Annotated in this window: 54 protein-coding genes and 1 tRNA gene (2 of these 55 only partly in view); 20 read left to right on the plus strand and 35 right to left on the minus strand. The window is 63.0% G+C overall.

Going from position 1 to position 55,981, the window contains the following annotated elements:
• The 3 genes from P0D68_RS28690 to P0D68_RS28700 form a co-directional block, all read left to right on the plus strand.
• Positions 1-196, plus strand: the final stretch of a protein-coding gene (locus P0D68_RS28690) for a ClpXP protease specificity-enhancing factor (protein WP_408301919.1). The gene continues 314 nt to the left of window position 1, outside the view; 196 of the gene's 510 nt are visible here — the last part of the coding sequence; its start codon lies off the left edge, out of view; the stop codon is at positions 194-196.
• 19 nt (positions 197-215) lie between these two features.
• A tRNA-Thr gene (locus P0D68_RS28695) sits at positions 216-291 on the plus strand.
• Between the two features lie 697 nt (positions 292-988).
• On the plus strand, positions 989-2,113 hold the full coding sequence (locus P0D68_RS28700; RefSeq protein ID WP_408301921.1) for a methyltransferase: 1,125 nt from the start codon (positions 989-991) through the stop codon (positions 2,111-2,113).
• 36 nt (positions 2,114-2,149) lie between these two features.
• On the opposite strand, the gene P0D68_RS28705 is transcribed toward P0D68_RS28700, so the two are convergent.
• Positions 2,150-3,433: a TIGR03862 family flavoprotein gene (locus P0D68_RS28705; protein WP_408301923.1), complete on the minus strand. Its 1,284-nt coding sequence runs from the start codon at positions 3,431-3,433 to the stop codon at positions 2,150-2,152.
• A gap of 377 nt (positions 3,434-3,810) precedes the next feature.
• On the opposite strand from P0D68_RS28705, the gene P0D68_RS28710 reads away from it, so the two are divergent.
• A complete protein-coding gene (locus P0D68_RS28710; protein ID WP_091798627.1) occupies positions 3,811-4,020 on the plus strand; it encodes a DUF1059 domain-containing protein in 210 nt (69 codons plus the stop codon).
• A gap of 89 nt (positions 4,021-4,109) precedes the next feature.
• On the opposite strand, the gene P0D68_RS28715 is transcribed toward P0D68_RS28710, so the two are convergent.
• Positions 4,110-4,430 (minus strand): type II toxin-antitoxin system HicA family toxin, encoded by a 321-nt coding sequence (locus tag P0D68_RS28715; RefSeq protein ID WP_091798629.1) that lies wholly within the window; start codon positions 4,428-4,430, stop codon positions 4,110-4,112.
• 384 nt (positions 4,431-4,814) lie between these two features.
• Between P0D68_RS28715 and P0D68_RS28720 the strand changes: the two genes are divergently transcribed.
• Positions 4,815-5,657 (plus strand): class I SAM-dependent methyltransferase, encoded by an 843-nt coding sequence (locus P0D68_RS28720; RefSeq protein WP_408185662.1) that lies wholly within the window; start codon positions 4,815-4,817, stop codon positions 5,655-5,657.
• Positions 5,658-5,694: 37 nt separating this feature from the next.
• Here P0D68_RS28720 and P0D68_RS28725 read toward each other — a convergent pair whose 3' ends face one another.
• A complete protein-coding gene (locus tag P0D68_RS28725; protein WP_408301926.1) occupies positions 5,695-6,249 on the minus strand; it encodes a DUF1415 domain-containing protein in 555 nt (184 codons plus the stop codon).
• Positions 6,250-6,355: 106 nt separating this feature from the next.
• On the minus strand, positions 6,356-7,006 hold the full coding sequence (locus tag P0D68_RS28730) for a TetR/AcrR family transcriptional regulator (RefSeq protein WP_408185664.1): 651 nt from the start codon (positions 7,004-7,006) through the stop codon (positions 6,356-6,358).
• A 155-nt stretch (positions 7,007-7,161) separates the two neighbouring features.
• Between P0D68_RS28730 and P0D68_RS28735 the strand changes: the two genes are divergently transcribed.
• Together P0D68_RS28735 and P0D68_RS28740 are read left to right on the plus strand one after the other, a co-directional pair.
• Positions 7,162-8,445, plus strand: coding sequence for an MFS transporter (locus P0D68_RS28735; RefSeq protein WP_408301928.1), 1,284 nt, complete (start codon positions 7,162-7,164; stop codon positions 8,443-8,445).
• A gap of 188 nt (positions 8,446-8,633) precedes the next feature.
• Positions 8,634-9,227: a nitroreductase family protein gene (locus P0D68_RS28740; RefSeq protein ID WP_408185666.1), complete on the plus strand. Its 594-nt coding sequence runs from the start codon at positions 8,634-8,636 to the stop codon at positions 9,225-9,227.
• Positions 9,228-9,282: 55 nt separating this feature from the next.
• Here the strand turns inward: P0D68_RS28740 and P0D68_RS28745 are convergent, their stop codons facing one another.
• Positions 9,283-10,758 (minus strand): MFS transporter, encoded by a 1,476-nt coding sequence (locus P0D68_RS28745; RefSeq protein ID WP_408301930.1) that lies wholly within the window; start codon positions 10,756-10,758, stop codon positions 9,283-9,285.
• Positions 10,759-10,946: 188 nt separating this feature from the next.
• Here P0D68_RS28745 and P0D68_RS28750 point away from each other — a divergent pair, with 188 nt between their 5' ends.
• Positions 10,947-12,197: an Hsp70 family protein gene (locus tag P0D68_RS28750; protein ID WP_408301932.1), complete on the plus strand. Its 1,251-nt coding sequence runs from the start codon at positions 10,947-10,949 to the stop codon at positions 12,195-12,197.
• A gap of 112 nt (positions 12,198-12,309) precedes the next feature.
• Here the strand turns inward: P0D68_RS28750 and P0D68_RS28755 are convergent, their stop codons facing one another.
• A complete protein-coding gene (locus P0D68_RS28755) occupies positions 12,310-12,513 on the minus strand; it encodes a cold-shock protein (protein WP_007180251.1) in 204 nt (67 codons plus the stop codon).
• 481 nt (positions 12,514-12,994) lie between these two features.
• Here P0D68_RS28755 and P0D68_RS28760 point away from each other — a divergent pair, with 481 nt between their 5' ends.
• Positions 12,995-14,590, plus strand: coding sequence for an APC family permease (locus P0D68_RS28760; RefSeq protein WP_408301934.1), 1,596 nt, complete (start codon positions 12,995-12,997; stop codon positions 14,588-14,590).
• A gap of 129 nt (positions 14,591-14,719) precedes the next feature.
• On the opposite strand, the gene P0D68_RS28765 is transcribed toward P0D68_RS28760, so the two are convergent.
• The 7 genes from P0D68_RS28765 to P0D68_RS28795 all read right to left on the minus strand — a co-directional run bounded on the left by P0D68_RS28765 (position 14,720) and on the right by P0D68_RS28795 (position 20,876).
• The gene (locus P0D68_RS28765; protein ID WP_408185669.1) at positions 14,720-15,505 is read right to left on the minus strand and encodes a DODA-type extradiol aromatic ring-opening family dioxygenase; all 786 of its coding nucleotides are present in this window, start codon (positions 15,503-15,505) and stop codon (positions 14,720-14,722) included.
• Positions 15,506-15,657: 152 nt separating this feature from the next.
• Positions 15,658-16,257, minus strand: coding sequence for a UbiX family flavin prenyltransferase (locus tag P0D68_RS28770; RefSeq protein WP_091798655.1), 600 nt, complete (start codon positions 16,255-16,257; stop codon positions 15,658-15,660).
• 44 nt (positions 16,258-16,301) lie between these two features.
• Positions 16,302-16,613, minus strand: coding sequence for a Grx4 family monothiol glutaredoxin (gene grxD, locus P0D68_RS28775; RefSeq protein ID WP_007180255.1), 312 nt, complete (start codon positions 16,611-16,613; stop codon positions 16,302-16,304).
• Positions 16,614-16,731: 118 nt separating this feature from the next.
• Positions 16,732-17,601, minus strand: coding sequence for a peptide chain release factor N(5)-glutamine methyltransferase (prmC, locus tag P0D68_RS28780; protein ID WP_408301937.1), 870 nt, complete (start codon positions 17,599-17,601; stop codon positions 16,732-16,734).
• Between the two features lie 7 nt (positions 17,602-17,608).
• Positions 17,609-18,691, minus strand: a complete 1,083-nt coding sequence (prfA, locus tag P0D68_RS28785; RefSeq protein WP_091798661.1) for a peptide chain release factor 1 — start codon at positions 18,689-18,691, stop codon at positions 17,609-17,611.
• 124 nt (positions 18,692-18,815) lie between these two features.
• Positions 18,816-20,102, minus strand: coding sequence for a glutamyl-tRNA reductase (gene hemA / locus P0D68_RS28790; protein ID WP_091798664.1), 1,287 nt, complete (start codon positions 20,100-20,102; stop codon positions 18,816-18,818).
• A 63-nt stretch (positions 20,103-20,165) separates the two neighbouring features.
• Positions 20,166-20,876, minus strand: a complete 711-nt coding sequence (locus P0D68_RS28795; protein WP_408301940.1) for a response regulator transcription factor — start codon at positions 20,874-20,876, stop codon at positions 20,166-20,168.
• A 204-nt stretch (positions 20,877-21,080) separates the two neighbouring features.
• Here P0D68_RS28795 and P0D68_RS28800 point away from each other — a divergent pair, with 204 nt between their 5' ends.
• From P0D68_RS28800 to P0D68_RS28810, 3 genes are read left to right on the plus strand one after another with little or no spacing between them, the layout of a single operon-like run.
• The gene (locus tag P0D68_RS28800) at positions 21,081-21,335 is read left to right on the plus strand and encodes a hypothetical protein (protein WP_091798670.1); all 255 of its coding nucleotides are present in this window, start codon (positions 21,081-21,083) and stop codon (positions 21,333-21,335) included.
• A 19-nt stretch (positions 21,336-21,354) separates the two neighbouring features.
• Positions 21,355-23,169, plus strand: coding sequence for an aminopeptidase P family protein (locus tag P0D68_RS28805; RefSeq protein WP_091798674.1), 1,815 nt, complete (start codon positions 21,355-21,357; stop codon positions 23,167-23,169).
• Positions 23,170-23,199: 30 nt separating this feature from the next.
• Complete coding sequence (locus tag P0D68_RS28810) at positions 23,200-23,823, plus strand: HAD family hydrolase (RefSeq protein ID WP_408301942.1); 624 nt, start codon at positions 23,200-23,202, stop codon at positions 23,821-23,823.
• A 97-nt stretch (positions 23,824-23,920) separates the two neighbouring features.
• On the opposite strand, the gene P0D68_RS28815 is transcribed toward P0D68_RS28810, so the two are convergent.
• The 7 genes from P0D68_RS28815 to ugpB all read right to left on the minus strand — a co-directional run bounded on the left by P0D68_RS28815 (position 23,921) and on the right by ugpB (position 31,919).
• The gene (locus P0D68_RS28815; protein ID WP_408301944.1) at positions 23,921-25,042 is read right to left on the minus strand and encodes a DUF748 domain-containing protein; all 1,122 of its coding nucleotides are present in this window, start codon (positions 25,040-25,042) and stop codon (positions 23,921-23,923) included.
• A 317-nt stretch (positions 25,043-25,359) separates the two neighbouring features.
• The gene (gene ettA, locus P0D68_RS28820) at positions 25,360-27,024 is read right to left on the minus strand and encodes an energy-dependent translational throttle protein EttA (protein ID WP_091798685.1); all 1,665 of its coding nucleotides are present in this window, start codon (positions 27,022-27,024) and stop codon (positions 25,360-25,362) included.
• Positions 27,025-27,257: 233 nt separating this feature from the next.
• Positions 27,258-27,554 carry a DUF3761 domain-containing protein gene (locus P0D68_RS28825; protein ID WP_408185676.1) on the minus strand — a complete coding sequence of 99 codons (297 nt, stop codon included), beginning with the start codon at positions 27,552-27,554 and terminating at the stop codon, positions 27,258-27,260.
• A 49-nt stretch (positions 27,555-27,603) separates the two neighbouring features.
• Entirely contained in the window at positions 27,604-28,692 is a 1,089-nt protein-coding gene (locus P0D68_RS28830; RefSeq protein WP_408301946.1) for a sn-glycerol-3-phosphate import ATP-binding protein UgpC, read from the minus strand.
• 85 nt (positions 28,693-28,777) lie between these two features.
• Positions 28,778-29,623 carry a sn-glycerol-3-phosphate ABC transporter permease UgpE gene (gene ugpE, locus P0D68_RS28835; protein WP_091798694.1) on the minus strand — a complete coding sequence of 282 codons (846 nt, stop codon included), beginning with the start codon at positions 29,621-29,623 and terminating at the stop codon, positions 28,778-28,780.
• Positions 29,620-30,504, minus strand: a complete 885-nt coding sequence (ugpA, locus tag P0D68_RS28840; RefSeq protein ID WP_408301948.1) for a sn-glycerol-3-phosphate ABC transporter permease UgpA — start codon at positions 30,502-30,504, stop codon at positions 29,620-29,622. The genes ugpE and ugpA overlap by 4 nt, the downstream gene beginning before the upstream one ends.
• An 89-nt stretch (positions 30,505-30,593) precedes the next feature.
• Positions 30,594-31,919, minus strand: coding sequence for a sn-glycerol-3-phosphate ABC transporter substrate-binding protein UgpB (ugpB, locus tag P0D68_RS28845; protein WP_408301950.1), 1,326 nt, complete (start codon positions 31,917-31,919; stop codon positions 30,594-30,596).
• A 327-nt stretch (positions 31,920-32,246) separates the two neighbouring features.
• Here ugpB and P0D68_RS28850 point away from each other — a divergent pair, with 327 nt between their 5' ends.
• Positions 32,247-33,224, plus strand: coding sequence for a glycerophosphodiester phosphodiesterase family protein (locus P0D68_RS28850; RefSeq protein ID WP_408301952.1), 978 nt, complete (start codon positions 32,247-32,249; stop codon positions 33,222-33,224).
• Between the two features lie 113 nt (positions 33,225-33,337).
• On the opposite strand, the gene ychF is transcribed toward P0D68_RS28850, so the two are convergent.
• Complete coding sequence (gene ychF / locus P0D68_RS28855; protein ID WP_091798706.1) at positions 33,338-34,432, minus strand: redox-regulated ATPase YchF; 1,095 nt, start codon at positions 34,430-34,432, stop codon at positions 33,338-33,340.
• A gap of 394 nt (positions 34,433-34,826) precedes the next feature.
• Between ychF and P0D68_RS28860 the strand changes: the two genes are divergently transcribed.
• From P0D68_RS28860 to P0D68_RS28875, 4 genes are all read left to right on the plus strand, one after another.
• Positions 34,827-35,999 (plus strand): UbiH/UbiF family hydroxylase, encoded by a 1,173-nt coding sequence (locus P0D68_RS28860; protein ID WP_408187524.1) that lies wholly within the window; start codon positions 34,827-34,829, stop codon positions 35,997-35,999.
• Positions 36,000-36,120: 121 nt separating this feature from the next.
• On the plus strand, positions 36,121-36,846 hold the full coding sequence (locus P0D68_RS28865; protein WP_091798709.1) for a DsbC family protein: 726 nt from the start codon (positions 36,121-36,123) through the stop codon (positions 36,844-36,846).
• 94 nt (positions 36,847-36,940) lie between these two features.
• Positions 36,941-38,731 (plus strand): M61 family metallopeptidase, encoded by a 1,791-nt coding sequence (locus tag P0D68_RS28870; protein ID WP_408301955.1) that lies wholly within the window; start codon positions 36,941-36,943, stop codon positions 38,729-38,731.
• Positions 38,732-38,885: 154 nt separating this feature from the next.
• Entirely contained in the window at positions 38,886-39,482 is a 597-nt protein-coding gene (locus P0D68_RS28875) for an FMN-dependent NADH-azoreductase (protein WP_091798715.1), read from the plus strand.
• A gap of 136 nt (positions 39,483-39,618) precedes the next feature.
• Here the strand turns inward: P0D68_RS28875 and P0D68_RS28880 are convergent, their stop codons facing one another.
• From P0D68_RS28880 to rpe, 8 genes are all read right to left on the minus strand, one after another.
• Positions 39,619-40,461, minus strand: coding sequence for a uracil-DNA glycosylase (locus P0D68_RS28880; protein WP_408301957.1), 843 nt, complete (start codon positions 40,459-40,461; stop codon positions 39,619-39,621).
• A 231-nt stretch (positions 40,462-40,692) separates the two neighbouring features.
• On the minus strand, positions 40,693-41,319 hold the full coding sequence (locus P0D68_RS28885; protein ID WP_408301959.1) for a CYTH domain-containing protein: 627 nt from the start codon (positions 41,317-41,319) through the stop codon (positions 40,693-40,695).
• Positions 41,320-41,371: 52 nt separating this feature from the next.
• A complete protein-coding gene (gene trpC / locus P0D68_RS28890; protein WP_408301961.1) occupies positions 41,372-42,157 on the minus strand; it encodes an indole-3-glycerol phosphate synthase TrpC in 786 nt (261 codons plus the stop codon).
• 18 nt (positions 42,158-42,175) lie between these two features.
• Positions 42,176-43,207, minus strand: a complete 1,032-nt coding sequence (gene trpD, locus P0D68_RS28895) for an anthranilate phosphoribosyltransferase (RefSeq protein WP_408301963.1) — start codon at positions 43,205-43,207, stop codon at positions 42,176-42,178.
• Positions 43,208-43,224: 17 nt separating this feature from the next.
• Positions 43,225-43,827, minus strand: a complete 603-nt coding sequence (locus P0D68_RS28900) for an aminodeoxychorismate/anthranilate synthase component II (protein WP_408187528.1) — start codon at positions 43,825-43,827, stop codon at positions 43,225-43,227.
• Between the two features lie 13 nt (positions 43,828-43,840).
• Positions 43,841-45,334, minus strand: coding sequence for an anthranilate synthase component I (trpE, locus tag P0D68_RS28905; RefSeq protein ID WP_091798732.1), 1,494 nt, complete (start codon positions 45,332-45,334; stop codon positions 43,841-43,843).
• Between the two features lie 367 nt (positions 45,335-45,701).
• Positions 45,702-46,418 (minus strand): phosphoglycolate phosphatase, encoded by a 717-nt coding sequence (locus P0D68_RS28910; RefSeq protein WP_408301966.1) that lies wholly within the window; start codon positions 46,416-46,418, stop codon positions 45,702-45,704.
• 25 nt (positions 46,419-46,443) lie between these two features.
• The gene (gene rpe / locus P0D68_RS28915) at positions 46,444-47,127 is read right to left on the minus strand and encodes a ribulose-phosphate 3-epimerase (RefSeq protein ID WP_408301982.1); all 684 of its coding nucleotides are present in this window, start codon (positions 47,125-47,127) and stop codon (positions 46,444-46,446) included.
• A gap of 290 nt (positions 47,128-47,417) precedes the next feature.
• On the opposite strand from rpe, the gene apaG reads away from it, so the two are divergent.
• The gene (apaG, locus tag P0D68_RS28920) at positions 47,418-47,792 is read left to right on the plus strand and encodes a Co2+/Mg2+ efflux facilitator ApaG/CorD (protein ID WP_091798739.1); all 375 of its coding nucleotides are present in this window, start codon (positions 47,418-47,420) and stop codon (positions 47,790-47,792) included.
• 45 nt (positions 47,793-47,837) lie between these two features.
• Here the strand turns inward: apaG and P0D68_RS28925 are convergent, their stop codons facing one another.
• Positions 47,838-48,008: a hypothetical protein gene (locus P0D68_RS28925; protein WP_408187530.1), complete on the minus strand. Its 171-nt coding sequence runs from the start codon at positions 48,006-48,008 to the stop codon at positions 47,838-47,840.
• On the opposite strand from P0D68_RS28925, the gene mltA reads away from it, so the two are divergent.
• Positions 47,929-49,161, plus strand: a complete 1,233-nt coding sequence (mltA, locus tag P0D68_RS28930) for a murein transglycosylase A (RefSeq protein ID WP_408301984.1) — start codon at positions 47,929-47,931, stop codon at positions 49,159-49,161. The two genes, P0D68_RS28925 and mltA, sit on opposite strands and share 80 nt — an antisense overlap.
• 92 nt (positions 49,162-49,253) lie before the next feature.
• Here mltA and paaK read toward each other — a convergent pair whose 3' ends face one another.
• The 5 genes from paaK to paaN form a co-directional block, all read right to left on the minus strand.
• Positions 49,254-50,558, minus strand: coding sequence for a phenylacetate--CoA ligase PaaK (gene paaK / locus P0D68_RS28935; RefSeq protein ID WP_091798744.1), 1,305 nt, complete (start codon positions 50,556-50,558; stop codon positions 49,254-49,256).
• A gap of 235 nt (positions 50,559-50,793) precedes the next feature.
• On the minus strand, positions 50,794-51,255 hold the full coding sequence (paaI, locus tag P0D68_RS28940; protein ID WP_408301969.1) for a hydroxyphenylacetyl-CoA thioesterase PaaI: 462 nt from the start codon (positions 51,253-51,255) through the stop codon (positions 50,794-50,796).
• A gap of 1 nt (position 51,256) precedes the next feature.
• Positions 51,257-52,048, minus strand: coding sequence for a 2-(1,2-epoxy-1,2-dihydrophenyl)acetyl-CoA isomerase PaaG (paaG, locus tag P0D68_RS28945; protein ID WP_408301971.1), 792 nt, complete (start codon positions 52,046-52,048; stop codon positions 51,257-51,259).
• Positions 52,049-52,097: 49 nt separating this feature from the next.
• Positions 52,098-53,300 carry a 3-oxoadipyl-CoA thiolase gene (pcaF, locus tag P0D68_RS28950; protein WP_408187533.1) on the minus strand — a complete coding sequence of 401 codons (1,203 nt, stop codon included), beginning with the start codon at positions 53,298-53,300 and terminating at the stop codon, positions 52,098-52,100.
• Between the two features lie 124 nt (positions 53,301-53,424).
• Positions 53,425-55,125 carry a phenylacetic acid degradation protein PaaN gene (gene paaN, locus P0D68_RS28955; protein WP_408301973.1) on the minus strand — a complete coding sequence of 567 codons (1,701 nt, stop codon included), beginning with the start codon at positions 55,123-55,125 and terminating at the stop codon, positions 53,425-53,427.
• Between the two features lie 137 nt (positions 55,126-55,262).
• Here paaN and P0D68_RS28960 point away from each other — a divergent pair, with 137 nt between their 5' ends.
• Positions 55,263-55,981, plus strand: the 5' portion of a protein-coding gene (locus P0D68_RS28960; RefSeq protein ID WP_408301975.1) for an enoyl-CoA hydratase. It continues 58 nt past the right edge of the window; only the first 719 of its 777 coding nucleotides appear in the window; its start codon is at positions 55,263-55,265; the stop codon falls past the right edge of the window.

Consider the following 55,981-nt stretch of genomic DNA (forward strand, 5'->3'; position numbering starts at 1 on the left):
AGGCGGTGAAGCGCAGGATTCGGGCACCGACGCCGAAGTGGCGGACGAGACCGAGGCGCCCGCGCCGCGTGCGGTCGAAACGGCGCCGGCCGCGGATGCCGCCGACGCCAAAGCGGAAAGCGCGACGGACGCCCCGCAGCCTGACGACGATGGATCGAAAGGTGGCGGAAGGGCTCGCCTCAAGATCGTAAAATGAAGTAGAATCACGGCCTCATGCCGGCTTAGCTCATCAGGTAGAGCGCTTGACTTGTAATCATGAGGTGGCGGGTTCGAGTCCTGCAGCCGGCACCAGTTGTACTAAACGGGGTTTCTGTTCATTCAGAAACCCCGTTTTTCATTTATGCGCGCGCACGCTGCGTGATTAAAAAATCACCGCGCTTAAATGCGTGTTGTCTGGAATAAGCAGATTAATGAGAAACGAGTTGCGGACGCGAATTAGCATCCGCAATCGTAGGTTTATTTTGATGAGCTGGCGACGTGGAGGGTTTTGCCCGGCGCCGCCGTGGGTCTCTCAGGTTCTTCTTGGAATAGTTGCGTTCCACTAATTGGGAAAACTATACCGGTCACATTCCTTTCTGTCCATTAACCGGCTGTAAACCCCTACAAAGAATTGCGTCTCGGGATAGACGAGTTGTCCACTTGTATAAGATTTTGCCTATTCAATTGAATAAATCGCGGAGTCGCACAGGACTGAGCCGCTCCTCGTTGATAAAGTGCGCAGAGAGAGGCGGTTCCGTGAAGCAACGGTGAGGCTCGATATCGGTCCAAAAATGCCATATCTCTTTCACCTTGTCGATGGTGGACTTTTTAGTCCATGTCGGCGCGTTTCTCCGAGGGTTTGCCGGCGAATACCGCACCGCGAACCCGAACCACCGGGGTACTATTCGGGCGTCAGTCGGCCACGCTATCAAGTTACTCCGGCGGGCAACGCCCCCGATGACGTGGTTTCTCAGCGCGTCGCTCCCGCAACACCGATCCCACCTTCACCATGACCAGCCCAGCAACCATCACCTGGCCCGAAGCCGACGGCCCCCGCGCCGCGCGTTGGCGCTCCGAAGCGGCCGTGCCGCCGCCCAAGCGCGTCATTGTCGCGGACGACCGCACCACCGCCGATTCCGCTTACCGTCTCGCTTGCGAAGGAACGGCGCTGCTGTGGAACGGCGACTTCCAGAACGCTCGCCAACTGCTCCAAGCGGTCACGCGCCGGCTCGAGCGCAAGCCTCGCAAGCAGGGCGAAACGCCGCTCGACGCGTTCAACCTGCATCGACAGGCGCAGTCGCAACGCGCGCGCACGCTCGGCATGATCCTGATCCCGCTCGACGCCGCATACGGCATTCCGCTGCGTCGCGCGCCCGATGTCCAGCAGGCCTGCATCGAAACGTATGGACCGGCCACCGGCGAGGCGTCCGTCGTATCGCTGCGCGAGTTGCTCGGCATGATCGGTGCGCACGAATGGCGCAAGAAGGGCGTCGAGATTGCCGCACTGGGCGAGCGGATCCATCCGCACTACGGGGTGTTTTCACCGGTGCGCGGCGAGTATGTGGATCTCGTCGCGCGCACGCCGCTGCCTTCGCTGAACAAGGCGTTCGATATAGGCACGGGTACGGGCGTATTGTCCGCGCTGCTCGCCAAACGCGGCGTGAAGAAAATCATCGCCACCGATCAGGATCCCCGCGCGCTCGCTTGCGCGAATGAGAACCTGACGCGTCTCGGCTACGACCAGCAGGTCGAGGTCGTGCGAGCGGATCTGTTTCCGGAAGGCCGTGCTCCGCTCGTGGTGTGCAACCCGCCGTGGCTGCCGGCAAGGCCCGCTTCTCCGATCGAATATGCGATCTACGATCCGGAAAGCCGTATGCTGCTCGGTTTCCTGAATGGGCTCGCGGAGCATGTGTCGCCGGGCGGGGAAGGCTGGCTGATCATGTCGGACTTCGCGGAGCATCTCGGCTTGCGCACGCGCGACTGGCTGCTCGCCGCCATCGACAAGGCGGGGTTGACGGTGATCGGGCGCGAGGACATTCGTCCGCGGCACCCCAAGTCGACCGATGAAACCGACGCGCTGCACACCGCGCGCATGGCTGAAGTCACTTCGCTGTGGCGTCTCAAGCCGCGATAAGCGGCGCAATGCGCTGCCACGCAGCAAGGCGGCGCGTCACGTCGATGCGCCGCTCGCCTTGAGTTTGCCGAGGTATGCCGCCGCGCCACGCCCTGCCGCGAGGCCGCTGGCAAAGCAGGCAGTGAGGAGATAGCCGCCCGTGGGCGCTTCCCAGTCGAGCATTTCGCCTGCGCAGAATGCGCCCGGCAGTCGCTCGATCATCAGGTGCTCGTCGAGCGCCTCGAAGGGAATTCCGCCGGCGGTGCTGATTGCCTCCGCGATCGGCCTTGCACGGGTGAGGCGCACCGGCAGCGCCTTGATGGCGTGCGCAAGGCCGTTCGCGTCGGCAAAGGCCTCTTTCGACAAAATCTCATGCAACAGAGCCAGTTTGACTCCGCCGATTCCGATCCGGCCATGCAGATGACTCGACATCGAGCGTGAGCCGCGCGGCCGCGTGACTTCGGCGACGACTCGCTCCAAAGGCAGGCCCGGCGCCAGGTCCAGCGCGATTGTCGCGGAACCGTCGGCGAGAATTCGGTCGCGGATCACCGCCGACAAGGCATAAATCAGACTCCCTTCGAGGCCGGTTTCGGTCAGAAGTATTTCACCTTGTCGATTGTGGACTTTATTGTCTGCGCTCGTCAGTGCGATGGCTACCGGCTTCACCGGTTGGCCTGCAAAACGCTCGCGCAGGTAGGGGCTCCAGTCGGCGTCGAAGCCGCAATTCGCCGGCAGCAAGGGCGTCACCGGTACCTCGCGCGAGGCCATCAACGGCACCCAGGCGGCGTCCGAACCCAGACGCGGCCAGCTTGCGCCGCCAAGCGCGAACACTACGGCGTCGACGGTTACAGTTTGCTCACCGTTGGGCGTGGCAAATCGAAGTGTATGCGTGGCAGCGTCCCCGCCCGCTTCGGTGTCCCAGCCAGTCCACTTGTGGCGCATGTGAAAGCCCACGCCCGCTTCGCGCATTCGATGCAGCCACGCACGCAGCATGGGCGCGGCTTTCATGTCGGTCGGAAAAACGCGGCCCGAACTGCCTACGAAGGTTTCCACGCCCAGCCCGTGCAACCACACACGCAAAGCGTCGGGATCGAAGGCGTTCACGAGCGATGCGAGTTGCTCGCGGCGGGCCCCGTAGCGCCCGAGGAACGGCTCGAGCGGTTCCGAATGGGTGATATTCATGCCGCCTTTGCCCGCCATCAGGAATTTGCGGCCGACTGACGGCATGGCGTCATAGACGTCGACCCGCACGCCTGGCCGGGCGAGCGCCTCGGCGGCCATCAAGCCGGCGGGGCCGCCGCCAATCACGGCGACGCGGGCGGAATCGAATGAGGATGACATGCGGACCTGCGGATGAGCGGAAGAGGCGGCGCGCCGGCCGGACCAGATGAGCGGGCGGTGCGAAGGGCGCTATTTTTACACCGCGGCCAGCGCAGGGCAAACGCGAGGGCGGGCACGTGGGCTGAAAAAGGCTCGGTTCAGGCGGTCCCGCGTTCGGCTGGATTGCGTCTGCGGCTTCGTTGTCGGCTGGCGCGACCTATAATTTTCAGACACCTTCCATCGGACGCCGTGCGCGTCTTTCCCGCGTCAAACCCAGCTCCTGTCTTCTTGCCATTCGACGCGCCTCTGCTGTCTGTGACGCCGCGTCACGGAAGGCTCTGTGCTTCGCGCGTCTGCTGCCTGCGTGGATATCTGAACGTCTGACCAAGGAGACTGCCATGTCCCGCAAATACATTGATTGTCGCGAATTCCCGAGCGAAATGAACTGCACGGTTGCCCTATCTGCCGACACCGAGAGCGAATTGCTCGACGCCGCAGTCCAGCATGCGGTCTCTGTGCACAAACACACGGATTCGCCGGAGTTGCGGTCGCAACTCAAGACCCTCTTTCACGACGGCACGCCACCGGTCGAAGCTCCGCGCGCGTGAGTTGCTGTCTTTCGGGAATGAGATAGGCCGTGCGACCTGCACGAGCGGCGTCTGGCCGCCCGTGCGGGTAGCGACGTATTGGGACTGTCCTAGCCAGGGTAAGCCTCGTCTACCTTCAAGCCCGCAAGCTTGAAGATGACCCGCAGCGTTTGCGGCTTGATATCGCGCCGCGAAGCGAGCGTCGTCATGACAAAGTCGAGGACCTTGGCGTACTTGAGCATGGTCAGGCAGGTTTCCATGTCAACGCTGCCGTCGCGCATGATTTCGGCGAGACGGAGCATTTCCGTGGAGATGTCACGGGCCATTTCCAGCTCGAGTTGCTGCTTCTCCGACCAGGCCGGGGTGGCGATGAGCTTCGCCAGCATTTCCTGAAACTTCTGTTCGACGTTTCCGTTGGGTACCGTATCCATTGCTGCCTCTTCTATTTTCCGAGCGCGCGTCCGGTGGAAGTCTCGGCGCGCTGCTGGTTACGTAACGTTCGGCCCGTGTTCCGGGACCGTCCTCCCCACATGCATTCGGTTCGCGTGATCAAAGTCACGGCCGCAGCCACTTGTTATAGGCGAGACGGCCGACGCCGACGGGCTCAGCCGGTACGCACGCTGCTTTTTGCGCCTATCTGGCCCCCCTGAGTAGAGCTTTTAGAGCAGGAAGTGTTCCAGATTGACACCATTTCTTGCATGATCCGCGCGGCTCTTTCGGTAAGCGGGCCGCACTTTGGGTAAACTGGCAGCAACTTTTCCCTTTTTCCGTCGCCTGTCGCACGTTCGCGCTGCAATTGATGACGGTTTCCCCCGATGTCCAGCAAAACTCACGAAATCCGTCCCAACCAATCCGTCGAATTGCTGAAGGAGCTCCATATCCTCACGCGCGACGGCAAGATGAACCAGGACAGCCGTCGCAAGCTGAAACAGGTCTATCACCTGTTCCAGTTCATCGAGCCGCTGCTCAAGGACCTCAAGGACAAACAGGGCGCCGTGTCCCTCGTCGATCACGGCGCGGGCAAGTCCTACCTAGGTTTTATCCTGTACGACCTTTTCTTCAAGGAGTTTCAGGCTCAGGCTGGTGGGGCGTCGCACATATACGGCATCGAAACGCGCGAGGAGCTGGTCGCGAAGTCGGAGGAACTGGCGAACCGGCTGGGCTTTACGGGCATGTCGTTCCTGAATCTTTCGGTGGCGGAGTCGATCACGTCGGATCGCTTGCCGGCCCAGATCGACATCGTGACGGCGCTGCACGCCTGCAATACGGCGACCGACGACGCGCTGCGCTTCGCTCTGGAGAAGAAAGCCAAATACATCGTGGTCGTGCCGTGCTGTCAGGCCGAGGTGGCGGGTGTGCTGCGGCAGAACAAGGGCAAATCGCTGGGGAACGCCTTGACGGAAATCTGGCGGCATCCATTGCATACGCGGGAGTTTGGAAGCCAGATTACGAATGTGCTGCGGTGTTTGCAGCTCGAAGCGCATGGCTATCAGGTCAGCGTGACCGAGCTGGTGGGATGGGAGCATTCGATGAAAAACGAACTCATCATCGCCCAGTACAAGGACTTGCCGAGGCGGCGGCCGGCCGAGCGCCTCAATGAGGTAATGGCGACGCTCGGAATCGAGGAGCTGAAAGAGCGGTTCTTTGTATCGGCCTGACGAGGCGGCCTTTCCTCGCAGCGAGGCGCTGGGTGAATTACGGCTTCATCAACGCGTTCCAGCCGGCAAGGCCGATTCGCCGAAGCGTTTCCTGATTTCGCTCGTAAATCTCTTCCGCATCGGGAAACGCCTGAACCGCGCGCTCGATGCTGTCCTCGCGCAGCAAGTGCAGAATCGGGTAGGGCGCCCGGTTCGTGTAGTTTTCGATATCGTCAGGCTGGCTGTCTTCGAACTGATATTGAGGATGAAAGCTGGCGATCTGAACGATGCCTTCGAGCCGAAGCTGCTTGAGCATGCGGTCGGCGAAAAACAGGCAGTCGTTGTAGTCGAGAAAGTCGCCGAGTGCGTGGGGCACGATCAACAGTGTCGTATCCACCGCGTCCGCATCGGCCGCCATCAACGTCTGAAGCTCGGTTTCGAGATCGGTCAGCACGCCTTCCATGTCCGCGGCATGGCTGACTACGTAGCGAATCTGGCCCTTCACATGCACGGCCTTGGCAAACGGACACAGGTTGAGGCCGATCACCGCCTCGGTCAGCCAGTGACGAGTGGCGGCAACGACAGCATCATCGGATTCGGCGGACAAAGACATGGCAGGTGGCGGCGGGGGAAATAAACGCCATTCTAACGGCGCGCCTCGAAACCGATTCGAGGCTCACGCAACCCCCTCGCGCAAACAGCACCGCCAAGCAGGAATCTCAAGCGCCCGAGGGCACCGCCGTCGTGCCGCATGCGGCGGCGATCAACTGCGCAGCGACTTTAGGCGCGGCCAGAATGGGCCCGCATCCCGGGCCGTAGGTCTGGCTCGCCGCGTACACGCCTTCGATCATTAAACCGAGCGCATTGGCCAGCGCTTCGGGATCGTCGGCGCCCGCCGCCGTGGTTAGTTCCGTGAGGCGCGCCATCAACCGCGCCTTGTTGCGGAACACGAACTGTCGCGCCGGATGTGCCGCGTCCGGAAACTCGACCGACACGTTCACGAAGGGACAGCCGCGATAGCCGTCGATCGACGCGCGCCCCGCGAGATCGTCGAAATATTGCTGAAGCTGTTTGGCCGGCTCGCCCGGATGCTTCGCGAAGCTCCTCTCCACATAACCGAAGAACTGCTCGTCCTTGCGCTCCAGATAAGCCATGATCAGTTCGTCCTTCGACGAAAACTGGCGGTACAAGCTCATCTTGTTCACGCCGGCGCGTTCGACAACCGCGTCGACGCCGACGGCTCGCACGCCCTCGCGATAGAACAACTCGTCCGCGGCACGAAGCAGATGCTGCTGCGCCTGCGGCCCGGCCGTCTGTGCGCCGCGCGCACGCCGTGCACCGGCAGGCTTGTGAGTTTCGTTGTCGGACATGGATGGCCACCTGAATGAACTTGACGCCTTGACATGTTACCGACCAGTAACTAATATCGCAACACTCATTGTGACTGATCTGTCACAAGTCCTTTACCGAAGTCGTAAGAATATGAGCGGCGTGGCCTGCGAGGTCGGCGTCGATTGGAGAACCGATGAATTGGGCAGCGAAACTGATTGGCGGACGTTTCCACTACGGCTGGTTGACCGTCGCAGTGGTGTTTCTGGTGCTGCTGGCGGCAGCGGGCACGCGTGCCACGCCGAGCGTGATGATGGTGCCGCTCGAGCATCAATTTGGCTGGAGCCGCGCAACGATCTCGTTGGCAATTTCGGTGAATATCGCGCTGTACGGTCTCATGGGGCCATTCGCGGCCGCGGCGATGCAGCGTTTCGGGGTGCGTCCCACGCTGCTGGCCGCGCTCGGCACGATGGCGGCGGGCGTGGCGCTCTCGTCGCTGATGACGCACCCATGGCAAATGGTGCTGATCTGGGGCGTGATGGTCGGCGGCTCGACGGGCGTCGCGGCGCTGTCGTTGTCGGCGACGGTAGTGACGCGCTGGTTCACGACGCGGCGTGGCCTCGTCATGGGCATTCTCACGGCCAGTTCAGCGACCGGACAACTGGTGTTCCTGCCGATGCTCGCGGCCATTGCGGAGCATCAAGGCTGGCGGCAAGTGGTGTGGGTCGTCGCCATCGCTGCCGCGATCGTGATTCCGCTGGTGGCGTTTCTCTTGCCCGAACGTCCGGCCGATATGAAGTTGCGCCCGTACGGCGAGCCGCACGATACGCCGATCAACAGCACCGTCACGAAACAGAATCCGCTGGCGATCGCCTTCGGCACGCTCGCGATGGCGAGCAAAACCCGCGACTTCTGGCTGCTGTTTTTCAGCTTCTTTATCTGCGGCGCAAGCACCAATGGCTACGTCGGCACCCATCTGATCGCGATGTGCGGCGATTACGGCATGACGGAAGTGCAGGGCGCCTCGCTGCTCGCCGCGATGGGCATTTTCGATCTGTTCGGCACGACACTCTCTGGCTGGTTGTCGGACCGCTTCAATAGCCGCGTGCTGCTGTTCTGGTACTACGGTTTGCGGGGTTTGTCGCTGATGTATCTGCCGCACGCGTTCGGCATCGACTTCTTCGGTTTGCCGCTGTTCGCCGTGTTCTACGGCCTCGACTGGATTGCAACCGTGCCGCCGACCGTGCGTCTGGCTACCGACGTCTACGGCAAGGAGTCGGCGCCGGTGGTGTTCGGCTGGGTCGTCGCCGGCCACCAGCTCGGTGCGGCGTTCGCAGCGCTCGGCGCGGGCATGCTGCGCGCGAGCCTCGGCACCTACACGGTGGCGTCGATGATTTCGGGCGGTTTGTGTCTCGTGGCGGCGGTGATCGTGTTGCGAATCAACCGGCCCGCCAAAGTACCGGAGCCGCAGGCGGCGTGAAGCCGATCGCCCCGAACGGAGCACGGCACAGTTGTTGGAACGACGGCCCCGCGCGGGGCCGTTTTGCTAGTGCTTCACTGCGCGTAAACAAACTGCTGGCCTGATGGAGCACGCGCGCCGAAGCCCGGTTATGCTATGTGACCCCGGGCAGTTGCCCGTCGATCATGAATTTCGACCGAGAGAAGCGCATGACCAACAAACCCGCCCCTACCGCAGTTGCCATTCACGAGCTGATTGCAGGCCGCTGGAGCCCGCGCGCCTATTCGAGCGAGCCGGTGAGCCGCGAGCATCTGCAATCCGTGCTCGAAGCGGCACGCTGGGCGCCATCTTCGTACAACGGGCAGCCGTGGCGTTTCCTCGTATTCGACCGCAGCGTCGATGAAGTCTCGTTCAAGCAGGCCTTTGCCACGCTGGTGCCGTTCAACCAGGGCTGGAATGCGCCGGCGCCGGTGCTGATCGCGGTGACTACGCACACGCTCACCAACAAGGGCGAAGTGAATCGCTGCGCGCCGTACGATGCGGGCGCCGCGGCGATGGCGCTGGTCTTGCAGGCCCATGCACTCGGACTCGCCGCGCACCAGATGAGCGGCTTCGACCCGAACGCATTCCGCACGGCATTCAAGTTGCCGACCGACGTCGACGTGATCGCCATCATCTCGCTCGGTCATTACGGCGACGTGGACAAGCTGGATCCGGTGTTGCGCGAGCGCGAGAAGTCAGTGCGTCAGCGTTTGCCGCTGGCGGAAATTGCCTACGGCGGTGGCTGGAAGAAAGCGTTCTAAGCGGTTTGAAGGTTTCGTTCGAAGCAAAAAACGCGCGGCGACGACCGCACGTTTTTTATTCCGCGCCGTCCGCGACGCTGGAGAGCGGCGTGGCCACGCTCTCCAGCGACTTGCGTTCCGCATCCACGCCCCAGATCGCCGCGATCACCGCCGCCGCGAGCATCAGCCCCGAGCCGACCAGATAGCCGGAAAACACCGCGCTGCGCTGATGCGTGTCGATGAGCCGGCCGAAGAACGCAGGCCCGGCGACGCCACCTAGCGCCGTGCCGAACGCATAGAAAACAGCGATGGCCAGCGCGCGAATTTCCAGCGGAAACGATTCGCTGACGGTCAGATATGCCGAACTCGCGGCCGCCGACGCGAAGAAGAAAATCACCATCCACGCGACGGTCTGCGTGACGACGGTGAGCAACTGCTGCTCGAACAGGTAGCCGCTCAGCGTCAGCAGGATCGCGGACATTGTGTAAGTCGCAAAGATCATCTTGCGCCGGCCGATCACGTCGAACAGCCGGCCGAGCAGCAGCGGTCCGAGGAAATTGCCCAGCGCGAAAGGCAGCAGATACCAACCAATGTGGTCGCCCGGCACCTGGTAAAAATCGGTGAGCACCAGCGCGTAAGTGAAGAAGATCGCGTTGTAGAAGAACGCCTGTGCGGTCATTAGCGACAGGCCGACCAGTGCGCGCCGTCGATGCACGTTGAAGAGCGTGTGGAACACCTCACGCAGCGGCGTATGCCCGCGAGCGCGCAAGCGCAGACGCATGAGGCTGTCGTCGCAGAGCGTGTGGCCTTCGTGGCGAAAACGCGTTTCGATCCCTTCGACAATCGCGCGTGCGTCGCGCTCGTCGCCATGCGTGAGCAGCCAGCGCGGACTCTCCGGCACCCAGATGCGCATCGGCAAAATACCCAGCGCGAGCACCGCGCCGATGAAGAAGCAGGCGCGCCAGCCCCAGTCGGCCGGTAGCAGATGCGGATCGAGCAGCACCAGCGAGCCGGCCGCGCCCAGCCCCGCGCCGATCCAGAACGTGCCGTTAATGCCCAGATCGGTCCAGCCTCGCACCCGAGCCGGTGTGAATTCCTGGATCGTCGAATTGATCGCCGTGTATTCGCCGCCAATGCCCGCGCCGGTCAGGAAACGAAACAGCAGAAAGCTGGCCAGATTCCACGACAACGCGGTCGCCGCAGTCGCCGCCAGATACAGCGCGAGCGTGATGAAAAACAGTTTGCGACGGCCGAGCCGGTCGGTCAGCCAGCCGAACCCCAACGCGCCCAGCACCGCCCCGGCGATGTAGGCGCTGCCGGCCAGGCCGACGTCGGCGTTGGTAAAGTGCAACGATGGACTAGACTTCAACGCACTCGCCACTGCGCCCGCCAGCGTCACTTCCAGCCCATCGAGCAGCCATGTGACACCGAGCGCCACCACGATCAGCGAGTGAAAGCGGCCCCATGGCAAGCGGTCGAGCCGCGAGGGCAGGTCGGTATCGACGACCGTGGCGCTTTTTTCGTGAACAGCGGCGGTGGGCGGCGCGCTCATTGCTTGAAGTCTCCTGAATTCCGAAAATTGGCGGCGTATCCTGTCCAAATGAGCAATATTCGTTCCGTCGAGCCGGGCCTCTCGGTTATCGCGGCCGTGCCGGAAACGCCAGTTGATGCTGGCTGGCCTTTCGTGATACAAAGCCGCTCCCCTTCTGTCCGCGCCAGCCGTGAGCGGCGATTCCTGCCATGAACTATTGCGCGATTGACTTCGGTACTTCCAACTCGGCCGTGGCCGTTCCTGACGGCGGCGCGCTCAGGCTCGCGCCGGTCGAGGGCGCCTACACGACGCTGCCCACCTCGGTCTTTTTCAATACCGACGAGAACACCCGCGAATTCGGGCGAGCGGCGCTCGCTGCGTACATCGACGGCTTCGACGGTCGCCTGATGCGCTCGATGAAGAGCATTCTCGGCTCGCCGCTCGCTGAGAACTCCACCGATCTGGGCGACGGTTCCGCGATCAAGTACACCGACGTGATCGCGATTTTCGTCGATCACCTCAAGCGCTCGGCCGAAAAAAGCGCCGGCGGCCCGATTAGCCGCGCCGTGCTGGGCCGCCCGGTATTTTTCGTCGACGACGATCCGCGCGCCGATCAGATGGCGCAGCGGCAACTCGAAGCCGCCGCACGCTCGGTTGGTTTGCAGGAGATTCACTTCCAGTATGAGCCGATCGCCGCGGCGTTCGACTACGAATCGCATCTGACGGAAGAAGGGCTCGTGCTGGTGGCCGACATCGGCGGCGGTACTTCGGACTTTTCGCTGGTGCGGGTCGGGCCGGAGCGCATGAAGCGCGTCGAGCGCAAGGACGACGTGCTGGCCCACCACGGCGTACACGTCGCGGGCACGGATTTCGACCGTCGCGTGGAACTGGCGACGATCCTGCGCGAACTGGGTTATCTGACGCTGGACCCGGAAGGCCGCGAGATCCCGAACCGGGTCTACTTCGACCTCGCGACCTGGCACCTGATCAACACCGTCTATGCGCCGAAGCGCGTCAGCGAACTCGCGCTGATGCGGCATCTGTTCACCGAGGTCAAGCATCACGACCGCCTGATGCGCGTCGTGGACCGCCGTTTGGGCCACGCGCTAGCGGCGCATGCGGAAGAGGCGAAGATCGGCGTGGCGGCGGGCGGGGAGACCGTGATCGATCTCGACGAAGTGGAAGACGACCTGCGACTCGCGTTCGATGAAACACAGCTCATCAAGGCCGGGCAGGAGGAAACGCGCCGCATCGTGCAAGCGGCGCGCGACACGGTGCAGGCAGCCGGCGTCACGACGCGCGAGCTCAGTGCGATTTATTTCACTGGCGGCTCGACCGGATTGGGATTTTTATCGGGTGCATTGGCGGCAGCGTTTCCGGACGCCAAAGCGGTATTCGGCGATCGTCTCGCAAGTGTCGCGACCGGACTCGGTATTCACGCACGGCGTCTGTTTGGATAACCAGAAATTATCAATCGCATTCAGCGAAGATAATCGAGGTTTGTAGTTGCAGCAGATATAAAAAAACCCCGCCGAGGCGGGGTTTTTTTGCGTCCAGAAGGAAGCGTGTTGCTTACACCGGCTTGATGTTAGCAGCTTGCTTGCCCTTCGGGCCCGTCTTCACTTCAAACGTAACCTTTTGGTTTTCTTGCAGCGTCTTGAAGCCTTCCGTGCGGATTTCCGAGAAATGCGCGAACAGATCTTCGCCACCGCCGTCCGGCGTGATGAAGCCAAAGCCCTTTGCGTCATTGAACCACTTGACGGTACCGGTTTCCATATTACTTGTTCCTAAAGATGGTAAATAAGGCCGAAGCCCAGAGGGTGCATGAAAATCAAGGAAGGGGGTAATGGGACCAACCGGAGTACCGTTGATGGGCGAACTACGAAAGACCAATTCACTCGCCGCTTGAAATCCTGCCCGAACGTTATACGGCGATTTTGAGAGAAGGTCAACAGTCTCCACATAACTTTACATACTTTCGCACAACGGGCGCAAAAGTTGCTTACAAAGCTTGCCATTCATCCGAATTTTTTGTTAGGGAGAACCCCTAATTTCGGTGCACACGTTGGGTGCAACCGTTAAACTACGCGCCGCGCGCCGGTTGCACCTGTTTGGAATGAACCGTCGCGCAGGCATGCGTGTCACCCGTCTCCAGCGCCATAAGCGATGTCAGCGGTGCGGGCATGGATCTGCTGCAAACTTGCATGGGGCCGGGGCAGGTGCGGAAGCGCCAACGCCGGCCGTCACAGGAGAAGACGTGAAAAGTTCTATACAACGGAACATCGGGCCGTTCGCGCTGATGCTGACCGGCTTGGGTTCGATCATTGGATCGGGCTGGCTGTTCGGCGCGTGGAAGGCTGCAAAAATTGCCGGGCCCGCAGCCATTTGTGCATGGGTGATCGGCGCGGTCGTGATTCTCGCGATCGCATTGACCTACGCTGAACTCGGCGCGATGTTCCCTGAATCTGGCGGCATGGTGCGTTATGCGCGCTATTCGCATGGCGCACTGGTCGGTTTCATCAGCGCATGGGCCAACTGGATCGCTATTGTTTCGGTTATTCCCATCGAAGCTGAAGCATCCATTCAATATATGAGTACGTGGCCCTATCCATGGGCGCATGCGCTATTCGTGGATGGGTCATTAACCACCAACGGGTTATTGCTGTCCGCGGCGCTCGTGATCATTTACTTCCTGCTGAATTACTGGGGCGTCAAGCTGTTCGCGCGCGCCAATTCGGCCATCACGATCTTCAAGTTCCTGATTCCCGGCGCGACGATTCTCGGTCTGATGCTGACGGGCTTCCACAAGGAAAACTTCGGCGAAGTGAGCACCTTCGCGCCGTACGGCTGGTCGGCGGTGCTGACCGCCGTGGCGACGAGCGGCATCGTGTTCGCGTTCAACGGTTTCCAGAGCCCGATCAACCTTGCCGGTGAAGCGCGCAATCCGGCGAGGAGCGTGCCGTTCGCGGTGATCGGCTCGATCCTGCTCGCACTGGTGATCTATGTGCTGCTGCAGATCGCGTATATCGGCGCGGTGAACCCGACCGACGTGGTGAAGGGCTGGAGTCACTTCAACTTCGCGTCGCCGTTCGCCGAGCTCGCGATCGCGCTGAATCTGAACTGGCTGGCAATCCTGCTCTACGTCGACGCATTCGTCAGCCCGAGCGGCACCGGCACGACCTACATGGCGACCACCAGCCGCATGATCTACGCCATGGAGCGCAACAACACGATGCCGAAGATGTTCGGCAACGTGCACCCGTTCTACGGCGTGCCGCGTCAGGCAATGTGGTTCAACCTGCTGGTGTCGTTCATTTTCCTGTTCTTCTTCCGCGGTTGGAGTTCGCTTGCGGCGGTGATTTCAGTCGCCACGGTGATCTCGTACCTGACCGGCCCGATCAGCCTGATGTCCCTGCGCCGCGCGGCCACGGACCTCGAGCGTCCTCTGCATATTCCGGGCATGAAGATCATTGCGCCGTTCGCGTTCGTTTGTGCGTCGCTGATCCTGTACTGGGCGAAGTGGCCGCTGACCGGCGAGATCATTTTGCTGATGGTCGTCGCTCTGCCGGTGTACTTTTACTTTCAGGCGAAGTCGGGCTTTGCCGGCTGGGGGCGTGATCTGAAGGCGGCATGGTGGCTGGTTGCCTATCTGCCCGTGATGGCGATTCTGTCGCTGATCGGCAGCAAGCAGTTCGGCGGTCATGACCTGATCCCTTACGGCTGGGACATGCTGGTGGTCATCGCGTTTTCGCTGGTGTTTTACTACTGGGGCGTGAATAGCGGCTATCGCTCGGAATATCTGGACGAGCGCGAGGAGCACGACGAAGTACTCGAAGGCATGGGTGCGCACTAAGGTGCCGCGCTGAGTCCGCTCGCTGGATCGAAGTCGGATGCGCTGTAAAGAACCCCCGCCTCGAGCAATTCAGGCGGGGGTTTTTGTTTGCGGCGTTCAGGTCGTGCTTAACGCAAGGCGGCCAATGGATCAGACGGTGCCGAACACGTAATTCGTCATGGCCAGCGAACGCTGATACGTTCCGAGCGACTGGATGGCCAGCGAATAATCGTCGTCCGCTGCGCCCAATGCGGCGAAGACCGGCAGCAGATGTTCGTCGGTCGGGTGCATCAGCACCGCATGCGGCGCCTGGCGGCGGTAGTCGAGCAGCGCGTCGATATCGTGCGCGGCGAGCTTTTCCTCGAACCAGCCGGTGAATTCGGCGACGCGCGGATCGGCGTCTTCGGGGCGCGCGGAGAAATCGGCGGCGCGCAGATTGTGCGTGATCTGGCCGGAGCCGATCACCATCACGCCGTCGTCTCTCAGCGAACGCAGCGCACGGCCGACGCGGAAGTGGTGCGCCGGGTCCATGTGCGGCTGGATCGACAATTGGGCGACGGGCACGTCGGCGTGCGGGAACATGAGCAGCATCGGCACCCATGCGCCGTGGTCGAGTCCGTGCGGCTGGGCGTCCGCGAGGATGCCGTTGTCGTTGAGCAGCACCGCGGCACGGCGCGCGACATCGGGCGCGCCCGGCGCCGGATACTGGATCTCGTACAACTGACGCGGAAAGCCATAGAAATCGTGAATGGTTTCCGGCGCCGTCGACGTGCTCACCACTGGCTGCGCCGTGCCCCAATGGGCCGACAGCATCAGCACCGATTCCGGACGCGGCAGTTGTGCGCCGAGTACGCCGAATTCGGCGGACGGCAACGACGGGTCGATCGGCAGCGTGGGCGCGCCGTGCGACAGGAAAAGCGAAGGCAAGCGGTTCATGGCAGCAGCGCCGCCGCTAATGTGCGGCGCAGAGATTGGGTTGCTACCAATATAGGGGTGAACTGCCGTTTGATAAACGGGTAAAAACGGAATTGATTGTGTCGCAGGCGTTGTTAATCAGCGCGTGTGCGCAGACTTATTTCGCTGGCGCGTTATTCCTGAGCGCCGCGCAGCCCAGCCCACGCGGGCGACAAGGCCGGCCCGAGCGCGAACAGATCCAGCACGCGCGCCACGGTGTGATCGACCATTTCGTCGATGGAAGCGGGTTGGTTGTAGAAGGCCGGCAAGGGCGGGAAGATCACGCCGCCCATTTCAGTGACGGCCGTCATATTGCGCAGGTGCGCCAGATTGAACGGCGTCTCGCGCACGAGCAGCACGAGGCGGCGGCGCTCTTTGAGCGTGACATCGGCGGCGCGCGTGATCAGGTTGTCCGAGAAACCGTGGGCAACGCTGGCAAGCGTCTTCATCGAGCAAGGGGCGACGACCATGCCGTCGGTGGCAAAGGAACCCGACGCGATGCTCGCGCCGACGTCGCGCACCGAATGGACGACATCCGCGAGCGGATGCACCTCTTCTTTGCTCAACTGGAGTTCGTGCTGGATGTTGAGCCAGCCCGCGCTCGAAATCAGCAGGTGGCTTTCGACGCCGCCCAGCCGGCGCAGCGTCTCGAGCAGACGGATGCCGTAGATGGCACCGGTCGCGCCAGTGATCGCGACGATCAGCCGGCGTGGCGCCGCAGCGCGTGTTTCCATGGCTCGCGGCGCCTTAGGGATAAAAGCGGGTTGACCGGGACCGCTCAGGCCGCGGCGAACAGTTGTTGCAGTTCGCCCGATTCGTACATTTCCATCATGATGTCCGAACCGCCGATGAATTCGCCCTTCACATAGAGCTGCGGAATGGTCGGCCAGTTCGAGAACTGCTTGATGCCCTGGCGGACTTCGTCGTCTTCGAGGACGTTGACGGTCTTGATTTCACCGACGCCGCACGCCTTCAGGATCTGGATGGCGCGGCCCGAAAAGCCGCACATCGGGAACTGAGCGGTGCCCTTCATGAAGAGAACGACAGCGTTGTCGTCGACGATTTGCTTGATGCGTTGTTGCGTATCCATGACTGACCTTGCGGTTCCGGTATGTGTAGGGAATAGGCTGAAATGATAGCGGATTTCGATACAGCCGGCCGAGCGCCGCGATGCCCGTTCCGCGCTTGTGGATATTAGGCGATGCGGGTCAACCGGCCAAACGCCCGCCGCTGATCCGCTCGATGCCGGCAAGATCGTGTTCCGAGCGGACTTGCGCAAAGCCCTGCGCGATCAGCAACGCGCGCACGGCTTCGGCCTGATCGTAGCCGTGCTCCATCCACAATACGCCGTTGGCCGCGAGCCGTGCGGGCGCGCCGGCGACGATCGCGCGGATTGCGCTGAGCCCGTCGGCTTCGTCGGTGAGCGCGCCGCGCGGTTCGAAGCGCAGATCGCCTTCATCCAGATGCGGATCGCCGCTTGCGATATACGGCGGATTGCTGACGATCACGTCAAAGCGCAACGTGGCGTCGAGCGAGTCGTACCAGTCGCTTTGCGTCAACACGACAGCGCCGCCGGGACGCTTCGCGTCGAGTAGGCGCGCGGCGTTGCGCGTGGCCACCGCCAGCGCCTCGGCGGAACGGTCGAGCGCCCAGACCTGCGCGTCCGGCCGCATCGAGGCGATCGCGACGGCAATCGCGCCGGTGCCGGTGCCAAGATCGAGCACGCGAGGCCGCGGGCTGTTTTCGAGCGACGCCAGCGCGGTCTCGACCAGCAATTCGGTTTCGGGGCGCGGAATCAGCACGTGCGGCGTCACTTCGAAATCCAGCCCGAAAAATTCCCGTGCGCCGACCAGTTGCGCCACCGGCTCGCCGGCTGCGCGCCGCGCTTGCAGCGCCAGATAACGTTCGACAAGTTCGGCGCCCAGCACTTCGTCGCTGCGCGTAATCAGCTGCGTGGGCCGCCAGCCGAGCACGTGCGTGAGCAGAATCCGCGCTTCGAGCGACGGCAGCGGCGAGGCGCGCAACAGCGTGGCGGGCGTGGCCGGTGCGGCGGGCGTAGCAGGTGTGGCCGATGTCATGCGCGCGTTAGTCCGCGTCGCCCAGCGAAGCCAGCAATTCGGCCTGATGCTCGCTGACGAGCGCCGCGATCAGCTCGTCGAGATCGCCGTCCATGATCGCGTCGAGGCGGTAGAGCGTCAGATTGATGCGGTGATCCGTCAGACGTCCTTGCGGGAAGTTGTACGTGCGGATCCGCTCCGAGCGGTCGCCCGAGCCGATCAGGCTCTTGCGCGTGGCGGCTTCCTTCGCCTGCTGTTCGTGCGACTGCTTGTCCTTGATACGCGCGGCCAGCACCTTCAGCGCGCGGTCCTTGTTCTTGTGCTGCGAACGATCGTCCTGACACTCCACGACGATGCCGGTCGGCAAGTGCGTGACGCGCACCGCGGAATCGGTCTTGTTGATGTGCTGCCCGCCCGCGCCGGACGCGCGAAACGTGTCGATGCGCAGGTCGGCCGGATTGATCTCGACCTCGCCGATTTCGTCCGCTTCCGGCATCACCGCGACCGTGCATGCGGAGGTGTGAATGCGGCCCTGGGTTTCGGTCGCCGGCACGCGTTGCACGCGATGGCCGCCGGACTCGAACTTCAGCTTCGAATAGGCGGCCTCGCCGGCGATCCGCACGATCACTTCCTTGTAGCCGCCCAGATCGGATTCGCTCGCCGACATCATCTCCACTTGCCAGCGGTTGCGCTCGGCAAAGCGCAGGTACATGCGCAGCAGGTCGCCCGCGAACAGCGCGGATTCATCGCCGCCCGTGCCGGCGCGGATTTCGAGAAAGATGTTGCGATCGTCGTTCGGGTCTTTCGGCAGCAGCATTTTCTGCAACTCGGCGCCGAGCTTGTCCATGCGCTCGCGGGCCGCGCGAATTTCTTCTTCCGCGAAGTCGCGCATGGACGCATCCGCCAGCAATTCCTGCGCGGTGGCCGCGTCGTTCATGGCCTGGCGCCACAGCGCGTAGTGCTCGACCACCGGCCCAAGCTCGGCGTGTTCCCGCGTGAGCTTGCGGTATTGGTCGAGATTCGAGGTGATGTCCTCTCGGCTCAACAGATCGTTCAGTTCGGCCAGCCGGGTAGTGAGCTGGTCGAGCTTGCGTTGCATGCTCGTTTTCATCGGACGGGTATCGGAGCGGGCTCCGGTAAGGACGACGACTAGGGGAATGGGCGGATGCCCTTGGGTCGGAAGCACGTCGCGGGCCACTGCGGATGGCCCGGACAGCGCGGTGCTGGCTGCGCCGCTAACGCTCCGTGGAACCGGAGTGTTTGTAGAAACCGCTCATGAGTTCGATGAGCGTGTCACGGTTTTCGCTGCTCGCGCGATTGAGCGCGTGCGTGGGCCCGTGGATCAATTTATTGGTGAGCGCTTGCGACAGCGCTTCGAGTACGGCAGCCGGATCGTCGCCGCGAGCGAGCATTTTCTGCGCGCGTTCCACTTCAGCGCGACGCAGCACGTCGGCCTGCGTGTGCATATGACGGATCACCGGCACGATGCTGCGTGCGTCCAGCCATTGCATGAAATTCTGCACGCGCGTTTCGATGATCGCTTCGGCCTGTGCGACCGCGGCTTGCCGGGAGGCATTGCCTTCGCGCACGATCGCGCCGAGGTCGTCGACGGTGTACAGAAATACGTCTTCCAGCTGGCCGACTTCGGGTTCGATATCGCGCGGAACGGCCAGATCGACCATAAAAATTGGCCGATGGCGGCGCGCTTTCACCGCCCGCTCGACCGCGCCCAAACCGATGATCGGCAAGGTGGACGCGGTGCACGACACGATGATGTCGAACTCATGCATGCGCGAGGGCAGTTCCGCTAGCGGAATGGCGCGGCCGTTGAAGCGCTCGGCGAGACGCGTGCCGCGCTCGGCCGTGCGATTCGCGACCACGAGTTCGCGCGGCTGCTGCGCGGCGAAGTGCGTGGCGCACAGCTCGATCATTTCGCCCGCGCCGATGAACAGCACGCGCTGGTTCGAGACCTTGTCGAAAATTCGCTGGGCGAGGCGCACGGCGGCGGCGGCCATGGAAACCGACTGCGCGCCGATTTCGGTGGTGCTGCGCACTTCCTTGGCCACGGCGAAGGTGCGCTGAAACAACTGGTTCAGATAGGTGCCGAGCGCGCCGGCTTCGGACGCGGTGCGCACCGCATCCTTCATTTGTCCGACGATTTGCGTTTCACCCAACACCATTGAATCCAGCCCGGACGCGACGCGGAACGCGTGGCGCACGGCTTCCGACTGCGGCAGCGCGTAGACGTGCGGCGCGAGTTGGTCGATGGGCAGGTTGTGGTATTTGGACAGCCACTGGATCGCGGCTTCTCGCGCGGCCTGGTCGTTGGTCGCGCAGTAGAGCTCGGTGCGATTGCAGGTGGACAGAATTGCCGCTTCCGGCGCGGTACTGGCCGACGGGCCGAGCCAGATGCTCTTGAAGGTGTCCAACGCAGGTTTGATCTGTTCGAGCGGAAACGCCACGCGTTCGCGCAAGGCGACAGGCGCAGTGTGGTGATTGATTCCGATCGTTAGAAGCTGCATTTGGGGGAGCTATGGTTTAGCTGAATATTATAGCGTTTCCACGATTCTTACATTGTGAGGGTGTCATTCGGCCTCGATGACGGCTTCCGGCGGGATCGCGTCGAGTTGGTAGCCGAAGCCGTACAGCGGCGTCAGGCAATAACCGTGTTCGGGGTGAAGTTGCAGTTTGCTGCGCACCCGCGACGCGTGGGTGTCGACGGTGCGCGACCTTACGTCGCGGCGGCGTGTCCAGACGTTTTCAAGAATATGCGCCCGCGACACCGGCCGGGACAGATTGCTGAAGAGCAGCAGCGCAAGGCGGAATTCCTTTGGCGTGAGCGTGACCGTCCGGTTACGGAAAGTGACAGCGAACTGCGTCGCGTCGAACGCATATTCGCCGATGATGTCGCGCCGCCGGTTGGGCGGCCGCCGCAAGCCCGCGCGGCGCAGGAGTGCGTCCACTCGCGCCAGCATCTCCGGGCCGCGGACCGGTTTGGACAGGCAGTCGTCAGCGCCTGCGTGCAGCGCGGCGACAATCTGGCTTTCGCGCGGGGCCGACATCAGCACGATCACCGGCAAGCCCGGCAGGATGACGCGGGCGCGCGGGATGACGTCTTCGGCGGAATGGTCGCCGGCCCAGCTTTCGGTGATGAGAAGGTCGAAGAATTCTTCGTTGGCGCGAGTCAGAAACGGGACGCTCGCGGTGAAGTGCTGACACAGATGGCCGCCGGCGAAAACCAGCCGGCCAACCAGTTCAGCGTGCCGCAGGTCCGGCTCGATAAGGGCGATTCGCATGACGCGCTTTCAGCGTGGCAATGACCGGGGACCAGGCTTTTCCGTAAGGCTTACAGCTTGCCTAACATCACCCCGACCCCTAAACTCAACCGCTATGCGGAAAGCGCCGTGCTGAACTTCTATAGTTAATGAGACAAAAATGCTAGCTGTATTGGCCCCTTGCGCCCATGAGACGAATCCGAAACTGCGCGAGGCCTGCTGCTAATGGGGTGGCCTGGGCTCGTGGTATTGGGGGCGGTGATTGGCCTCGCGGGCTGGTGGTTGCATCCGCTGCGGCGCGCGAGCCGAGCCCGGTGGTGGGTGGCGCTGCTGGCGGGCGTGCTGGGTGCGGCTGTCGCGCACATGGCCGGCAATGTGATTGGTCTCTTTCATGACGGTGATACGCTCGAATGGCCGGTATGCACCGCCATTGCGTTGATTGCCGTTGCCGTGACGGTCGGCTTGCTTTCCCGTCGATGAATATTTGCAGGTGACTCCGATGAATGCCCGACTTCCCGAAACTTCCTCCATTCCCGAACGGCTCGCGACTTTGCGCAACGCAATGGCGCGCGAAGGCGTTGCTGCCTACCTGGTGCCGTCCGCCGATCCGCATTTATCCGAATATCTGCCCGGGCGCTGGCAAGGCCGGCAGTGGCTGTCCGGCTTCACCGGTTCGGCCGGCACGCTGATCGTCACCGCCGACTTCGCCGGCGTCTGGACGGACAGCCGCTATTGGGAGCAGGCCAATACCCAACTGGCCGGTACCGGCGTTCAGTTGATGAAGATGACCGGCGGCCAGCAGACCGCGCCGCATTTCGAATGGCTCGCGCAGAACGTGCCGGCAGGCGGCACAGTGGGCGTGGACGGCGCCGTGCTCGGCGTGGCGGCGGCGCGTGCCTTGAACCAGGCGCTGAGCGCGCGCGGTGTGAAACTGCGCACCGACGTCGATCTGTTCGACGCGATCTGGCCGCAGCGTCCGTCGCTCCCGGCCGCCGCCGTGTTCGAGCATGCCGCGCCGCACGCGAGCGTCGCCCGTTCGGAAAAACTCGCGCAGATTCGCCGCGCAATGGCGGACAAAGGCGCGCAATGGCATTTCATCTCCACCCTCGACGACCTCGCGTGGCTGCTGAATCTGCGTGGCGCCGACGTCAGCTACAACCCGGTGTTCGTGGCGCACGCGCTGATCGGCGCGGACCACGCATCGCTCTTCGTCGCGGACGGCAAGGTGCCGCAGGCGCTGGCCGATGCGCTGGCGAAAGACAACATCAGCGTCGAGCCCTATGCCAAGGCTGCGGACGCGCTGGCCGCGCTGCCCGCCGGCAGCACGCTGCTGATCGACCCGCGCCGCATCACGTTCGGCTCGCTGCAATCGGTGCCGTCCACGGTCACGGTGGTGGAGGCCGTCAATCCGTCTACCTTCTTCAAGTCGCGCAAGACCGAGGCGGAAGCCGAGCATGTGCGCGAGACGATGGAGCAGGACGGCGCGGCGCTGGCGGAATTTTTCGCCTGGTTCGAAGGCGCGCTGGGCCGCGAAACGATCACCGAACTCACCATCGACGAACAGTTGACGGCGGCCCGGGCGCGCCGTCCGGGCTTCGTGTCGCTGAGCTTCGCGACGATCGCCGGCTTCAACGCGAACGGCGCGATGCCGCACTACCGCGCCACCGAGGAATCGCATTCGGTGATCGAGGGCAACGGCCTGCTGCTGATCGATTCCGGCGCGCAGTATCTGAGCGGCACGACCGACATCACGCGCGTGGTGCCGATCGGCACCATCAGCGAAGCGCAGCGGCGCGATTTCACGATCGTGCTCAAGGGCACCATGGCGCTTTCGCGCGCGCAGTTCCCGCGCGGCATCCGTTCGCCGATGCTCGATGCGATCGCCCGCGCGCCGATCTGGGAAGCGGGCGCCGATTACGGCCACGGCACCGGTCACGGCGTGGGCTACTTCCTGAACGTGCACGAAGGCCCGCAGGTCATTTCGCACTATGCGCCGGCCGAACCGTGGACCGCGATGGAAGAAGGCATGATCACCTCGGTCGAGCCTGGCATCTATCGTCCGGGCAAGTGGGGCGTGCGGATCGAGAACCTCGTGCTGAACGTGCCTGCCGGCCAGACCGAGTTCGGTGACTTCCTCAAGTTCGAGACCTTGACGCTGTGCCCGATCGACACACGTTGTCTCGACCTGTCGCTGCTGCGCGAGGACGAACGCGCGTGGCTGAACGCGTATCACGAGACGGTCCGCACGCGCCTGTCGCCGCATGTGTCGGGCGAGGCCAAAGCGTGGCTGGAGTTGCGCACGCAACCCATCTGATCGCCCAGGAAACCTGCTCACGGAGCGTGCATGGCCATCAAGGCAGTGGTGTTCGATTTCGGCGGCGTGCTGATCGACTGGAGCCCCGAGTACCTGTATCGGGAACTGATCCCTGACGAGACCGAGCGCCGCTGGTTTCTGACGCACGTCTGTTCGATGGACTGGGTAATCCGTCAGGACGGCGGCCAGCCGATCGTCGAGGCCACCGAGGAACTCGTCGCGAAATTTCCCGATCACGAGACGCTGATTCGCGCGTTCTACGAACGCTGGCACGAGATGGTGGCCGGCGTGCTGGACGAGGGCGTGGCGATCATGGAAAAGCTCGAAGCGGCCGAAGTTCCGCTCTTCGGGCTGACCAACTGGTCGGCGGAGACCTTTCCGTATGCGTGGGAGCATTACCCGGTGTTGCGGCGGTTTCGCGACATCGTCGTGTCGGGGCGGGTACAGCTGGTGAAGCCCGATCCGGCCATCTTCGCGGCCATGCGTGAGCGGATCGAGGCGCAATTGCCGGGCATCGAACCGGCCGAACTCGTATTTATCGACGACAATCAGAAGAACGCCGAAGCCGCAACGGCGCTCGGTTGGCACGGCGTGCATCACACCAGCGCCGGGCAAACCGAAGCGAAACTACGCCAGCTGGGGCTGCCGGTTTGAGGCGGGCGTTGTTCTAGCGGCAAGGCGGCGCGTCAGTTTTCCAGAAGCGCCGCTTCACCCCTGCCTGTGTCCGCGCGTTGCGCCCCGGCTGACTGACTTACTGGCCAAGTAGACTCTTCAACGCGTTACCCAGACCTTTCACGGTTTGTCCCGCGCCTTTCGCCACATCCTCGACGCTCACGCCTAGCGCCTTCGCAAAGCCGGTGCCAATGCGCTGCATCAGGCCTTGCTGTACCGAGAATTTCGGGTCGCGCAAATTCCCATCCAGAACGAAATGTAGCGTGATGTCGCCGTTGTGCGTCTTGAGCGCGGCGACGGCGGCTTTGGTCGGAATCGACATGAAGGTGTCGAGCGGATTGCCGCTGTCGGCGAGTTGCAGATTGTGGACCGTCAACGTTCCGGGTGCGTGCAACTGATAGTTGCGCACCGTCGATTCGACGGTCAGGTCGACCGTGCCGCTAGCCACTTGCGCCTTGGCGCCGGCCTTCTTGATCAGGTACGGATCGAGCATCACGACGTCGACGCCTCGCAGTTTGCTGGTGGTCTGTGAATCCTTGCTGGCGATCTTGATCCAGCCGCCGAACGACACGCTGCCCGTGTGTGTGGGACCTTTAATCGAACCCGTGACATTGACGCTGGTCGGCTCGGTGAGGGCGGGCAGGCGCAGATTGTCGACGGTTGCGTTGGCATTGCTGACCGTCACCTTGAACGCCGGTGGACCGACCGTCATGTCGTAGAAGTGGAAGTTGCCCTGTTCGAAACGGATGTGATCGACCTGCTTTTCGCGAGGAATGGGCACCGTCGCGCCGCTGGCGTCGATTTCGGCCTGGTTCACCGTTTGCCGCAGATTCGGCATCAGGCGAATCGCACCGTCCTTGGTGCGCAGCACGGCGATATCGAAGCCGCGCACCACCACGCTGCGGACATGCATGCGCCGCGCGATCAGATCGCGAATGTCGGGCGTGAGGGTGATTTCGTCCGCTCTGAGCGGATCGCCGGCCGGCCAGCCGGGAGGCGCTTTGAGAAGAACGTTGGTGAGACGGACGGACGTCAGGCCGACGTCGATGGTTTCGGCGCTGCCCAGTGGCCCGAGCGCCGCGATCACGCGCTCCTTGACCTCGCGTTGCGCGAACTGCAAGGCGCCGACCACGACGACGATTAGCACCAGCAGCACGCCGCCTACGGCGACGACCCAGCGCTTGCCTCTCGACATCGTCATGCTTACCTCCTCGTCACCGCGTTCCGGGCGGTGTGGCAGTGATCGGCCGTTGCGCTCGTCGGGCGGGCGCGCGTCTGAATTGGACCATCGCGGCGGACCACACGCACTCTGCCGCGATGACACGTATCACGCCACGGTACGCAAGCTGTGTGCCCTGCTGCTCATCTCGGCGACGCCAGGTGTTCGCGGCACCTGCTACGCGGCGCCGCAAAATTCGCCCGCGCGAGCACACGTGGGCTCGCGCGCACGCAAGAGCGCGGCCGTCGAGGCGGCCCGCGCGTCAGCCCAGCCGACGAGCAGGCCGCCCGGGTTCGAGCTTATCGCGCGATCGGCTTGTAACGCAGACGCTTCGGACGCGCACCTTCTTCACCCAGACGCGCGCGCTTGTCGGCTTCGTATTCCTGGTAATTGCCGTCGAAGAACGTGACTTGCGAATCGCCTTCGAACGCGAGAATGTGCGTGGCGATCCGGTCGAGGAACCAGCGATCGTGCGAGATCACCAGCACGGAGCCTGCGAACTCGAGCAACGCGTCTTCCAGCGCGCGCAGCGTTTCGACGTCGAGATCGTTCGACGGTTCGTCGAGCAGCAGCACGTTGCCGCCCGCGATCAGCGTCTTGGCCAGGTGCAGCCGGCCTCGCTCGCCGCCCGACAGATTGCCGACGATCTTCTGCTGATCGCCGCCCTTGAAGTTGAAGCGCCCGATATACGCACGCGACGGCGTTTCATACTTGCCGACCGTCAGCACGTCCGCACCGCCGGAGATTTCCTCAAACACGGTTTTGGAGCCGTCCAGCGCGTCGCGGCTTTGATCCACGTATGCGAGCTTGACGGTCGGGCCTTGCACGATCTCGCCCGAATCCGGCTGTTCGCGGCCGGTCAGCATGCGGAACAGCGTGGACTTACCCGCGCCGTTCGGTCCGATGATGCCGACGATCGCGCCAGCCGGAATCTTGAAGCTGACGTTGTCGAGCAGCAGGCGGTCGCCATACGACTTGCTGACGTTCTTGAACTCGATCACTTCATTGCCGAGACGGTCGCCGACCGGAATGAAGATTTCCTGCGTTTCATTGCGCTTCTGATAGTCCTGGCTGTTCAGTTCCTCGAAGCGGGCGATACGCGCCTTCGACTTCGCCTGACGGCCCTTCGGGTTCTGGCGCACCCACTCCAGTTCCTTCTTGATGGCCTTCTGACGCGCCGATTCCGACGATTCCTCCTGCTTCAGCCGCTCTTCCTTCTGATCGAGCCAGCTGCTGTAGTTGCCCTTCCAGGGAATGCCGTGGCCGCGGTCGAGTTCGAGAATCCACTCGGCGGCGTTATCGAGGAAGTAGCGATCGTGAGTCACGGCGACCACGGTGCCCGGGAAGCGCGTGAGGAACTGTTCCAGCCAGTCGACCGATTCCGCGTCCAGGTGGTTGGTCGGCTCATCCAGCAACAGCATGTCCGGCTTTTCGAGCAGGAGCTTGCACAGCGCGACGCGGCGCTTTTCGCCACCCGAAAGATGCTCGATCTTTGCGTCCCAGGCCGGCAGGCGCAGCGCGTCGGCAGCGATTTCGATTTGCTGCTCAGCGCTGCCGTCGGTGGTGGCGAGGATCGCTTCGTACTTCGCCTGTTCGGCGGCGAGCGCGTCGAAGTCGGCGTCAGGTTCGGCGTAGGCCGCGTAGATTTCGTCCAGTTTCTTTTGCGCGCCGAATACATCGCCGAGACCTTCCTCGACCGCTTCACGCACCGTCTTGTTCGGATCGAGTTGCGGTTCCTGCGGCAGATAGCCGATGTTCAGGTTCGGCATCGGCGTGGCTTCGCCTTCGATGTCCTTGTCCACACCGGCCATGATGCGGATCAGCGTCGACTTGCCCGAGCCGTTCAGGCCGAGCAGGCCGATCTTCGCGCCGGGAAAGAACGACAGCGAGATGTCCTTGAGGATTTGACGCTTGGGCGGCACGATCTTGCCGACCCGGTTCATGGTGAAAACGTATTGGGCCATTTGCTTGCAATAGACGTTGACGACGCCGGCCGCGAGGGGGCGGGCAGTCGTGGGTGGATGGGTAATCGGTGTTATGGCCGGGCAGAGCGCCCGGCGCCGGCCGGCGCGGCTTGGAGCGTGGCGTCGAACTTCGCGACACCCCGCGCGCGGGCGGGTTCTTCAAATGGCATTGTACTTCGGCAGGGGCAGGGCACGGCAGTGGGTGTCCGTTCGGCCAGGTCCCGCCCGGATGCTCAGAGCCAATCCGCCACGCCGCCGTGGCGCGAACACGTGCCGCTGCGGTGGCGGCTAAAGCTGTAGGTGCCGTCGCGGCAACGTGCCGTGGCGCCTTCCGGCGCCTTGCCGGATAACGAGCGGGCCGGCGCGTGCACGGTGTTGCCGTCGCGATTGGTGTAGGTGTTGTGATTGCTGAGGTTCGCTTCGTCCGGCGTCGTGCCCGGCGCAACATACGCGAACGCCGACGAGACGCTAAACAGCAGCGCTGCGACTACCGCGCAGGATCGCAAGGTCTTACGGGTCATGCCCATCATGGTCTTTCGAGTGCTTGTTGTTCTGACTGCTCGGGCGATTTATCAGGCCTCAGTTCGCGCGCTTGCCGCTGGCCGGTTCGAAGAAATGCAGATGTTGCGCGGGCAGCGCCACGTGCAGCGCTTCGCCCGCCGCGGGCCGATGCGCATGCGGCAAGCGCACCGTCACGTCATGCTTGCCCCAGCGGCCGTGCGCGAGATTGTCCGCGCCGAGCAGTTCGCAGGAATCGACGGTGAGCGTCGCGTGAGGCGCGTCCGCCTGACCCGGGCTCATGTGTTCCGGACGAATGCCGAGTGTCCACTCGCGCCCTTTGGCGACTTCGCGGCCGATCGACGCCACGCCCGTCAAAGGCAGCTTTGGACCGTTGCCCGCCACTTCGAAAACGGAGCCGTCGTCCGACACGCGGCCTTCCAGCAGATTCATCCCGGGCGAGCCGATAAAGCTCGCGACGAACACCGTGGCGGGCCACTCATAGACTTCGGTCGGCGCGCCGATCTGCTCGGCGTGGCCTTTGTTCATCACGATCACGCGCTGGGCGAGCGTCATCGCTTCGATCTGATCGTGCGTCACATACAGGCTCGTGGTGGCGAGCCGCGCATGCAGACGCTGGATTTCGAGCCGCATCTGCACGCGCAGGCGCGCGTCGAGATTCGACAGCGGTTCGTCGAACAGAAACACCGCCGGCTCGCGCACGATAGCGCGGCCCATCGCGACACGTTGCCGTTGTCCGCCGGACAATTCGCGGGGCTTGCGTTGCAGTAGCGCTTCGAGTTCGAGAATCTGCGCGGCGGCGTCCACGCGCTGCCTGATCTGCGCCCGGTCCACGCCCGCGATCTTCAGCGCGTAACCCATGTTCTCGGCCACGCTCATATGCGGATAGAGCGCGTAGTTCTGGAACACCATCGCGATGTTGCGATCTTTCGGTTCGAGCTGGTTGACCACTTTGCCGGCGATCGAAATACTGCCTTCGGAGATGCGCTCCAGTCCCGCCACCATCCGCAGCAAGGTCGATTTGCCGCAGCCGGACGGGCCGACCATCACGACGAACTCGCCGTCGGCGACGTCCACGTCGATGCCGTGCAACACGAACTGTTTGCCGTCGTAGGTTTTTTTCACGCCTTGCAGAGTCAGTGCAGCCATGCCGTTTTAGCCTTTCGTTGCTTGCCGCGCGTCGTGCGGTGTTGTTATTTCAATGCCGGAATAAGCTCGCTCAAACGGGCGCCGCTTACTTCTCCGCGTCCACGAGTCCGCGCACGAACCAGCGCTGCATCGTCAGCACGACGGCGAGCGGTGGCAGCATCGCGAGCAGCGTCGCGGTCATCACGAGATGCCATTCGGTCGCGGTGTCGCCGGAGGCGATCATGCTTTTTATGCCGACCACGGCCGTGGTCAGCGATTGCTGGCTCGTGATCAGAATCGGCCACAGGTACTGATTCCAGCCGTAAATGAAGGTGATGACGAAGAGGGCCGCCATGTTCGTTTTCGACAGCGGCAGGACCACGTCCCAGAAAAACCGCATGGCGCCCGCGCCGTCGATGCGCGCCGCTTCCATCAATTCGTCCGGCAGCGTCATGAAGAACTGGCGGAACAGGAATGTCGCGGTGGCCGAGGCGATCAGCGGCAATGTCAAACCGCTGTACGTATTGCTCAGATGCATCGACGACACGACCTGCACGGTCGGAAAGATCCGCACTTCGACCGGCAGCATCAACGTGATGAAGATCAGCCAGAACGCGAGATTACGAAACGGGAAACGGAAGAACACGATCGCGTAAGCGGAGATCATGGAGACCGCGATCTTGCCGATCGAAATCACCAGCGCCATCACGAGGCTGTTGAACAGCATGCGGCCGAACGGCGCCGCCGCGTTGCCGCTGCCTTGCGACCAGACCGTCGCGATGTTCTCGAACAGATGCGTGCTCGGCACCAGCGAAAGCGGCACGCTGAACACCTGTTGCTCGCTCATGGTCGCCGCGCAGAACGCGACGTAGACCGGAAACACCACCAGCACGACGCCGAGAATCAGCACCGCGTGGCAGAAGAGGTCGAAACCGCGGCGGTTCTCGATCATGAGTATTGAACCCTGCGTTCGATAAAGCGGAATTGCACGACCGTCAACGCGACGACGATCCCCATCAGGATCACCGACTGCGCGCCGGAACTGCCAATGTCGAGCCCCTGAAAACCTTCGGCGAAGATCTTGTAGATCAGCGTGCGAGTGGATTGCGCGGGGCCGCCGCCGGTTGCTGCGTCGATCACCGGGAAGGTGTCGAAGAACGCGTAGGTGATGTTGATCACCAGCAGGAAGAAGCTGGTCGGCGACAGCAGCGGCAGTGCGATGCCGAAAAAGCGCCGCACCGGACCGGCGCCGTCGATCGCCGCCGCTTCGATGAGCGAGCGCGGGATCGCCTGCAAGCCGGCATAGAAGAACAGAAAGTTATAGCTGACCTGTTTCCAGACGGACGCGAGCACCACGAGGAACATCGCCTGACCTGCGTTCAGCGCGTGATTCCAGACAATGCCGTACTCGGCCAGCGCGTAGGTGACGAGGCCGATGCTCGGGTTGAACAGAAACGACCACAACACGGCGGCAATCGCGGGCGCGACGGCATACGGCCAGATCAGGAGCGTTTGATAGGTCTTGGCGCCGCGGGTCACGCGATCGGCGCAGACTGCGAGCAACAGCGAGATCACGAGGCCGGACACCGTGACGAGCGCACAGAAGATCAGCGTCGTGTAGAACGACGACAGGTAGAGCGGATCGGCAAAGAGCTGCTTGAAGTTGGCGAGCCCGACGAACTCGCTCGACGTGCCGAACGCGTCCTGACTTTGCGTGGATTGCCACAGCGCCTCACCGGCCGGCCACAGGAAAAACAGCAGCGTGATCGCGAGTTGCGGCGCGACGAGCAGGTAGGGCAGCAGGCTGGTGCCGAAGCTGGAGCGCTTTTCCATCGATGATATCCAAGGTTTTGCGGCAACCACGGGTTCCGGCGCGGGCGCGCCGGAACCTCGTTCGCTCAGTTTTCCGCTTAGTTGCCGGCTCAGTTGCCGGCTTTCTCGAAGCGTCGCAGCAGTTCATCGCCACGCGACACGGACGCGTCGAGCGCCTGTTGCGGCGTCTTCTTCTGAGCCCAAACCTGTTCGAGTTCTTCGTCGATGATCGTGCGGATCTGCGGCATGTTGCCCAGACGCAAGCCCTTCGTGTACGGCAGCGGCGGCTTGTTGAGCATCTGCTTGATGGCGGTGTCGCTGCCCGGATTTTTCTCGTAAAAGCCTTGTTGCTGCGTCAGTTGATAAGCGGCGGTGGTGACCGGTAGATAGCCGGTGTCCTGATGCCACTTGGCCGCAACCGGCGCCGACGACAGATACGAGAGGAATTTCGCCACGCCCTTGTAGACCGCCGGATCCTTGCCCGACAGCACCCACAGGCTCGCGCCACCGATGATCGCGTTCTGCGGCGCGCCCTTCACGCTGGCGTCGTAGGGCATCATGCCGGTGCCGAAGCTGAACTTCGCGTACTTCTTGATCGTGGCGAGCGACCCCGACGAGTTGGTGATGATCCCGCAGTCGCCGCTATAGAACTTCGACACCGGTTCGTCCTTGCGGCCGACGTAGGTGAAAGTGCCGTCCTTCTGCATGTTCTGCAGGAACTGGATATGCGCGACCTGCAGCGGCTTGTTGAATTCCAGTTGCGCGTCCGGGCCGTCGAAGCCATTGTTCTTCGTCGCGAACGGCGCGCCATGCCAGGCGCTGTAGTTTTCGAGTTGAATCCAGCTCTGCCAGCCCGACGAATAACCGCACGCCATACCCGACGCCTTCAGCTTCTGCGCGTCGGCCTGCAGTTCCGCCCAGGTTTTCGGCGGCTGGTTCGGATCGAGGCCGGCTTTCTTGAAGGCGTCCTTGTTGTAGTACAGCACCGGCGTCGAACTGTTGAACGGCATCGAGATCAGCTCGCCCGTTTTCGCGTCGCTGTAATAGCTGGCGATGGTCGGCACGAAGGCCTTTTCATCCAGCGGCACGCCGGCCTGCTTGAACACTTCGGAGACGGGGATCACGGCCTTCTTCGCCTGCATCATCGTGGCGGTGCCGACTTCGTAGACTTGGAGGATGGCCGGCGCATTGCCGCTGCGATAGGCGGCGATGCCGGCGGCGAGGGTCTGGTCGTAAGTGCCTTTGAACACCGGCACGATCTTGTAGTCGCTTTGCGACGCGTTGAACGCGTTGGCAATGTCGTTCAGCCGTTCGCCCAGCGCGGCTTCCATGCCGTGCCAGAACTGGATTTCAGTTGCGGCGCAGGCCGCCTGAGTGAGGCCGGCGCTCAATACGGCGGCAACGGAAAGAGAACGGATTAGCGGCTTCAAACTCATCGATTTGTCTCCAGTGTCGGAACGGGCGCGGATGCGAATCGCGCGATTCTAGTTGTGTTCGATGACAGTCCGGCGTCGGCGGCCGGACGGCGCGCACCATTTTTGGCGGTCGCCGAATGCCGCAATTTAACATCGGTGTCACAAAACGGAAACAGCGGGTGTTGATATGCCCATTGAGTGGGCGATGAATGCGCGAGTTTGCGTGGGAGCGGGGACTGAGCTCGTTCGGTGGACGCGGCCGTTCCCGTGCGGGCATGATAGACGTCCGTTGCGCGTGTGCCCGCTTTGTGTACGTTACGCCACGGTGGGTATTAATCAGGATTCCAGATGCTGAGTTCAGTACGATTGACGGGAGGCAGCTTTATTGCAGGCCTTTTACTGGCGGGTTGTTCGCTCACGCCTCCCGTGACGCCGAACAATGCCGTCACGCAGGTGAGCGCGTTGCCGGCGATCATCGCGCATCGCGGTGGCACGGGCGATGCGCCGGAGAACACGCTCGAAGCGATTCGCCTGTCCATCACGAATCACGCCGACGCGATGTGGCTCACCGTGCAGTTGAGCAAGGATGGCGTGCCGGTTCTTTATCGGCCGGGCGATCTGTCGGCGTTGACCGACGCGAAAGGGCCAGTGTCCGCGTATACGGCGGCTCAACTCACGCGCGTGAATGCGGGGTGGACGTTCCGCCGCGCGGATGGCTATCCGTATCGCGATCACCCTTTGGGCATTCCGACGCTGCGCGAAGCACTGCGCATCATGCCGGCTGGCATGCCGGTGATCCTCGATATGAAGGCGCTGCCCGCCGAACCGCAGACGCTGGCCGTCGCGCGCGTACTCGATGAAGAAAACGCATGGCGGCGCGTGTCGATCTATTCGACTGAAGCGGACTATCAACGGAGCTTTGCCGCGTATCCGCAAGCGCGGCTATTCGAATCGCGCGATGCCACGCGTGGGCGGCTCGTGCGCGTCCTGCTGAATCAGGGTTGTGTGGACGCGCCGGCCGAACACGCGATGAGCGCGTTCGAGTTGCACCGCGCATTGACGGTGGTCGAGAAGTTCACGCTGGGCGAAGGGCGCTCGGACGTGCAGGCTACGTTATGGACGCCTGCCACGGTCGCGTGCGTCAGGCAGAAGCCGGACGTGCGAATCGTTGCGATCGCCGTGAACGACGCGGACGATTACCGCACGGCGGCGTGCCTCGGCATCGACGCGGTGCTCGCGGATTCGCCGTCGAAGATGACGGCCGTCAGGAACGGTATCGCGTTGCCGCTGCAGTGCGGGCGCGCCGGCACAAGTGGCGGGCAGTAAAGCAAAGAGCCCGCTCGAAGCGGGCTCTTTCAATGTCACCGGCTGCGCGGATGGCGGCGTTCAGGTTTCCACCCGTGGCCGCCTCGCGCCGAAGCCGAGTTTCAAACTCAAACTTACACGTTGAACAGGAAGTTCATCACGTCGCCGTCGTGGACGACGTATTCCTTGCCTTCCGCGCGCATCTTGCCGGCTTCCTTCGCGCCTTGTTCACCCTTGTAGGTGATGTAGTCGTTGAACGCGATGGTCTGCGCGCGAATGAAGCCGCGCTCGAAGTCCGTGTGAATCGCGCCGGCCGCCTGCGGCGCCGTATCGCCGATATGGATCGTCCACGCGCGCACTTCCTTCACACCAGCCGTGAAGTAGGTCTGCAGGCCCAGCAACTTGAAGCCGGCGCGGATCACGCGGTTCAGGCCCGGCTCTTCCATGCCCATGTCGGCGAGGAACACTTCCATGTCGGCTTCGTCGAGGTCGGCGATTTCCGCTTCGATCGCGGCGCACACGGCGACGACCGGCGCGTTTTCCGCAGCCGCGAACTTCGTGACCGCGTCCAGATGCGGGTTGTTCTCGAAACCGTCTTCCTTCACGTTGGCCACGTACATGGTCGGCTTCGCGGTGATCAGGCAGAACGGCTTGAGCGTGGCTTTTTCTTCGTCGGACAGGTCGAGCGCGCGGACCGGTTTGGCCTGGTCGAGCTGCGCGCGCACTTTTTCCAGCACGGCGGCGTTCTTGATGGCTTCCTTGTCGTTACCCGACTTGGCCGCCTTCGAATAGCGCGCCAGCGCCTTTTCGACGGTCGCGAGGTCGGCCAACGCCAGTTCGGTGTTGATCACCTCGATATCGGACAGCGGATCGATCTTGTTCGCGACGTGAATCACGTTCTCGTCTTCGAAACAGCGCACCACGTGCGTGATCGCATCCGTTTCGCGGATGTTGGCGAGAAACTGGTTGCCCAGACCTTCGCCCTTGCTCGCGCCGGCCACCAGACCGGCGATGTCGACGAATTCCACCACGGCCGGCAGGATGCGTTCCGGCTTGACGATTTCAGCGAGCGCCTTCAGACGCGCGTCCGGCACTTCGACAATGCCGACGTTCGGCTCGATCGTGCAGAACGGGTAATTTTCGGCGGCGATGCCCGCCTTGGTCAGCGCATTGAACAGGGTGGACTTGCCGACGTTAGGCAGGCCGACGATGCCGCATTTGAGGCTCATGGAAATCCTTCATTGATTCAGTAAGTTGCGTGATGCGCTCGACGCTATATGCAGGATTCGAGAAGCCTTCGCGTGTGGCGTGGCGGACAAATGCAGCGGAGCGGGACAAGACACCGGATCGGGGCGTTGCTCGACGACCGGGTGCGAGTTTTCACGGAAAGCGTAATTGTAACCCGTTCGGATCGGCTCACTGCTGCGGCAGACGGAGAGCGGCGCTTGCCGTCCGGGCAGGCGCATGGCGTTCCTGTCTTCAGACCGCGAATTCACGCGGCTACGCGAAGCGAACGCGGCGCTGGCGGCGCACGGTCGTCTGCGAGTATCGGCGCGCTTGTTCGGGCGCAAACGCCGCGCGCGTCGATCCGTCCCTCGCAACCCCCGCGGCTATAATGCGCGGATGAATGCACACCACCAGACCTTTGATGCCGCCGTGATCGGCGGCGGGCTCGTCGGCAAGACCGCGGCGCTGGCGCTGACGCAAGGCGGACTGCGCGTGGCGCTGCTCGCGCAGCCCTGCGCGGCGCTGCCCCACGGCGCCAGCTTCGACTCGCGGGTCTACGCGCTGTCGTCGAGCTCGCAGGCTCTGCTGGAGCGTTTGCGGGTCTGGCAGGCGCTCGATCTGACGCGGCTCGGTCCCGTCTACGACATGCGCGTCTACGGTGACGCGCACGCCGAACTGCATTTCTCCGCGTTCCAGGCTTCGGTGCCGCAACTCGCGTGGATCGTCGAGTCGTCGGTGATCGAGCGCGGACTGGACGCCGCGCTGCGCTTCCAGCCGAATCTTACCTGGATCGACACGCGCGCCCAGGCGCTGGACTTCACCGCTGACAGCGCCAGCGTCGGCCTCGCCAACGGCAATGTGCTCGAAGCCGATCTGGTGGTCGGCGCAGACGGCGCGCATTCGTGGGTGCGCGCGCAGATCGGCTCGAAGATGGTCCGGCGCGACTATAAGCAAACCGGCGTGGTCGCCAATTTCAAGGCCGAGAAGCCGCACAGCGAAACCGCGTATCAATGGTTCAAGGACGGCGAGATCATCGCGCTCCTGCCCATGCCGGACGGCCACGTCTCGCTGGTGTGGTCGGCGCGCACCGAGCACGCAGAGCAACTGGTCGCGCTCGATCCGGCGCAGCTCGCCGCTGAAGTGGAACGCGTGACGGGCGGTCAGTTCGGTGCGCTCGATTGCGTGACGCCCGCGCAAGGTTTCCCGCTCGCGCTGCAAACGGTCGACCGGCTGGTGGCGCCACGCGTCGCGCTGGTCGGCGACGCCGCGCATCTGATCCATCCGCTGGCCGGGCAGGGCATGAACCTCGGCCTGCGCGACGTCGCGGCGCTCGCTGACACCGTCGCCGGCAAGGAGTCGTTCCGCGATCTCGGCGACATGGTGCTGCTGCGCCGCTACGAACGCGCGCGCCGCGAAGACATTCGCGCGCTGATGATCGCCACCGACGGTCTGCAAAAACTCTTTTCCGTTCCCGGTCCGTTCGCCAAGGCGCTGCGCAATACCGGCATGGCTTTCGTCGGTGCGCAGCCGTTCATCAAACGCTGGCTGGTGTCGGCCGCGTTGGGCTGACGCGCCCGGCCCGGCATGCCGCGGCCGGCCAGGCAGGTATCATGAACGGATGGACGCCGTTCCGGTCAGACCGGGAACGTCACGAAACGCGCAGTAGCGCGATTGAACCCAGGAATTCAGCATGAAGAAGACTTTCCGCGTGGCGGCCGCCGCGCTTGCAATCGCAGCCGTCACGATCGGCTGCTCCGCACAGGCCGACCAGACTACCGACAAGCTCAAAGCCACGCTGCAAACGCGCCTCGCGGACGTGACGATCAAGAGCGTGACGAAATCGCCGATCGCCGGCCTGTACGAAGTGAACCTCGGCTCGCAGATCGTCTATAGCGACGCGAACGGCGACTATCTGATGCTCGGCGACATGGTCGACGCGAAGACCCGTAAGAATCTGACTGAAGCGCGCCTCGCGGAAACCAACCGTATCGATTTCGCGAGCCTGCCGTTCGCCAACGCCGTGAAGGTCGTGAAGGGCAACGGCGCGCGCAAGATCGCCGTGTTCTCCGACCCGAACTGCCCGTACTGCAAGCAGCTCGAAACGTCGCTGAAGTCGATCGATAACGTGACGATCTATACCTTCCTGTACCCGGTGCTGTCGCCCGATTCGACCGCGAAGTCGAAGTCGATCTGGTGTTCGACGGACCGTGCGAAGGCATGGGAATCGTGGATGCAGGACCATCAGGCGCCCACCGCCGCCGGCACCTGCGACACCGCCGCGATCGACAAGAACCTGGCGCTTGGCCACGCGATGAACGTCGACGGCACGCCCACGGTGTTCCTCGCCGACGGCCGCCGCCTGCCCGGCGCCGTGCCGGCCGACCGGCTGGACAAGGAAATGTCCGCAGTGCGCTGAGCACACGGAACACATCGAACAAAGGAGGCGCGACGTGCGCCTCCTTTCGCATCAAGCCCGACTATCCCCGCCTCACCTCTTCTAATCGCCGCCGATGAAGCCGATCCGCTACACCATCGTTCCCAAGCAACCCGCCGCCCACCTGTTCGAAGTCACCGTGACCGTCGCCGATCCCGATCCGGCCGGTCAGCGTTTCATGCTGCCGGTGTGGATTCCGGGCAGCTACATGGTGCGCGAGTTCGCCCGCAACATCGTGACGCTGCGCGCGTTCAACGACGCGGGCCGCAAGGTGCGCGTCGAAAAGACCGACAAGCACACCTGGCAGGCCGCGCCGGTCAAAGGCGCGCTGACGCTGCGCTACGAGGTCTACGCGTGGGATCTGTCCGTGCGCGCCGCGCATCTCGACGATACGACCGGCTTTTTCAACGGCACGAGCGTGTTTCTCTCGCCGCTCGGTCACGAAGAGGCGCAGTGCGTGGTCGATATCCAGAAGCCGGAAGGTGCGGCGTATCGCAACTGGCGTGTCGCCACCGCGCTGCCGGAGGCGCGCGGCACGAAGCGTTATGGTTTCGGCGAGTATCGCGCGCAGAACTACGACGAGCTGATCGATCATCCCGTCACGCTGGGCGAATTCGCGCTCGCGACGTTCAAGGCGCACGGCGTGCCGCACGACGTCGTGATCGCCGGGCGCGTGGTCGGGCTGGACATGGCGCGTCTGTCCGCCGACCTGAAGCGTATCTGCGAAGCGCAGATCGCATTGTTCGAGCCCAGGTCGAAGAAAGCGCCGGTGGATCGCTACGTATTCATGACCCAAGCCGTTACGGATGGGTACGGCGGCCTCGAACACCGCGCTTCGACCGCGCTGATCTGCAATCGCGGCGATTTGCCGGTGGAAGGGCGCGAGGCGCTCACCGAAGGCTACCGGACCTATCTCGGTCTGTGCAGTCACGAATACTTCCACACCTGGAATGTGAAGCGCATCAAGCCGGCCGTGTTCGCGCCGTACGACCTGAGCGTCGAAAACTACACGTCGCTGCTGTGGCTGTTCGAGGGCTTCACCTCTTACTACGACGATCTGATCCTCGTGCGCAGCGGCCTGATCACGCAGGACGACTACTTCGGCCTGCTCGGCAAGGTGGTCGGTGGCGTGCAGCGCGGCAGTGGGCGCCTGAAACAGAGCGTCGCCGAAAGCTCGTTCGACGCGTGGGTCAAATACTACCGGCAGGACGAGAACGCGCCGAACGCGATCGTCAGCTATTACACCAAGGGTTCGCTCGTCGCGCTGGCGTTCGATCTGACGATTCGCGCGCAGACCAACAACCGCAAATCGCTCGACGACGTGATGCGCTTGCTCTGGCAGCGCTTCGGCCGTGACTTCTATCGCGGCAAACCGGTTGGCGTCGACGAAAGCGAGATCGAGGCGCTTTTCGCGGAAGCGACCGGCGCGAAACTCGGTGAGTTGTTCGCCGAAGCCGTGCACGGCACGCACGATCTGCCGCTCGAGACGCTGCTCGCGCCGTTCGGCGTAGCAATCGCGCCGGAACTCGAAAAGAACGGCAAGCCGTCGCTCGGCGCACGCGTGCGCGGCGGCGCGGATTGCACGCTCGCGGCCGTTCATGACGGCAGCGCCGCGCAAAAAGCCGGGCTCTCGGCTGGCGACGTGCTGATCGCGGTGGACGGCCTGCGCGTGACCGGCTCGAATCTTGACGGGTTGCTCGCGCGCTATCAGCCGGGCGCGAAAGTCGAGGTTCACGCGTTCCGCCGCGACGAACTGCGCGTCGCGCAAGTCAAGCTGGACGGGCCTGAGGTCGCGCGCTACAAGCTCGCCGTCAGCGACAAGCGGGCCGCCGCGCGCAAGGCGCGCGAGCGCTGGCTGGAAAGCTGATCGTCATCCGGGCCGTCCACAATGGACGGCCGGGCGCGGCGGATTGTCCTACCAGTGCAACAATCCGTCGCTGCCGGATGGCTTTTTCCCGGGTCGGTAAAAAAACACAATGGCTCCACTCGCGCAACACAGCGCGCCCCTACTGGAGTCAACCATGACCACGATCCTGCAAATCAACTCGGCAGCCCGCTCGCAAGGCGCGAACTCGACGCTACTCGTCAACGAGCTGACCGCAAAGCTGCAACAATCGAATCCGGGCGCGCAAGTCGTCGTCCGCAATCTGCAAGCCGAACCGCTGCCGCATCTGGACGACGCCGTCCTCGGCGCGTTCTTCACGCCGGCTGACCAACGCACGGCCGAGCAAGCCGCGATCGCTGCGCGCAGCGAAGCGCTGATCGCCGAACTGCAAGCCGCCGACATCGTCGTGATCGGCGCGCCGATGTACAACTTCGGCATCTCGTCGCAACTGAAGACGTATTTCGACTTCATCGCACGTGCCGGTATCACGTTCCAGTACACGGCGAATGGTCCGGAAGGTCTCGTGAAGGGCAAGAAGGTGTACGTCGTGTCGGCACGCGGCGGCAAGTATCTCGGCACGCCGAACGATAGCCAGACGCCGTACCTGAAGAGCTTCCTCGGCTTCCTCGGCATGACCGACGTAAACTTCATCTACGCCGAAGGCCTGAACATGGGTCCGGACGCCGCCGGCGCCGCGCTGGCTTCCGCCCGCGAAGCGATCGCCGCTGCGTAAGGCAGGCCGCGCTGCTTCAATGTGCGGCGAATAGTGTTCTGGAATGAAAAACGCCACGGGTTCTGAATCCGTGGCGTTTCTGTTTTGTGGCGCCGATGTGTCGCGGTTGCTTCGTCCCTGTCCGTTGGTGGCGCATTCAGGCGAGCATTTGCGCTTCGTCGGGCAAGCGCCAGTCGATCGGCTCGCGGCCGTGCTGCGCGAGATATTCGTTGGCCTTGGCAAAATGCCCGCAGCCCAGAAAACCTCGATGCGCCGACAGCGGCGACGGATGCGGCGCCTCCAGCACGTAATGCGACTTGCCGCCGAGCAGCGCGCGCTTGGCTTGCGCATGCGCGCCCCACAGCATGAACACGAGGCCGTCGTGGCGCATCGCCAGTTCATGGATCAGCGTGTCGGTGCATTTTTCCCAGCCGCGTTTTGCGTGGCTGGCGGCGGAATCGCGCTCCACGGTCAGCACCGTGTTCAGCAGCAGCACGCCTTGCGTCGCCCAGGTGTCGAGACAGCCGTGACGCGGCGTATCGTGGCCGAGGCTCGCGGTGATTTCCTTGAAGATGTTGCGCAGCGACGGCGGCGTGCGCACGTTCGGCGCCACCGAAAACGCCAGTCCGTGCGCTTGTGGCGTGCCGCGGTCCTCGCCGTGATACGGATCCTGGCCGAGGATCACCACTTTCACGTCGTCTGGGCTGGTCAGGCGCAGTGCGCGGAAAACGTCGGCGGGGTAGACGGTTTTACCGGCGGCGCGCTCACCGTCGACGAAACGGCAGAGCGGCGCATATGCATCGCTTTCGATAAACGGCTTGAGATGCGCGCGCCATGCTGGCGGCAGCGCCTCGAATTGCGCCTCGAGCGTTGGCGGCGGCGCGCTGGCACCGGATTGCTGCGGCGCAGTGGTCGTCATGTCAGTGGCCGGCTCGGGGGCCGCTTCGCCAAACAGCGAAGCCTGCGACGGATTGGAACGGGTGCGGGAAGCAGAGGTCATGGCGGGGAAGTGTCGCAGCAAACGGGGTGTTGCTCAAGGTGTGGCGGCGGCGTGTCGTATCTGGTCAGTGTGGGCGCTGGATAGGCGCTCCTGTTCGACGAGATTGCAGGATAGGCGAGCGCCCGCCTGACACCTGACGTTGCGTTGCACGAGCCGGCGGCCGCCGGGAGGAAGTCATTCGCGAAAGTCGGGCTCTGTGCCGGCCGGCAGGGATAGCGGCCTTAACGCGGCTCAACCCGCCCGCAATTGATAACCGCGCTGAGCCTTGCTGATGTCGTCGGGTGCGAGACCGGCTATCTGCTTGCCGAGCTCCGCGGCAAGCGTGTGGAGCGCGGCTTCGTCACCGGACTTCAGCTCGAGTTCGACTTCCGAGATCGGTGCGCGGCGTGCCTCGCCGTCAACTTCGGCGAACACATCGCCCTGATCGATCGCCGCTTCGACTTCGGAACCGTCCGCCTGGACGTGCCACAGCGTACGGGTGAAATTCGTGCGGAAGAGTTCGATAAGTTCGGGCGCGGCTTGACGCAAAGCGCTCGCGGCGGACGGTTCGTCGCACTCACGCAGCAGCGCGTCGATCTCCAGCTTTTCACCGGCCACCGGTATTTCCCATTCATGCCGGCTGTGCATGCCGTTTTCAGACTTGCCGACCGTCTTGAAGGTTTGCAGCCAGCCGTCGGGCGTCTGGCGCAAACGCAGGGCGCTCTTCGAGCTTGCCAGCGTCAGCTCAGGCGTGTCGAAGTAAATATTCACCAGCTTGATCGGACGACCCTGCGCCCCGGTGCGCGCAACGAACCACTGCGTCGCCGCTTGCACCTGCGCAGGCGGCAGCGCCAGCTTGATTTCGCGTTCCATACCCATGACTGCTCCGCTACCTATGCCGCGTGCCCTGCGTCGTGTGTCGACACAGCGCTCAGAAAAACATTCGTGCAAGTTCCACACCCGGCTCGTCCGCGCGCATGAACGCCTCGCCGACCAGGAACGTATGCACGTCCATTGCGCGCAGGCGCTCCACATCGACGCGCGACAGAATGCCCGACTCCGTCACGACGATGCGGTCGTCCGGAATCGCTTCGAGCATGCCGATCGTCGTCTCGATCGACGTCTCGAAGGTGCGCAGGTTGCGATTGTTGATACCGATGAGCGGTGTTTTCAGCGTGAGCGATTCCATCAGTTCGTTCTCGTCGTGCACTTCGACCAGCACCGCCAGACCCAGCGAATGCGCGAGCGCTTCGAGGTCCTGCATCTGCGACGTTTCCAGCGCGGCGGCGATCAGCAGGATCGCGTCGGCGCCCATCGCGCGGGCTTCGACGATCTGATACGGATCGACGATAAAGTCTTTGCGCAGCACCGGCAGACTGCAGGCCGCGCGCGCTTCCTGCAGATACGCGACGCTGCCCTTGAAGAACTGCACGTCGGTGAGCACGGACAGGCAGGCCGCGCCGTGTTTTTCGTACGAACGCGCGATCTCAGCCGGCACGAAGTGCTCGCGCAACACGCCTTTGGACGGGCTCGCTTTCTTGACTTCGGCGATCACAGCGGCAAGACCCGCCGCGTGTTTCGCGCGCAATGCGCCGACGAAGTCGCGAATGTCGCGCGACGACGCTTCGAGGCGCAGCTCTTCGAGCGGCGCGCTTTGTTCTGCCGCCCGGACTTCTTCGCGTTTGACCGCGATGATACGGTCGAGGATGTCGCTCATAAGTGTCTCGCTACGTGATTACTGCTTGAATTGCTGGGTGAAGCGGACCAGATCGTCGACTTTCGCCCGCGCCTTGCCGCTCGCGATCGCTTCGCGCGCCAACTGGATGCCGTCTGCAATCGACGAGGCCACGTTCGCCGAATAGAGCGCCGTGCCCGCGTTCAGCGTGACGATTTCGCGGGCCACGCCCGGTTTATTGTCGAGCGCGTCGAGCAGCATCGCTTTGGATTCGGTGGCGTCGGCCACTTTCAGGGTGCGGTTCGACACCATCTGCATGCCGAAGTCTTCCGGGTGGATTTCGTACTCGTGGACCTGGCCGTCGCGCAACTCGCCGACTTGCGTCGCCGCGCCGAGCGAGACTTCGTCCATGCCGTCCATACCGTACACCACCAGTACGTGCTTCGCGCCGAGGCGCTGCATCACGCGCACCTGAATGCCGACGAGGTCGCCGTGGAATACGCCCATCAGCTGGTTGGGCGCACCGGCCGGATTGGTCAGCGGACCGAGAATGTTGAAGATGGTCCGCACGCCGAGCTCACGGCGCACCGGCGCGATGTTCTTCATGGCCGGATGATGGTTCGGCGCGAACATGAAGCCCATGCCGGTTTCCGCAATCGAAGCCGCCACCTGTTCCGGCTGCAGATCGATATTCACGCCCAGCGCTTCGAGTACGTCCGCGCTGCCTGACTTGCTCGATACCCCGCGGCCGCCGTGTTTCGCGACCTTGGCGCCCGCCGCGGCCGACACGAACATGGTTGCCGTGGAGATGTTGAAGGTCTGCGAGCCGTCGCCGCCGGTGCCGACGATATCGACGAAGTTCGAGTTGTCCGGCACGTCGACGTGCCGGGCGAATTCACGCATCACCGTGGCGGCGGCGGTGATTTCGCCGATGGTCTCTTTTTTGACGCGCAAGCCGGTGATGATCGCCGCCGCCATCACGGGTGAGAGTTCGCCGCGCATGATGAGCCGCATTAAATGCAGCATTTCGTCGTGGAAAATTTCGCGGTGCTCGATGGTCCGTTGCAGCGCTTCCTGGGGCGTAATCGTCATGATGTCGTCTCTCTTCATCAAGCGTTGCGATTGGCCGTTTGCGCGCCGGCGAGCTTCGACTGCTTCACGAAATTTTCGAGCAGCGCATGGCCGTGTTCGGACAGAATCGATTCCGGGTGGAACTGCACGCCTTCCACGGCCAGTTCCTTGTGACGCACGCCCATGATCTCGCCGTCTTCAGTCCATGCCGACACTTCGAGGCAATCGGGCAGCGATTCGCGTTCGATCGCGAGCGAGTGATAGCGGGTCACGACGAAGTGTTTCGGCAGGTCGGCGAACACGCCTTTGCAGTCGGTTTCGATCGTGCTGACCTTGCCGTGCATGATGGTTTGCGCGCGCACCACGCGCCCGCCGAAAGCCTCGCCGATCGCCTGATGGCCGAGACAGACGCCGAGAATCGGCGTCTTGCCGCTGAATTCGCGCAGCACGTCGAGCGTGATGCCGGCGTGTTGCGGATTGCTTGGGCCAGGCGAAAGGCAGATGCGCTCGGGGTTGAGCTTCGCGATTTCGTCCAGCGTGATTTCGTCGTTCCGATAGGTGCGCACGTCTTCGCCGAGTTCGCCGAAGTATTGCACCAGGTTGTAGGTGAACGAGTCGTAGTTGTCGATCATGAGCAGCATGGTGTGTCTCCGGTCAGAAGTCGCTATCGAGGCCGTCTTGAACCTGTTCGGCGGCGCGCAACACGGCGCGTGCCTTGTTCTCGGTCTCTTGCCATTCGGATTCCGGCACCGAATCCGCGACTACACCCGCTGCCGCCTGCACGTACAGATTGCCGTTCGCGATCACGCCGGTGCGGATCGTGATGGCCAGATCCATTTCGCCGGTGAACGACAGATAACCGACCGCACCGCCATACAGGCCGCGCTTCACGGGTTCCAGTTCGTCGATCAGTTCCATTGCGCGGACCTTCGGCGCGCCCGACAGCGTGCCGGCCGGGAAGGTGGCGCGCAGCACGTCGAAATTGGTGGTGCCGGGTTTCAGCTTGCCTTCGACCGAACTCACGATGTGCTGCACGTGCGAGTACTTTTCGATCACCATCTTGTCGGTGACGACAACCGAGCCGATCTGCGCGATGCGGCCCACGTCGTTACGCGCGAGGTCGATCAGCATGACGTGTTCGGCGATTTCCTTCGGGTCGTTCAGCAGTTCGGTCGCGAGTTCCGCGTCACGTTCCGGCGTGTTGCCGCGCGGACGCGTGCCGGCGAGCGGCCGGATCGTCACGATTCGATCCTCGCCGCGCTTTTCCTGGCGCACCAGGATTTCCGGCGATGCACCCACCACGTGGAAGTCGCCGAAGTTGTAGTAATACATATACGGCGACGGATTCAGCGAGCGCAGCGCGCGATACAGCGAGAGCGGATTGTCGCGGTACGGCTTGATCAGGCGCTGGCCGACCTGCACCTGCATCAGTTCGCCGGCCGCGATGTATTCCTTCGCCTTGCGCACGGCCGCCAGATAATCGTCTTTCGCGAACTCGCGATAGGTCTCGGTACGCACGCTGGCCGAAGTGACCGGCGGCTGCACGGTGGTGCGCAAGCGCTGGCGCAATTCCCGCAGACGCTGTTTGGCTTTGGTGTAAGCCTCGGGCTGCGTCGGGTCGGCGTAGATCACCAGATAGAGCTTGCCCGCGAGGTTGTCGATCACTGCGACTTCTTCGGTCAGCAGCAATTGAATGTCGGGCAGATTCAGATCGTCTTTCGGCGCCGTGTGCGCGAGCTTTTTCTCGATGTAGCGCACCGCGTCGTAGCCAAAATAGCCTGCCAGACCGCCCGCGAAACGCGGCAAACCCGGGCGCTGCGCCACTTTGAAACGGCCCTGGAATTGCTGGATGAATTCGAGCGGATCGCCCTCGTGCGTTTCGACGACCTTGCCGTCGCGCACCACTTCCGACACGCCGTTACGGGTGCGCAGCAGCGTGCGCGCCGGCAGGCCGATGAACGAGTAGCGGCCGAAACGTTCGCCGCCCACCACCGATTCCAGCAGGAACGAGTTGGCGCCGTTGCGCTCGCTCTGCGCGAGCTTCAGGTACAGCGAGAGCGGCGTTTCGAGGTCGGCGAGCGCTTCGGCGATCAGCGGGATGCGGTTGAAACCCTCGTTGGCGAGGGACTGGAATTCGAGTTCGGTCATGTTCCGATCCTGTACGGTGGTCCGGCGGCGTGCGTCGGACAAAGCGGGGCGTAGCGCGCCCGGTCAGGCGTTCGTTCGACGTTTCGACACGATGATACCGACCGGCGCGAGTTTCCCATCGACGCGTGCAAGGGATTTCAGCGCACAGACGTACTTTGCGGGTACACGCAGGCCGAATCAACCGATGCAGCGAAACAAAGTGATGGAAAAAACGCGTGAGCGCAGCGAAGTAAAAAACGGTTGCCGAAGACGAGCTTCAGCGTACCTCAGGCGAGGTTAGCGCGACCAGCGACGCCAGGGCCAGGCTCCCCGGTCGATGCTAATCAGACTCCGTTTTTTATTCAGAAACATGAGGATGAAGGACTTTTCAAGTCGTGGATTGGTGCGCTGCGATCGCCTTGGCGGCGTCGAGCAGCGAGTCAACTATACCATCGGATTTTATTGTTTGTATAGCTTGGCCGTGGTTGTAACCGTAGGGCACCGTTAGCGTGGCCATGCCCGCTGCGCGGCCTGCCAGCGCATCGTTCTCCGAATCACCGATGGCCACCGTGGCTTGCGGCTCGATGCCCAGTTGCGCTGCGGCGGTGAGCATGGGCAGCGGATCCGGCTTCTTTTTTGCCAGACTGTCACCGCCGATCACGACGCTGAAATATTGTTCGAGCCCGTACTGCTGCAGCAACTCCACCGCGAACCGATGCGGCTTGTTCGTCACGCAGGCGAGTTTGAGACCGGCCTCGCGCATGGCGATGAGGCCGGCTTCGACGTTGGGATAGAGACGCGTGTGCGTGCCATTGATCTTCGCGTACTCCTCCTGATAGATCGCGAGCGCCTCGTCGAAGCGCTCTTGCGCATGCTCCGTTTCGAAGCGCGGCGCCAGCACGCTGCGGATCAGATGCTCCGAACCCTTGCCGACATAACCGACCACTTCCTCGCGCGAAGTCTCCTCGGCGTCGAGCTGCGCGAGCATGCCGTTCAGGCCGGCGGTGAAGTCGTCGGCGGTATCGATCATCGTGCCGTCGAGGTCGATGATCGCGGCTTGCAGGCGCGGGCCCGTGAAAGCTGGGGCAGGGAACGGAGTGGTCATGTGCGGGCCGGTTTTGCGTTGATTCTCAGTGCTGGATGTTGGCGAGTGCCGCGCGCATCTTTTCGATCACGACCTTGTGGTTCGGCTGGCCGAAAATCGCCGAGCCGGCCACGAAGGTATCCGCGCCGGCCGCCGCGATTTCGGCGATGTTGTCGACCTTCACGCCGCCGTCCACTTCCAGATGAATCTCGCGGCCGGTGCGCTCCGTGTAGGCGTTGATGCGCTGGCGTGCCTCGCGCAGCTTGTTGAGCGCTTCCGGAATGAAGGACTGGCCGCCGAAGCCCGGATTCACCGACATGATCAGCACGAGATCGACCTTGTCCATCACGTGATCGAGATAATTCAGCGAGGTGGCCGGATTGAACACCAGCCCGGCCTTGCAACCGTGGTCACGGATCAGCGACAGCGTGCGGTCGATGTGGTCCGAGCCTTCCGGGTGAAAGCTGATCAGGTTCGCGCCGGCCTTGGCGAAGTCCGGCACGATCCGGTCGACCGGACGCACCATCAGATGCACGTCGATCGGCACGTCGACATGCGGGCGGATCGCTTCGCAGACGAGCGGGCCGATGGTCAGGTTCGGCACGTAATGGTTGTCCATCACGTCGAAGTGAATCCAGTCGGCGCCGGCGGCGACGACATTGCGGACTTCTTCGCCGAGGCGGGCGAAATCGGCGGACAGAATGCTGGGGGCGATGCGGAATTGCGTCATGGCTGGGGGAGGATGCAAGCGGGAAAGCGCCATTTTACCGTTTTGTGCGCGGGCGCTCCGGTTCGCCGACGCTTTGAGTCCGGCTCCATGTCCGGCCTCGATTCGAGCCGTTACTGTGACAAAACGCCTTAGTAGCCCTTGGCCAAAGGGATTTGTCCGGTTGCGGGCGTGTCGCGCATCAAGCAGAATGCCAACACCATCAGCGCCGCTTCGCCAATGCGCCCGCAAACCATTGGCGTTCGGGCTTTCCCGCGATTTTTCACACCCCGTTTCAGCAGACCGGAATCAGGATGAGCCAGTACGAATTCAGCGTCTCGTCGCAGGTGCAATATCTGCCCGAAGAGTCGGACCCGGAGCGCCGCCAGTACGCATTCGCGTACACGCTGACTATCCGTAACACGGGCCAGGTGCCCGCGCAGCTGATCGCGCGTCATTGGGTGATAACGGACAGCGACAAGAATGTGCAGGAAGTGAAGGGCCTCGGCGTGGTCGGCCATCAGCCGTTGCTCAAACCGGGCGAGCATTTCGAGTACACGAGTTGGGCGGTGATCGCCACGCCGGTCGGCACCATGCGCGGAGAGTACTTCTGCGTGGCCGAGGACGGCGAGCGTTTCGATGCGCCGGTGCCGGAGTTCATCCTGCGCATGCCGCGCACATTGCATTGAACCGGAGGCGCGGCCCGCGGTCTTTAGAAAGCTTAACTTGCGGCTTTACTGCGGGTTTTGCTGTTTTTGTTGCTTTTGCTGTTCACTCGCGTTGGCGCGAGTTGCTTTCTTCTTGCCGGACGACGTCCATACAACGATAAAGACGAGCAGGAAGAGCGCAAGGAGCGATTCCAGCGCGAAGATAAGCATCGGGTATTCGTCGAACAGATCAGACATGGCGGTTTCCATCAAGAACGAACATTGTATGCGTTTTGCCCGCACGGCCGCAGGGTGGCTCGGCGCGCTTTCGGTTGCGGTATTGCTGGCGTCCTGCGGTGGCAGCGGCGCGGTCCGGCCTTCCGTTTCGCCACCCACGGGTGCCGCGATCATACCCGGTCAGATTGCCGCGACGCGGCTGACGGCCGTTGCCTGGCAGCAGGTTCCGGGTTGGCAGGACGACTCGTTGATCGGCGCAACCGCTGCATTGCGGCAAAACTGCGCGAGGCTGGCACGTCAGCCGAACTGGGCGCGCGCATGTGCCGCGGCCTCGCAACTCGACGACCTCGATGTCACCAGTGCGCGGGCTTTTTTTGAAGCCTATTTCACGCCCTTCCAGTTAGCGAATACCGACGGCACAGTCGACGGTCTGGTCACCGGTTACTACGAGCCCTTGCTGCGTGGTTCGCGCACGCGACACGGCGTGTATCAGACCGCACTGTATCGCTGGCCATCCGGCTATCGCGCGGGCGCACCGCTGCCGGCGCGCGCGCAACTCGAACGCGCGGGGGTGCTCAACGGCAATGAAATCGTGTGGGTCGACGATCCGATCGAAGCGTTCTTCCTGCAGGTGCAGGGCTCCGGGCGCATCGTGATGGAAGACGGCAGCGTCATGCGTCTAGGCTTTGGCGGCACCAATAATCAGCCGTACAAGTCGATTGGACGCTGGCTGCTGGATCGCGGCGAACTCACGCCCGCACAGGCAACCATGCAGGGCATCAAGGCGTGGGCGCGAGCGAATCCCGCCCGCGTCGATGCACTGCTCGATACGAATCCGCGCTTTGTGTTTTTCCGTGAGATGCCGTCCGGGGAAAACGTGCCGAGCGGCGGCGCGGACGGTCCGATTGGCGCATTGGGTGTGCCGCTGACGCCTGAGCGGTCGATCGCGGTCGATCCGACGGCGATTCCACTCGGTACGCCGGTGTTTTTGCAGACCACGCGTCCGTTGACAAACTCGCCGATGAATCGCCTCGTCTTCGCGCAGGACACGGGTTCCGCGATCAAGGGCGGCGTGCGCGCCGATTACTTCTGGGGCCTCGGCGACGACGCCGGCGACCTGGCCGGCAAGATGAAGCAGGGCGGTCGGATGTGGTTGTTGCTGCCGAATTCCTGACCTGCGGTGCGAGTAGCGCATGGCTCGGCGTGGATACGCCGCGTCGCGCGCTACTTCCCGTCTGCTATTTCCCGTTTGGTGTTTCCCGTTTGTTAAAGCCCCGACTGGCGCTTGTCCACCACACGCCGGGCTTTGCCCACTGAACGCTCAATCCCGTTCACACCGAGCACGTTCACCACCGCGCTCACGCCGATCAGCGCCTTGATGTCATAGGCCAACGCCTGCTTGGCCGTGTTCAGCGCGGCCGTGTCCGGTGCCGATTCCGGGCAAGGTTCGACGTTCAACGTCAACACGTCGAGCGGGCCTTCCTTGGTCAGCACGATCTGATAGTGCGGTGCGAGCGCATGCTGCTTGAGCAGCAGTTCTTCGATCTGCGTCGGGAACACATTCACGCCGCGCACGATCATCATGTCGTCCGAGCGGCCGGTGATTTTCTCCATCCGGCGCATGGTGCGGGCGCTGCCTGGCAGGAGGCGTGTCAGGTCGCGGGTCCGGTACCGAATAATCGGCAGCGCTTCTTTGGTCAGCGACGTAAACACCAGTTCACCCAGTTCACCGTCCGGCAGCACCTCGCCGGTTTCGGGATCGATGATCTCGGGATAGAAATGGTCTTCCCAGATGGTCGGGCCGTCTTTCGTTTCCACGCACTCGGACGCGACGCCGGGTCCCATGACTTCGGACAGGCCATAGATGTCGACAGCGTCGATGCCCATGCGCGTTTCGATCGCCTGACGCATGTCGTTGGTCCACGGCTCAGCGCCGAAAATGCCGAGGCGCAACGAACAATTGGCCGGGTCCACGCCTTGACGCTCGAGTTCGTCCGCAATCGAGAGCATGTAGCTCGGCGTCACCATGATGATGTCGGGCCGGAAGTCCTGGATCAATTGGACCTGCTTTTCAGTCTGGCCGCCGCCGAACGGGATCACGGTGAGCCCGGCGCGCTCGGCACCGTAGTGCGCGCCGAGACCGCCCGTGAACAGTCCGTAGCCGTAGCTCACGTGCACTTTGTCACCGCGCCTCGCGCCGGCGGCGCGGACCGAACGCGCGACGAGATTCGCCCACGTGTCGATGTCGCGCGCGGTGTAACCCACCACGGTCGGCTTGCCCGTGGTCCCGGACGATGCGTGAATCCGCGAAATCTGATCCTGCGGCACGGCGAACATTCCGAACGGATAGCTGTCGCGCAGATCCTTTTTGGTGGTGAAGGGAAAACGCGCCAGGTCGGCGAGACTTTTCACTTCGCTCGGGTGAACACCGGCTTCATCGAACTTGCGTCGATAAACGGGTGAGTTTTCATAGGCATGGTTCAGCGACCATTTGAGCCGTTCAAGTTGAAGCGCGGCAAGTTCGTCGCGGCTGGCGGTCTCGATCGGATCGAGCGGAAGGGCGGTGGTCATTGAATGTCTCCTTGCTGCCTCAATGCTTGGGTCTGGTGTACGTGCGCTTGTGCGCGAAAACCGGGGCGGGCTGCTGTTTAACGGCGTGGCGCCAGAGAGCGCCACTCGGCCACGAATCTGTTGCGGGCTTGTCGCAAGTCACTGCGGAGTTGCGGCGAGTTCGGCGAAAGTTTGCCGCGAGTTTGTCGCGAGTTTGTCGCGAGTTTGTCGCGAGTTTGTCGCGAGTTTGTCGATATCAGTTGCCTGCAGGAATCAGGTTCCCCTTAATCTGTGCCGATTTGCCGCGAAACATCGCGACGGTTTCCTCGGCGCGATTGGTTACGCGAATGTCGTAAATTCCGGTTCGGCCGCTCAACGTCTGTTCGACGGCTTCCGCCGTCAGCACGTCGCCGCCTTGCACGGGCCGCAAGAACTCGATCGAGCAGCCCGCTGCGACCGTGTTGATGTTGTACGTGTTGCAGGCGAACGCGAACGTGGAATCCGCGAGCGTAAAAATGAGGCCGCCGTGGCAAATCTGATGGCCGTTGAGAAAGTCGTCGCGCACGGCCATGCGCAGGCGCGCGTATCCAGGGCGCACTTCGACGATTTCGAGGCCGAGGGCGCGGCTGCACGCATCGTTCTCGTACATCGCGGCCGCGGTAGCGCGGGCGAGTTCGTCGGGCGTCATCTGGCTGGGATGGTTGGCTTGATTCGACATGTCACCGTCCCTCGAAGCGCGGCGCGCGTTTTTCCACGAAGGCTTGCACGCCTTCCGCGTAGTCGTGGGAGGCACCCAGTTCGCGTTGCAGATCGCGTTCCAGATCGAGTTGCTGGTCGAGTGTTTGCGTCACGCCAGCGCGCATGGCCTGCTTGATTGCGGCAATGGCGCGCGTGGGTTGCTGCGCGAGCTGGGACGCGAGTTTCGTCGCGGTGTCGGCAAGCTCCGTGTCGTCGACTGCTTGCCAGATCAAACCCCAGCTTTCGGCTTTTTCCGCGCTGAGTTTGTCGCCGGTAATGGCAAGTCCCATGGCGCGAGCCATGCCGACCCGCTGCGGCAGAAACCATGTGCCGCCCGAGTCCGGCACGAGGCCGATCTTCACGAACGCCTGAATGAAGCTGGCGGAACGCGCCGCGAGCACGAGGTCGCACGCTAGCGCGAGGTTGGCGCCGGCGCCGGCCGCCGTGCCGTTTACCGCGGCGATCACCGGCAACGGCAAGGCTTGGAGGCGGCGAATCAGCGGATTGAAATGTTGCTCGATCAGTTCACCCAGATCGGTCATGGCGCCGGGTGCGAAGTCGAGGTCGGCCAGATCCTGGCCTGCGCAGAAGCCGCGGCCCGCGCCGGTTAGCACTAGCGCGCGGGCACCGGACGCTTCGACCTGGTCGAGCGCGGCGCTCAGTTCCTGATGCATCGCGCGAGTAAAGCTGTTGAGTTTGTCCGGCCGATTCAGCGTGATGGTGGCGACATGGCATGATGCGTCGATGTCGAGACGAATCGCTTCATATGACATTGGGTGTCTCCTCAAAGTCTCTTGGCCGATGGGCGCTGTAGCGTTGGCGTTAGAGCCGCTCGATGACCAGGGCGATGCCCTGGCCTACGCCGATGCACATCGTGCAAAGCGCAAAGCGGCCGTTGATCCGTTCCAGTTGGTACAGCGCGGTCGTGATCAGACGTGCGCCCGACGCGCCCAGCGGGTGGCCGAGTGCGATAGCGCCGCCGTTCGGATTGACGCGCGGGTCGTCGTCGCGCAGACCGAGTGTGCGCAGAACCGCCAGGCCTTGCGACGCGAACGCTTCGTTCAATTCGATCACGTCGAGTTGTTCGAGCGTCATGCCGAGTTGCTTCAGCAGCTTTTGCGTTGCCGGCGCCGGACCGATACCCATGATGCGCGGCTCGACCCCCGCCGTCGCCATGCCCACCACGCGGGCGCGGCGGCGCAGGCCGTATTGATCGGCTGCCTGCTGGTTCGCGAGCAACAACGCGCAGGCGCCGTCGTTCACGCCCGACGCATTGCCGGCCGTCACGCTGCCGTCCGGCCGGACCACACCCTTGAGCTTGCCGAGACTTTCGAGCGAAGTTTCGCGCGGGTGTTCGTCCAGCAGCACGCGCACAGGGTCGCCTTTTTTCTGTGCGATCTCGACGCCGACGATTTCCTGGGCCAGCGTTCCATCCTGCTGCGCGCGAGCCGCCTTTTGCTGACTCGCTAAGGCAAACGCGTCCTGATCCGCACGGCTCACGCTGAATTCGACAGCAACGTTTTCCGCGGTCTCAGGCATCGAATCGACGCCGTATTGACGTTTCATCAGCGGATTGATGAAGCGCCAGCCGATCGTCGTGTCGTAAATGTCAGCCTGACGTGAGAACGCGCTAGCAGCCTTGCCCATGACGAACGGCGCACGTGTCATGCTTTCGACGCCGCCGGCGATCATCAGGCGTGCTTCGCCCGCCTTGATGGCGCGCGCTGCGGTGCCGACCGCGTCCATACCCGAGCCGCACAGGCGATTGATGGTGGCGCCCGGCGCCTCGGTGGGCAAGCCGGCCAGCAATGCCGACATCCGCGCGACGTTGCGATTGTCTTCGCCGGCCTGGTTGGCGCAGCCGTAGATCACGTCGTCGAGAGCGCGCCAGTCGACGCCGGGATTGCGTTCGATCAGCGCCTTGATCGGCACCGCGCCGAGGTCGTCGGCACGGACATCTTTCAGGGCGCCGCCGTAGCGGCCGATTGGGGTGCGAATCGCATCGCAGATGAAGGCGTCGTTCATGTGGATTCCTGCCAGGGCGGATCGGCGAGAGATGCCAATCCGATGTCTCATGTTAGTTGGGGCGCACGGCCCGGTCCATTCGGCCAAACGGTATAGGACGAAGCCGTGCTTTGTCTTATGCCATTCAGCCAGCTACCGCCGGCGCCGCTTTCGGTTCAACATGAACGCGGCTCTGAACTACGCGGAAGCGATTCGCAACGAAGGCTGGGTCAGCCAGCGCGGCATTGGCCGCCGGGTTCGCGCCCGTGCCGTGAAAGTCCGAAAAGGCCGCCGACTGATTGACGAACACGCCGCCTGTCAGATTGATCGACAGGGCCACGCCACCGCGGATCGATGCTTCGTGCGCCTGTTCGAGCACCGCTTCGTCCGTGCTGTAGACAGAGAGCGTCAATGCGCCATGTTCGGCGGCGATTGCACCGGCGAGGTCGAGGGACTGCGCGGTGGAGTCTGTCGCGATCACGAAAGAGATCGGGCCGAACCATTCCTTGGTGAATTGCGCGTGGTCGGTCGCGGCATCCAGTTGGACCACGAGCGGCGTGCGCACGCGGGCGCCGGCAAAAGCGGGATGCTCGAGCGTCTGGCTCTCGACGAGAACGCGGCCAAGTTTTGCGGCTTCACCCACGCGTTGGGCTACGCCTTCGTTCTGAATCGCGCCGAGTAGTTCGACCGCGCGGGCCGGGTCGGAGACGAGCTTTTGCACTGCGCCGGCAATGGCTTGCGCGACTTCGTCAAAGCCGAGCGTGCCTTCCGCGGTGCGGATGCCGCCGCGCGGCACGTAGATGTTTTGCGGCGCGGTGCACATCTGGCCCGAGTACAGGGCGAGCGAGAAGGCGATGTTGCGGGCAACGGCTTTGATGTCGTCAACGGAGTCGATGACGATCTGGTTCACGCCGGCTTTTTCGGTGTAGACCTGCGCCTGGTGCGCATTGCGCTCGAGCCACGTGCCGTTTTGCGTACTGCCCGTGAAGTCGATCAGCTTGATTTCCGGGCGCACGGCCAGCTCCTGGACAAGCGCCCCGTCGTTCGGTTCGGTGGCCAGCAAGGTGACGACATTCGGATCGAAGCCCGCTTCGCGCAGCACGTCACGCGCAATTCGTACCGTGATAGCGAGCGGCAGGATTGCGCCCGGGTGCGGCTTGACGATGACCGTGTTGCCCGTGGCCAGATCCGCGAAGAGTCCGGGATAGCCGTTCCACGTCGGAAATGTGCAGCAGCCGAGTACGAGGCCGGTGCCACGCGGCACGACGGTGTAGCGCTTGTGCATGGCGAGCGGCGGATTCTTGCCTTGCGGCTTTTCCCAGTGGGCGTCGCCGGGAATGCGGCGCAATTGGTCCCATGCGTACGCGACGGCTTCGAGCGCACGATCCTGGGCGTGTGGACCACCGGCCTGGAAGGCCATCATGAATGCCTGACCGGTCGTGTGCATCACGCTGTAGCCAATCTCAAAGCTGGCGCGATTCACGCGCGCAAGAATTTCGAGGCACACGCCGATCCATGCTTGCGGGCCGGCGGCGCGCCAGTCGCGCTGGGCAGCGGCAGCCGCCGCGATCAGGGTGACGGGGTCGGCCTTCGGGTAGCGCACACCGAGCGGGAATCCAAACGGCGAGACTTCGGCCCCGACAGTTTCGCCCGTCGACGGTTGGTCTAGCTGGAACGTCGCGTTGAGATGCGCTTTGAATGCGGCTTCGCCGTCTGCGTTAGCTGTTTCCCCGTACACTTTCGGACTGGGCATTTCGACGAACGGGCTCCAGTAGCCGCGCGTTTCAATCGCGGTGAGTGCCTTTTGCAGCGTGTCTTCGTGCTTGGTGAATAGCGGATGTGTCATGGCAGAGGGGCTTGGCTTATACGTTGGGGAAAGCCTGTCGAATAATTGACCGACCGGTTGGTTGGGGAATGTTAGCATTATTAAGATGGCCGCGCGAAGTGTTTTCGCGCGCGATTTTTCTACCTTAAGGAGGCGGCATGGCTTACGAGAACATTCTGGTTGAGACGCGGGGTCGGGTCGGGTTGGTCACATTGAATCGCCCGAAGGCGTTGAACGCACTTAACGATGCGTTGATGGACGAATTGGGCGCCGCGCTGCGCGAGTTCGATGCTGACGACGCGATCGGTGCGATCGTGGTGACGGGCAGCGAAAAGGCGTTCGCGGCCGGTGCCGACATCGGCATGATGTCCACCTATACCTATATGGATGTCTACAAGGGTGACTACATCACGCGCAACTGGGAAACGGTTCGCTCCATCCGCAAGCCGATTATTGCGGCGGTGGCCGGCTTCGCGCTCGGCGGTGGCTGCGAATTGGCGATGATGTGCGACATCATTTTTGCCGCCGACACGGCAAAGTTCGGTCAGCCGGAAATCAAACTGGGCATCATGCCGGGTGCCGGGGGTACACAACGTCTGCCGCGGGCCGTCTCCAAGGCGAAGGCAATGGACCTCTGCCTGACCGCGCGTTTCATGGATGCCGCCGAAGCCGAGCGCGCTGGTTTGGTATCGCGTGTTATTCCGGCTGCTGCTCTGCTCGACGAGGCGATAGCAGCGGCTGCCACGATCGCTGAATTCCCGTTGCCAGCCGTGATGATGGTGAAGGAATCTGTCAACCGCGCCTACGAAACAACGCTTGCGGAAGGCGTGCATTTCGAGCGCCGCCTGTTCCATTCGCTCTTTGCTACTGAAGATCA

It is taken from the genome of Paraburkholderia sp. RL17-380-BIE-A, assembly GCF_046028085.1.
In the GTDB taxonomy this organism is placed as follows: Bacteria; Pseudomonadota; Gammaproteobacteria; order Burkholderiales; family Burkholderiaceae; genus Paraburkholderia.

Coding starts and splice junctions, on each gene's coding strand:
- P0D68_RS28700 (WP_408301921.1), top strand. CDS start 989: ATGACCAGCCCAGCAACCATCACCTGGCCCGAAGCCGACGGCCCCCGC.
- P0D68_RS28705 (WP_408301923.1), bottom strand. CDS start 3,433: ATGTCATCCTCATTCGATTCCGCCCGCGTCGCCGTGATTGGCGGCGGC.
- P0D68_RS28710 (WP_091798627.1), top strand. CDS start 3,811: ATGTCCCGCAAATACATTGATTGTCGCGAATTCCCGAGCGAAATGAAC.
- P0D68_RS28715 (WP_091798629.1), bottom strand. CDS start 4,430: ATGGATACGGTACCCAACGGAAACGTCGAACAGAAGTTTCAGGAAATG.
- P0D68_RS28720 (WP_408185662.1), top strand. CDS start 4,815: ATGTCCAGCAAAACTCACGAAATCCGTCCCAACCAATCCGTCGAATTG.
- P0D68_RS28725 (WP_408301926.1), bottom strand. CDS start 6,249: ATGTCTTTGTCCGCCGAATCCGATGATGCTGTCGTTGCCGCCACTCGT.
- P0D68_RS28730 (WP_408185664.1), bottom strand. CDS start 7,006: ATGTCCGACAACGAAACTCACAAGCCTGCCGGTGCACGGCGTGCGCGC.
- P0D68_RS28735 (WP_408301928.1), top strand. CDS start 7,162: ATGAATTGGGCAGCGAAACTGATTGGCGGACGTTTCCACTACGGCTGG.
- P0D68_RS28740 (WP_408185666.1), top strand. CDS start 8,634: ATGACCAACAAACCCGCCCCTACCGCAGTTGCCATTCACGAGCTGATT.
- P0D68_RS28745 (WP_408301930.1), bottom strand. CDS start 10,758: ATGAGCGCGCCGCCCACCGCCGCTGTTCACGAAAAAAGCGCCACGGTC.
- P0D68_RS28750 (WP_408301932.1), top strand. CDS start 10,947: ATGAACTATTGCGCGATTGACTTCGGTACTTCCAACTCGGCCGTGGCC.
- P0D68_RS28755 (WP_007180251.1), bottom strand. CDS start 12,513: ATGGAAACCGGTACCGTCAAGTGGTTCAATGACGCAAAGGGCTTTGGC.
- P0D68_RS28765 (WP_408185669.1), bottom strand. CDS start 15,505: ATGAACCGCTTGCCTTCGCTTTTCCTGTCGCACGGCGCGCCCACGCTG.
- P0D68_RS28770 (WP_091798655.1), bottom strand. CDS start 16,257: ATGGAAACACGCGCTGCGGCGCCACGCCGGCTGATCGTCGCGATCACT.
- grxD (WP_007180255.1), bottom strand. CDS start 16,613: ATGGATACGCAACAACGCATCAAGCAAATCGTCGACGACAACGCTGTC.
- prmC (WP_408301937.1), bottom strand. CDS start 17,601: ATGACATCGGCCACACCTGCTACGCCCGCCGCACCGGCCACGCCCGCC.
- prfA (WP_091798661.1), bottom strand. CDS start 18,691: ATGAAAACGAGCATGCAACGCAAGCTCGACCAGCTCACTACCCGGCTG.
- hemA (WP_091798664.1), bottom strand. CDS start 20,102: ATGCAGCTTCTAACGATCGGAATCAATCACCACACTGCGCCTGTCGCC.
- P0D68_RS28795 (WP_408301940.1), bottom strand. CDS start 20,876: ATGCGAATCGCCCTTATCGAGCCGGACCTGCGGCACGCTGAACTGGTT.
- P0D68_RS28800 (WP_091798670.1), top strand. CDS start 21,081: ATGGGGTGGCCTGGGCTCGTGGTATTGGGGGCGGTGATTGGCCTCGCG.
- P0D68_RS28805 (WP_091798674.1), top strand. CDS start 21,355: ATGAATGCCCGACTTCCCGAAACTTCCTCCATTCCCGAACGGCTCGCG.
- P0D68_RS28810 (WP_408301942.1), top strand. CDS start 23,200: ATGGCCATCAAGGCAGTGGTGTTCGATTTCGGCGGCGTGCTGATCGAC.
- P0D68_RS28815 (WP_408301944.1), bottom strand. CDS start 25,042: ATGACGATGTCGAGAGGCAAGCGCTGGGTCGTCGCCGTAGGCGGCGTG.
- ettA (WP_091798685.1), bottom strand. CDS start 27,024: ATGGCCCAATACGTTTTCACCATGAACCGGGTCGGCAAGATCGTGCCG.
- P0D68_RS28825 (WP_408185676.1), bottom strand. CDS start 27,554: ATGATGGGCATGACCCGTAAGACCTTGCGATCCTGCGCGGTAGTCGCA.
- P0D68_RS28830 (WP_408301946.1), bottom strand. CDS start 28,692: ATGGCTGCACTGACTCTGCAAGGCGTGAAAAAAACCTACGACGGCAAA.
- ugpE (WP_091798694.1), bottom strand. CDS start 29,623: ATGATCGAGAACCGCCGCGGTTTCGACCTCTTCTGCCACGCGGTGCTG.
- ugpA (WP_408301948.1), bottom strand. CDS start 30,504: ATGGAAAAGCGCTCCAGCTTCGGCACCAGCCTGCTGCCCTACCTGCTC.
- ugpB (WP_408301950.1), bottom strand. CDS start 31,919: ATGAGTTTGAAGCCGCTAATCCGTTCTCTTTCCGTTGCCGCCGTATTG.
- P0D68_RS28850 (WP_408301952.1), top strand. CDS start 32,247: ATGCTGAGTTCAGTACGATTGACGGGAGGCAGCTTTATTGCAGGCCTT.
- ychF (WP_091798706.1), bottom strand. CDS start 34,432: ATGAGCCTCAAATGCGGCATCGTCGGCCTGCCTAACGTCGGCAAGTCC.
- P0D68_RS28860 (WP_408187524.1), top strand. CDS start 34,827: ATGAATGCACACCACCAGACCTTTGATGCCGCCGTGATCGGCGGCGGG.
- P0D68_RS28865 (WP_091798709.1), top strand. CDS start 36,121: ATGAAGAAGACTTTCCGCGTGGCGGCCGCCGCGCTTGCAATCGCAGCC.
- P0D68_RS28870 (WP_408301955.1), top strand. CDS start 36,941: ATGAAGCCGATCCGCTACACCATCGTTCCCAAGCAACCCGCCGCCCAC.
- P0D68_RS28875 (WP_091798715.1), top strand. CDS start 38,886: ATGACCACGATCCTGCAAATCAACTCGGCAGCCCGCTCGCAAGGCGCG.
- P0D68_RS28880 (WP_408301957.1), bottom strand. CDS start 40,461: ATGACCTCTGCTTCCCGCACCCGTTCCAATCCGTCGCAGGCTTCGCTG.
- P0D68_RS28885 (WP_408301959.1), bottom strand. CDS start 41,319: ATGGGTATGGAACGCGAAATCAAGCTGGCGCTGCCGCCTGCGCAGGTG.
- trpC (WP_408301961.1), bottom strand. CDS start 42,157: ATGAGCGACATCCTCGACCGTATCATCGCGGTCAAACGCGAAGAAGTC.
- trpD (WP_408301963.1), bottom strand. CDS start 43,207: ATGACGATTACGCCCCAGGAAGCGCTGCAACGGACCATCGAGCACCGC.
- P0D68_RS28900 (WP_408187528.1), bottom strand. CDS start 43,827: ATGCTGCTCATGATCGACAACTACGACTCGTTCACCTACAACCTGGTG.
- trpE (WP_091798732.1), bottom strand. CDS start 45,334: ATGACCGAACTCGAATTCCAGTCCCTCGCCAACGAGGGTTTCAACCGC.
- P0D68_RS28910 (WP_408301966.1), bottom strand. CDS start 46,418: ATGACCACTCCGTTCCCTGCCCCAGCTTTCACGGGCCCGCGCCTGCAA.
- rpe (WP_408301982.1), bottom strand. CDS start 47,127: ATGACGCAATTCCGCATCGCCCCCAGCATTCTGTCCGCCGATTTCGCC.
- apaG (WP_091798739.1), top strand. CDS start 47,418: ATGAGCCAGTACGAATTCAGCGTCTCGTCGCAGGTGCAATATCTGCCC.
- P0D68_RS28925 (WP_408187530.1), bottom strand. CDS start 48,008: ATGTCTGATCTGTTCGACGAATACCCGATGCTTATCTTCGCGCTGGAA.
- paaK (WP_091798744.1), bottom strand. CDS start 50,558: ATGACCACCGCCCTTCCGCTCGATCCGATCGAGACCGCCAGCCGCGAC.
- paaI (WP_408301969.1), bottom strand. CDS start 51,255: ATGTCGAATCAAGCCAACCATCCCAGCCAGATGACGCCCGACGAACTC.
- paaG (WP_408301971.1), bottom strand. CDS start 52,048: ATGTCATATGAAGCGATTCGTCTCGACATCGACGCATCATGCCATGTC.
- pcaF (WP_408187533.1), bottom strand. CDS start 53,300: ATGAACGACGCCTTCATCTGCGATGCGATTCGCACCCCAATCGGCCGC.
- paaN (WP_408301973.1), bottom strand. CDS start 55,125: ATGACACATCCGCTATTCACCAAGCACGAAGACACGCTGCAAAAGGCA.